Annotated in this window: 47 protein-coding genes, 1 tRNA gene and 1 pseudogene (1 of these 49 only partly in view); 23 read left to right on the forward strand and 26 right to left on the reverse strand. The window is 64.4% G+C overall.

Going from position 1 to position 57,297, the window contains the following annotated elements; genetic code table 11:
- Positions 1–87: 87 nt before the first annotated feature.
- Positions 88–837 (reverse strand): annotated as a pseudogene (locus ACTHJ1_RS14600) (SDR family oxidoreductase); the annotation flags it as partial.
- 34 nt (positions 838–871) lie between these two features.
- The gene (gene selD, locus ACTHJ1_RS14605; RefSeq protein ID WP_440193604.1) at positions 872–1,933 is read right to left on the reverse strand and encodes a selenide, water dikinase SelD; all 1,062 of its coding nucleotides are present in this window, start codon (positions 1,931–1,933) and stop codon (positions 872–874) included.
- 133 nt (positions 1,934–2,066) lie between these two features.
- Here selD and ACTHJ1_RS14610 point away from each other — a divergent pair, with 133 nt between their 5' ends.
- The 3 genes from ACTHJ1_RS14610 (at position 2,067) to ACTHJ1_RS14620 (ending at position 7,236) form a co-directional block, all read left to right on the forward strand.
- Complete coding sequence (locus ACTHJ1_RS14610) at positions 2,067–3,170, forward strand: transglutaminase-like domain-containing protein (RefSeq protein WP_440193606.1); 1,104 nt, start codon at positions 2,067–2,069, stop codon at positions 3,168–3,170.
- A gap of 13 nt (positions 3,171–3,183) precedes the next feature.
- Entirely contained in the window at positions 3,184–3,762 is a 579-nt protein-coding gene (locus tag ACTHJ1_RS14615) for a TlpA family protein disulfide reductase (RefSeq protein ID WP_440193608.1), read from the forward strand.
- A 270-nt stretch (positions 3,763–4,032) separates the two neighbouring features.
- Positions 4,033–7,236, forward strand: a complete 3,204-nt coding sequence (locus tag ACTHJ1_RS14620) for an EAL domain-containing protein (RefSeq protein WP_440193610.1) — start codon at positions 4,033–4,035, stop codon at positions 7,234–7,236.
- A gap of 11 nt (positions 7,237–7,247) precedes the next feature.
- Here the strand turns inward: ACTHJ1_RS14620 and ACTHJ1_RS14625 are convergent, their stop codons facing one another.
- From ACTHJ1_RS14625 to ACTHJ1_RS14640, 4 genes are read right to left on the reverse strand one after another with little or no spacing between them, the layout of a single operon-like run.
- Positions 7,248–8,357, reverse strand: coding sequence for an ABC transporter permease (locus ACTHJ1_RS14625; RefSeq protein ID WP_440193612.1), 1,110 nt, complete (start codon positions 8,355–8,357; stop codon positions 7,248–7,250).
- A gap of 4 nt (positions 8,358–8,361) precedes the next feature.
- The gene (locus ACTHJ1_RS14630; RefSeq protein WP_440193614.1) at positions 8,362–9,519 is read right to left on the reverse strand and encodes an ABC transporter permease; all 1,158 of its coding nucleotides are present in this window, start codon (positions 9,517–9,519) and stop codon (positions 8,362–8,364) included.
- Positions 9,516–11,327 carry an ATP-binding cassette domain-containing protein gene (locus ACTHJ1_RS14635; RefSeq protein ID WP_440193616.1) on the reverse strand — a complete coding sequence of 604 codons (1,812 nt, stop codon included), beginning with the start codon at positions 11,325–11,327 and terminating at the stop codon, positions 9,516–9,518. Before ACTHJ1_RS14635 ends, ACTHJ1_RS14630 begins: the two co-directional genes overlap by 4 nt.
- 2 nt (positions 11,328–11,329) lie before the next feature.
- Positions 11,330–12,328, reverse strand: coding sequence for an HlyD family efflux transporter periplasmic adaptor subunit (locus tag ACTHJ1_RS14640; RefSeq protein ID WP_440193618.1), 999 nt, complete (start codon positions 12,326–12,328; stop codon positions 11,330–11,332).
- A 133-nt stretch (positions 12,329–12,461) separates the two neighbouring features.
- Here ACTHJ1_RS14640 and ACTHJ1_RS14645 point away from each other — a divergent pair, with 133 nt between their 5' ends.
- On the forward strand, positions 12,462–13,193 hold the full coding sequence (locus ACTHJ1_RS14645) for a TetR/AcrR family transcriptional regulator (RefSeq protein WP_440193620.1): 732 nt from the start codon (positions 12,462–12,464) through the stop codon (positions 13,191–13,193).
- Here the strand turns inward: ACTHJ1_RS14645 and ACTHJ1_RS14650 are convergent.
- From ACTHJ1_RS14650 to fdhE, 5 genes are all read right to left on the reverse strand, one after another.
- Positions 13,154–13,246 (reverse strand) — tRNA-Sec (locus ACTHJ1_RS14650). The genes ACTHJ1_RS14645 and ACTHJ1_RS14650 overlap by 40 nt on opposite strands.
- Before the next feature lie 22 nt (positions 13,247–13,268).
- A complete protein-coding gene (locus tag ACTHJ1_RS14655; protein WP_440193622.1) occupies positions 13,269–14,066 on the reverse strand; it encodes an SDR family NAD(P)-dependent oxidoreductase in 798 nt (265 codons plus the stop codon).
- A gap of 3 nt (positions 14,067–14,069) precedes the next feature.
- A complete protein-coding gene (gene selB / locus ACTHJ1_RS14660) occupies positions 14,070–16,037 on the reverse strand; it encodes a selenocysteine-specific translation elongation factor (RefSeq protein WP_440193624.1) in 1,968 nt (655 codons plus the stop codon).
- Complete coding sequence (gene selA / locus ACTHJ1_RS14665) at positions 16,034–17,470, reverse strand: L-seryl-tRNA(Sec) selenium transferase (protein WP_440193626.1); 1,437 nt, start codon at positions 17,468–17,470, stop codon at positions 16,034–16,036. Before selA ends, selB begins: the two co-directional genes overlap by 4 nt.
- A complete protein-coding gene (fdhE, locus tag ACTHJ1_RS14670) occupies positions 17,467–18,417 on the reverse strand; it encodes a formate dehydrogenase accessory protein FdhE (RefSeq protein WP_440193628.1) in 951 nt (316 codons plus the stop codon). The genes selA and fdhE overlap by 4 nt, the downstream gene beginning before the upstream one ends.
- Before the next feature lie 268 nt (positions 18,418–18,685).
- Here fdhE and ACTHJ1_RS14675 point away from each other — a divergent pair, with 268 nt between their 5' ends.
- Positions 18,686–19,777 carry a lysylphosphatidylglycerol synthase transmembrane domain-containing protein gene (locus ACTHJ1_RS14675; protein ID WP_440193630.1) on the forward strand — a complete coding sequence of 364 codons (1,092 nt, stop codon included), beginning with the start codon at positions 18,686–18,688 and terminating at the stop codon, positions 19,775–19,777.
- A 49-nt stretch (positions 19,778–19,826) separates the two neighbouring features.
- On the opposite strand, the gene ACTHJ1_RS14680 is transcribed toward ACTHJ1_RS14675, so the two are convergent.
- From ACTHJ1_RS14680 to fdnG, 3 genes are read right to left on the reverse strand one after another with little or no spacing between them, the layout of a single operon-like run.
- Positions 19,827–20,447 carry a formate dehydrogenase subunit gamma gene (locus ACTHJ1_RS14680; RefSeq protein WP_440193632.1) on the reverse strand — a complete coding sequence of 207 codons (621 nt, stop codon included), beginning with the start codon at positions 20,445–20,447 and terminating at the stop codon, positions 19,827–19,829.
- On the reverse strand, positions 20,444–21,340 hold the full coding sequence (gene fdxH / locus ACTHJ1_RS14685) for a formate dehydrogenase subunit beta (protein ID WP_440193634.1): 897 nt from the start codon (positions 21,338–21,340) through the stop codon (positions 20,444–20,446). Before fdxH ends, ACTHJ1_RS14680 begins: the two co-directional genes overlap by 4 nt.
- A gap of 11 nt (positions 21,341–21,351) precedes the next feature.
- Positions 21,352–24,414 carry a formate dehydrogenase-N subunit alpha gene (fdnG, locus tag ACTHJ1_RS14690; protein ID WP_440193636.1) on the reverse strand — a complete coding sequence of 1,021 codons (3,063 nt, stop codon included), beginning with the start codon at positions 24,412–24,414 and terminating at the stop codon, positions 21,352–21,354.
- A gap of 234 nt (positions 24,415–24,648) precedes the next feature.
- Between fdnG and ACTHJ1_RS14695 the strand changes: the two genes are divergently transcribed.
- The 6 genes from ACTHJ1_RS14695 (at position 24,649) to ada (ending at position 29,693) form a co-directional block, all read left to right on the forward strand.
- The gene (locus ACTHJ1_RS14695) at positions 24,649–25,146 is read left to right on the forward strand and encodes an acyl-CoA thioesterase (RefSeq protein ID WP_440193638.1); all 498 of its coding nucleotides are present in this window, start codon (positions 24,649–24,651) and stop codon (positions 25,144–25,146) included.
- A 239-nt stretch (positions 25,147–25,385) separates the two neighbouring features.
- The gene (locus tag ACTHJ1_RS14700) at positions 25,386–26,990 is read left to right on the forward strand and encodes an FAD-dependent oxidoreductase (RefSeq protein WP_440193640.1); all 1,605 of its coding nucleotides are present in this window, start codon (positions 25,386–25,388) and stop codon (positions 26,988–26,990) included.
- A 20-nt stretch (positions 26,991–27,010) separates the two neighbouring features.
- Positions 27,011–27,190 (forward strand): hypothetical protein, encoded by a 180-nt coding sequence (locus tag ACTHJ1_RS14705; protein ID WP_440193642.1) that lies wholly within the window; start codon positions 27,011–27,013, stop codon positions 27,188–27,190.
- Between the two features lie 112 nt (positions 27,191–27,302).
- Complete coding sequence (locus ACTHJ1_RS14710; protein ID WP_440193644.1) at positions 27,303–28,277, forward strand: Bug family tripartite tricarboxylate transporter substrate binding protein; 975 nt, start codon at positions 27,303–27,305, stop codon at positions 28,275–28,277.
- A gap of 13 nt (positions 28,278–28,290) precedes the next feature.
- Positions 28,291–28,782: a MarR family winged helix-turn-helix transcriptional regulator gene (locus ACTHJ1_RS14715; protein WP_440193646.1), complete on the forward strand. Its 492-nt coding sequence runs from the start codon at positions 28,291–28,293 to the stop codon at positions 28,780–28,782.
- A 50-nt stretch (positions 28,783–28,832) separates the two neighbouring features.
- On the forward strand, positions 28,833–29,693 hold the full coding sequence (ada, locus tag ACTHJ1_RS14720; RefSeq protein ID WP_440193648.1) for a bifunctional DNA-binding transcriptional regulator/O6-methylguanine-DNA methyltransferase Ada: 861 nt from the start codon (positions 28,833–28,835) through the stop codon (positions 29,691–29,693).
- Here the strand turns inward: ada and ACTHJ1_RS14725 are convergent.
- Positions 29,674–30,633, reverse strand: coding sequence for a LysR family transcriptional regulator (locus tag ACTHJ1_RS14725; protein ID WP_440193650.1), 960 nt, complete (start codon positions 30,631–30,633; stop codon positions 29,674–29,676). The two genes, ada and ACTHJ1_RS14725, sit on opposite strands and share 20 nt — an antisense overlap.
- Positions 30,634–30,757: 124 nt before the next feature.
- Here ACTHJ1_RS14725 and ACTHJ1_RS14730 point away from each other — a divergent pair, with 124 nt between their 5' ends.
- Together ACTHJ1_RS14730 and ACTHJ1_RS14735 are read left to right on the forward strand one after the other, a co-directional pair.
- Positions 30,758–31,765, forward strand: coding sequence for a zinc-binding alcohol dehydrogenase family protein (locus tag ACTHJ1_RS14730; RefSeq protein ID WP_440193652.1), 1,008 nt, complete (start codon positions 30,758–30,760; stop codon positions 31,763–31,765).
- Between the two features lie 2 nt (positions 31,766–31,767).
- Complete coding sequence (locus tag ACTHJ1_RS14735; protein WP_440193654.1) at positions 31,768–31,956, forward strand: 2-hydroxymuconate tautomerase; 189 nt, start codon at positions 31,768–31,770, stop codon at positions 31,954–31,956.
- A 77-nt stretch (positions 31,957–32,033) separates the two neighbouring features.
- Here ACTHJ1_RS14735 and ACTHJ1_RS14740 read toward each other — a convergent pair whose 3' ends face one another.
- Together ACTHJ1_RS14740 and ACTHJ1_RS14745 are read right to left on the reverse strand one after the other, a co-directional pair.
- Entirely contained in the window at positions 32,034–34,259 is a 2,226-nt protein-coding gene (locus ACTHJ1_RS14740; protein ID WP_440193656.1) for an NADP-dependent isocitrate dehydrogenase, read from the reverse strand.
- A gap of 136 nt (positions 34,260–34,395) precedes the next feature.
- A complete protein-coding gene (locus ACTHJ1_RS14745) occupies positions 34,396–35,085 on the reverse strand; it encodes a GntR family transcriptional regulator (protein ID WP_440193658.1) in 690 nt (229 codons plus the stop codon).
- Positions 35,086–35,344: 259 nt separating this feature from the next.
- Between ACTHJ1_RS14745 and ACTHJ1_RS14750 the strand changes: the two genes are divergently transcribed.
- The 8 genes from ACTHJ1_RS14750 (at position 35,345) to ACTHJ1_RS14785 (ending at position 44,593) form a co-directional block, all read left to right on the forward strand.
- Positions 35,345–36,886: an ABC transporter substrate-binding protein gene (locus ACTHJ1_RS14750; RefSeq protein ID WP_440193660.1), complete on the forward strand. Its 1,542-nt coding sequence runs from the start codon at positions 35,345–35,347 to the stop codon at positions 36,884–36,886.
- A gap of 3 nt (positions 36,887–36,889) precedes the next feature.
- Positions 36,890–37,906 carry an ABC transporter permease gene (locus ACTHJ1_RS14755; RefSeq protein ID WP_440193662.1) on the forward strand — a complete coding sequence of 339 codons (1,017 nt, stop codon included), beginning with the start codon at positions 36,890–36,892 and terminating at the stop codon, positions 37,904–37,906.
- Positions 37,906–38,796, forward strand: coding sequence for an ABC transporter permease (locus ACTHJ1_RS14760; RefSeq protein ID WP_440193664.1), 891 nt, complete (start codon positions 37,906–37,908; stop codon positions 38,794–38,796). The genes ACTHJ1_RS14755 and ACTHJ1_RS14760 overlap by 1 nt, the downstream gene beginning before the upstream one ends.
- 3 nt (positions 38,797–38,799) lie before the next feature.
- Positions 38,800–40,653: a dipeptide ABC transporter ATP-binding protein gene (locus tag ACTHJ1_RS14765; RefSeq protein ID WP_440193666.1), complete on the forward strand. Its 1,854-nt coding sequence runs from the start codon at positions 38,800–38,802 to the stop codon at positions 40,651–40,653.
- A gap of 20 nt (positions 40,654–40,673) precedes the next feature.
- On the forward strand, positions 40,674–42,008 hold the full coding sequence (locus tag ACTHJ1_RS14770) for an aromatic ring-hydroxylating oxygenase subunit alpha (RefSeq protein ID WP_440193668.1): 1,335 nt from the start codon (positions 40,674–40,676) through the stop codon (positions 42,006–42,008).
- A gap of 27 nt (positions 42,009–42,035) precedes the next feature.
- The gene (locus tag ACTHJ1_RS14775) at positions 42,036–42,521 is read left to right on the forward strand and encodes an aromatic-ring-hydroxylating dioxygenase subunit beta (protein ID WP_440193670.1); all 486 of its coding nucleotides are present in this window, start codon (positions 42,036–42,038) and stop codon (positions 42,519–42,521) included.
- Positions 42,522–42,597: 76 nt separating this feature from the next.
- Positions 42,598–43,362 (forward strand): DUF169 domain-containing protein, encoded by a 765-nt coding sequence (locus tag ACTHJ1_RS14780; RefSeq protein WP_440193672.1) that lies wholly within the window; start codon positions 42,598–42,600, stop codon positions 43,360–43,362.
- Between the two features lie 76 nt (positions 43,363–43,438).
- The gene (locus ACTHJ1_RS14785; RefSeq protein ID WP_440193674.1) at positions 43,439–44,593 is read left to right on the forward strand and encodes a diguanylate cyclase; all 1,155 of its coding nucleotides are present in this window, start codon (positions 43,439–43,441) and stop codon (positions 44,591–44,593) included.
- Positions 44,594–44,640: 47 nt separating this feature from the next.
- Here the strand turns inward: ACTHJ1_RS14785 and ACTHJ1_RS14790 are convergent, their stop codons facing one another.
- The 9 genes from ACTHJ1_RS14790 to ACTHJ1_RS14830 form a co-directional block, all read right to left on the reverse strand.
- Positions 44,641–46,701 (reverse strand): diguanylate cyclase domain-containing protein, encoded by a 2,061-nt coding sequence (locus ACTHJ1_RS14790; protein ID WP_440193676.1) that lies wholly within the window; start codon positions 46,699–46,701, stop codon positions 44,641–44,643.
- Between the two features lie 172 nt (positions 46,702–46,873).
- On the reverse strand, positions 46,874–47,875 hold the full coding sequence (locus ACTHJ1_RS14795) for an ABC transporter substrate-binding protein (protein ID WP_440193742.1): 1,002 nt from the start codon (positions 47,873–47,875) through the stop codon (positions 46,874–46,876).
- 70 nt (positions 47,876–47,945) lie between these two features.
- On the reverse strand, positions 47,946–49,298 hold the full coding sequence (locus ACTHJ1_RS14800) for a sensor histidine kinase (protein WP_440193678.1): 1,353 nt from the start codon (positions 49,296–49,298) through the stop codon (positions 47,946–47,948).
- A 41-nt stretch (positions 49,299–49,339) separates the two neighbouring features.
- A complete protein-coding gene (locus ACTHJ1_RS14805) occupies positions 49,340–50,017 on the reverse strand; it encodes a response regulator (protein WP_440193680.1) in 678 nt (225 codons plus the stop codon).
- A 123-nt stretch (positions 50,018–50,140) separates the two neighbouring features.
- Positions 50,141–51,316 (reverse strand): ABC transporter substrate-binding protein, encoded by a 1,176-nt coding sequence (locus ACTHJ1_RS14810; RefSeq protein ID WP_440193682.1) that lies wholly within the window; start codon positions 51,314–51,316, stop codon positions 50,141–50,143.
- Positions 51,271–52,152 (reverse strand): ABC transporter permease, encoded by an 882-nt coding sequence (locus ACTHJ1_RS14815; RefSeq protein ID WP_440193684.1) that lies wholly within the window; start codon positions 52,150–52,152, stop codon positions 51,271–51,273. Before ACTHJ1_RS14815 ends, ACTHJ1_RS14810 begins: the two co-directional genes overlap by 46 nt.
- Complete coding sequence (locus tag ACTHJ1_RS14820; RefSeq protein WP_440193686.1) at positions 52,149–52,991, reverse strand: ABC transporter ATP-binding protein; 843 nt, start codon at positions 52,989–52,991, stop codon at positions 52,149–52,151. Before ACTHJ1_RS14820 ends, ACTHJ1_RS14815 begins: the two co-directional genes overlap by 4 nt.
- Positions 52,992–53,081: 90 nt before the next feature.
- Entirely contained in the window at positions 53,082–54,599 is a 1,518-nt protein-coding gene (locus ACTHJ1_RS14825) for a porin (protein ID WP_440193688.1), read from the reverse strand.
- A 251-nt stretch (positions 54,600–54,850) separates the two neighbouring features.
- Positions 54,851–55,165: a hypothetical protein gene (locus ACTHJ1_RS14830; protein WP_440193690.1), complete on the reverse strand. Its 315-nt coding sequence runs from the start codon at positions 55,163–55,165 to the stop codon at positions 54,851–54,853.
- A gap of 243 nt (positions 55,166–55,408) precedes the next feature.
- Between ACTHJ1_RS14830 and ACTHJ1_RS14835 the strand changes: the two genes are divergently transcribed.
- The gene (locus tag ACTHJ1_RS14835; protein WP_440193692.1) at positions 55,409–56,830 is read left to right on the forward strand and encodes an MBOAT family O-acyltransferase; all 1,422 of its coding nucleotides are present in this window, start codon (positions 55,409–55,411) and stop codon (positions 56,828–56,830) included.
- An 11-nt stretch (positions 56,831–56,841) separates the two neighbouring features.
- On the forward strand, positions 56,842–57,297 hold the beginning of the coding sequence (locus ACTHJ1_RS14840; RefSeq protein ID WP_440193694.1) for an alginate O-acetyltransferase AlgX-related protein. It continues 732 nt past the right edge of the window; 456 of the gene's 1,188 nt are visible here — the first part of the coding sequence; the start codon lies at positions 56,842–56,844; its stop codon lies off the right edge, out of view.

Consider the following 57,297-nt stretch of genomic DNA (forward strand, 5'->3'; position numbering starts at 1 on the left):
TCGCGGGTGGCCTGGCCGCCTGCGCGGGCGGCCGCGCGGCCGCGGCCGCCTGGCGCCCGCCCGGGGGGGGGGGGCGGCGCCTCCCCCCCCGCCCCACACGTCGATGAATGTGCCGGTGGTATACGAGGCCTCGTCCGAGCACAGCCACAGCACGGCGGCCGCCACTTCTTCGGGCGTGCCGCCGCGCTTGAGCGGAACGGCGTCCTTGAGGCGGTCGATGCGGCCGGGCTCGCCGCCGCTGGCGTGGATTTCCGTGTGGATGAGCCCGGGACGCACCGCGTTGACGCGTATGCCGTCGCCGGCGACCTCTTTGGCCAGGCCCTGGGTCAGCGTATCCACCGCCCCCTTGCTGGCGGCATAGTCCACGTATTCGTTGGGCGCCCCCAGGCGGGCCGCCATGGACGAGATGTTGACGATGACACCGCCCAGGCCGCCGTTGCGCGGCGCCATGCGCCGCACGGCTTCGCGGCAGCACAGAAAGGTGCCCAGCACATTGGTGTCCAGGATGCGGCGTATGCGCGCTGCGCTCATCTGTTCGACCGTGGCCTGCCGGTCCAGCACGCCGGCGTTGTTGACCAGCGCGTCGAGCCGGCCGTAGGCCTGCTGCACGCGCTCGAACAGGGTCATGATCTGGTCTTCCTGCGCCATGTCGGCCTGCACTGCGATGGCCTGGCCGCCCTGCGCGCGTATGGCCTGGACCACGGCCTCGGCGGCATCGCTGCGCTGATGGTAGTTGACGCAGACCGCGTAGCCGCGGCTGCCCGCCAGCAGCGCCGTCGCGGCGCCTATGCCCCGGCTGCCGCCGGTGACGAGCATGACTTTGGATTGCGTTGCCATGATGCCGTGCCTCTTTTCTTGAAGTGCGGTTGCGTCACTCGACATGCACGCAGGGCTCGCCCTCGCGCATCCGGCCGATGATGGCGGCCTGGCCGAAGCCCTGGCCGCGGAAGATGTCGAGCACGCGCTCGGCCTCTTGTGGAGCGCAGGCCACCAGCAGCCCGCCGGAGGTCTGCGGATCGGTGAGCAGCGCGCGGGCCGTGTCGTCCACGCCGGCGCCCAGGCGTATGGACTCGCCGTACGACGCCCAGTTGCGTCCCGATGCGCCGGTGATCACGCCCTGCGCGGCATAGGCCTGCGCCTGGTCCAGCCACGGCAGGTCGGCCAGGCGCACCTGCGCGGCCAGGCCCGCGCCGCGCGCCATCTCCAGCGTATGGCCCAGCAACCCGAAGCCGGTGACATCGGTGATGGCATGCACGCCGGGCAGCCCCGAGAGCGTCGCGCCGGGCCGGTTCAGCAGCGTGGTGGCCTCGATCATGACGCGATAGCCGGCCGCATCGAGCAGGTTTTTCTTGAGCGCGGCGGACAGGATGCCCACGCCCAGCGGTTTGCCCAGGATCAGCACGTCGCCCGCGCGCGCATCGGCGTTGCGCTTGACACGCCCGGGATGCACCAGGCCCATGGCGGCCAAGCCGTAGATGGGCTCGACCGAATCGATGGAATGACCGCCTGCCACCGGGATGCCCGCCTCGGCGCACACCGACTCGCCGCCGCGCAGCACCTCGGCGATGACCTCATGCGGCAGCACGTTGATGGGCATGCCCACGATGGCCAGCGCCAGGATGGGCGTGCCGCCCATGGCATAGACGTCCGACAGCGCGTTGGTCGCGGCGATGCGGCCGAAATCGTAGGGATCGTCCACGATGGGCATGAAGAAATCGGTGGTGGCGATCAGCGCCTGCTCGTCGTTCAGCCTATAGACGGCCGCGTCGTCGGCGGTTTCGTTGCCCACCAGCAGATCCGCGCAGGGCTTGAAAACAGGCGCATGGCGCGCCAGCAGCGCCGACAGCACGCCGGGCGCGATCTTGCAGCCGCAGCCGCCGCCGTGCGAAAGCGAGGTCAGTCGCGGCGTGGCGATGGAGGAGGTTTGCGTCATGAGAATATTCCCGATTTGGCGTCGATTAGAATAGTACTTCCGCGCGCCAGCCCTCGATGCGCGCGACTCGGCCCGCCTGCGGGACTCGGGGCCGAAATTGACAAATCCCCTTATCGTGCATCGGAAACGCTCCATGGATCGTCGCGATTTTCTTCGTCTTACCTCCATAGCCGGCGCGCTGTCGGCCACCGGCCTGGGCCTCGAACAGGCCGCAAGCGCCGCCGCGCTGGATGCGGGCTGGCGCACCTTCGAACTGGTCACCGAAATCCAGGTGCGCGATCCGGGCAAGCAGGCCCGCGTCTGGGTGCCCGTGCCTTTCGCGCAAAACACCGACTATCAACGCAACGCGCAGACCACCTGGCAGGTGCAGGGCGAGGGAACCGGCGTGCTGGTCCAGGTGCCCGGCTACGACGTGCAGACGGTCGTCGCACAATGGCCCGACGGCACGCCCGATACGCAGCGCGGCCTGACCGTCACCAGCCGCTTCCAGACTCGCGACCGCCGCGTCGACCTGAGCCTGCCGCCCAGCCGGCACGCGCCGCGCGAGAGCCGCGAAACGCTGCACCGCTATCTGCAGCCCACCGCCCTGCTGCCGACCGACGGCATCGTCAAATCCACCTCCGACCACATCACGCACGGCCTGCGCGGCAACGTCGCCAAGGCGCGCGCCATCTACGAATGGGTAGTGGACAACACCCATCGCGTCGGGTCCACTCCGGGCTGCGGCCTGGGCGACGTGCGCTATATGCTCACCACCCGCAACATGGGCGGCAAGTGCGCCGACATCAGCGCGGTATTCGTCGCACTGTCGCGAGCGGCAGGCATTCCTGCCCGCGACGCCTACGGCATCCGCGTCGCGGATTCCCAACTGGGCTACAAGAGCCTGGGCAAATCGGGGGACGTGACCCACGCGCAGCATTGCCGCGCCGAGTTCTACGCCGAAGGCTACGGTTGGGTGCCGGTCGATCCGGCCGACGTGCGCAAGGTCATGCTCGAAGAACCGCCGGGACATCTGTCGATGGACAACCCGCAAGTACGGGCCGCGCGCGTCATGCTGTTCGGCTCCTGGGAAATGAACTGGGTGGCCTACAACCACGGCCACGACGTTTCGCTTCCGGGATCCCTGCTGCCCGCCGTTCCCTTCCTGATGTACCCCAACGGCGAGACCAGCGCGGGACGCATCGACAGCCTGGATGCCGACGACTTCCGCTATCGCATCACAGCGCGGCAGATCTGAGCAAAGGCATCGCATGAACAGGCTCCGACGCCGCCTGCTGCAGGCAGGCCTGGCCGGCGCAACCGCACCGGCGCTGCGCCTTGTTTCGGCTGCCCCTACACCAAGCAGCGCGGCCGCCGTCGCCGCCGAAGAAGCAGCCCTGCGGGCCGCCACAGGTCCGCACTGGGCGGTCTGGCAAGGCGGACCGACGCCCGCGCTCGCCCTGCCCGACCTGCAGGGCCGCCCGAGAAACCTGACCGAATTCCTGGGCAGCGTGACGATCGTGACCTTCTGGGCCACATGGTGCGCTCCTTGCCGGCAGGAGATCCCCATCATGTCGGCGCTGGCAAACCGCTACGCCGACAAGGGCCTGAAGCTTATCGCCGTCGATGCGGCCGAAGCCCGCCCGAGGATCGACGCCTTTCTCGCGCGCCTGCCCATCAGCGGACTGGTGCTGCACGACCGCAACGGCACGGCCATGCACGACTGGCATGTGGTAGGCATGCCGGCCAACTTCGTGGTGGACCGCGGCGGAAAGTTGCGACTGTGGCATCTGGGTACCTTGGACTGGACCGATCCGGTCAACATCGACTCGGTGATAGCACTGCTGTAAGCGCCGGTTCGATCGCGACACCTCGCCCAGGACTGGACGATCCGAGCTGTCGAGTCGCTCGTCGGCGATGCGCCGATATGGTGCAACACGCGCCCCATATCGAGGAAAAATCGCGCCAATGCAGTGAAAGCGCATTGAATCGCTGAAGTTCGTCGTGCTCATCGTCGTTACGCAGGGATCGCGCGTGGTCAAATCGACCGCTCTTGCGAAGTCAAAAAAATTATTGACCTCGGATACGGCGCGGCTTTCGATTCCGCTTTGGCCTTTGCGATGAAACTCAATCCGTTTTTCCGCTTGCTCGGGCGTCTGCGCGTCGGACGCAAACTGCTTCTGATCTATCTGCTCGATCTCAGCGCCGTGCTCTATATCAGCGGCATCCTGATTCACGAGAAATACATCTCGATCGATTTCTCGCGAAAAGAAATCGTCGGAAACGACTACATCGCATCGGTGCGCGAGGCGCTGATCGACGTCGCCAAGGCCGGCGCATCGGGCCGCGTCGATGTGCAACAGATCCACCGCGCAACGTCCGCACTTTCGATCGCCGAGGCACGATATGGCGCCAACCTGCAAAGCGGCGAATTGAATTCGACCCTTCGCCGCACGCTCACGGACATGGCGGCCTCGACGCACGAGTCGCGTGGGCTTGCGCCGCAAGCCGTGCGCTCGGCGCTGGATGCGAGCCGAGCGCTCATCACGCGCATCGGCAACCAATCGAATCTGATCCTCGATCCCGACCTGGACAGTTATTACTCGATGTCCCTGTCTATCCTGCGCTATCCGGCGCTGCTCGATACGGCGAACGGAATTGGTCGGCTTTTGCACGAGAGCGCCGCAGGCGCACAGGAAACGCCGGCATCCGGCGAACTCAGCACACGCTATCTCGTGCTTGAAGGTCAGCTCGATGCCGTGTCGCAGAACATGCGTTCCGATTTCGCCGAGGCAGGCGCCGCCAATCGGAATGTAAAACTCGCCTTGGCCGAGCCCATCGACAAGTTGCTCGACGCGATCGAAGCGTATCGCGCGGCAGCGCGAACGGTCGTCGCACAAACCGGCGATGAAGCCCAGAGCTACGCGGCCGCGCGAGCCGCACACGACGCGCTCGTGGCCAGAGCGGATCAAGCCTGGCGCGCCACGGGCACAGAGCTGGACATACTGCTCCATGCGCGCGTGCACGGCCTCTTCTCGCTCATGTGGCTCCATCTGGGTACGGCGCTTTTTCTATTGTGCGGAATTCTCTGCATGGTTTATTTGGTTGCGCAGCAGATATCCCGGCCGCTGCGCGATCTCGCGCGCGTCATGGACACCGTGCGGCGCACGGGCGACCACAGCGTGCGCTCTTCGTGGCATAGCCAGGACGAAATCGGTCAGCTGGTGACCGGCTTCAACGACATGCTCGCGCAGCTGGACCACGAGCGCGACGTGCAGCAAGAACTCGCGGCCACCGCGCGCGCATCCCAAGCACAGCACGCTCTGGTCGAGGCGACGCCCGTGCCGATGATGGTGACCGCCGTACCCGGCCACGAAGTTCTGCACGCGAATCGGCCCGCCCTGTACTGGCTCAACGGCCGCACGTCGGATCCGTGGGCTTTCGGCCTCGATTCCGCGGTGCGCGCACGCTTTTTTCAGCAACTTTCCGATCACGACGAGGTCGACGAATTCGAGGTGCGCTGGATGGCAAGCGAGGAACCCACCTGGGCCATGCTGTCAGCGCGTCGCCTGACGTTCCAGGGCCACGACGCCGTGCTGACCGCATTCACGCCGATCAATCAGATCAAACTCATGGAACAACGGCTTGAGTTATGGGCCAAGGTGTTCGAAGCGTCGTCGGAGTCCATTCTGATTCTCGACGAGAATCGCCGCCTGCTTACCGCAAATGCCTCGTTCTACCGGACAACGGGTTATCGCGCCGAAATTGTGTGCGGGGCGCTGCCTGATTTCATCGTGTCGCCAATGAGCGGCGAACCGCTGATGAATCGATGGGTCGAATTTGTCGACATGTCGAGCGTCTGGAACGGCGAAGCCATCGTGCATCGCCGCGAAGGCGGCGATTATCCGGCATGGCTCATGATCAGCGCCGTGCGCGACAAGCATGCGAGCGTCTCGCACTATATCTGCACGCTCATCGACATTACAGACCGCAAAAAAAGCGAGGCGCGCATTCAATTCCTGGCCGAGCACGACGTGCTTACCGAACTGCCGAACCGCGCACTTTTCACCAAACGCGTCGGGGAGGCCATCGAAAATGCACGACTTACCCGCGGGCGCATGGCCGTGCTCTTCATCGATCTGGATCGCTTCAAGGACATCAATGACACGCTCGGCCATCATGCCGGCGACGGATTGCTGCGTTCCGTTTCGCGACGCCTGCTGCAATCGGTGCGCACCGGGGATACCGTCAGCCGCCTCGGCGGCGATGAATTCACCGTGCTGCTCTCGGATGTAGACAGCGCCGCCGACGTGGCTCGCCTGATCGAAGAGAGGCTGCTGCCGCTGATCCGCGAACCGCACTCGCTCGATGGCAGGACATTGCAGGTCGAATGCAGCGTCGGCATCGCCATGTATCCGGACGATGGGCAAACCATCGACGTGCTGATGCAGAAAGCCGACGCCGCTATGTATCATGCGAAGTCGAGCGGACGCAATCTCGTGAAGTTCTTCGCGCCCGACATGGCCGAACGCGCACGATACAGACTCGAACTCGAAACGCATATGCGTACGGCGGTAGACCGCGGCGAAATGTGGCTCGCGTATCAGCCTTGCGTGGAGGCGTCGACCGGCGAATTGATGAGCGTCGAGGCTTTGCTGCGCTGGCGGCATCCTCATCTGGGGCTCGTGCCGCCCTCGGAATTCATTCCTGTCGCCGAAGAAACGCGATTGATTTTGAGGATAGGCGCCTGGGTGATCGAGCAGGCATGCCGTCAGATCGCAAGCTGGCGCGAAGCCGGTTTTCCCGATATGCGGGTGTCGATCAATCTCTCGGCCATACAGATGCGCGACGACGAAAAACTCGTCGAGCGCCTGCGCGACTGCCTCCTCGAGCACGACGTTCCCGCCGGCAGCCTGGAGCTGGAAATCACGGAAACGGTGCTGATGGAAAGAGTCGGCCACTATCTGGATACCATCAAGAATATCCGCGCCTTGGGCGTCAGACTATCTCTAGACGATTTCGGCACGGGGTATTCGAGCCTCAGCTACCTGCGCCGCTACCCCATAGACCGGATAAAAATCGATCGTGCGTTCGTGCATGGCCGCCTCACCGACACTGCCGACCTGGCCGTGATACGCGCGATCGTCGAACTCGGTCACGACCTCGGCCTGCGCGTGGTGGCGGAGGGCGTTGAACACCAACACGAGGCCGATGCGTTGCGCCGCCTCGGCTGCGACGAGTTGCAAGGCTTTCTTTACGCCAAACCGTTGTCGAACGACGCGCTCATGCAGTGGCTGCGCGCGCGCAACCAGACGCCGGCATAGCGGCCGGCTCGTCAGGAAAGGCGATTGCGGAACAACCAGGCCGCCAGCGGCAGCGTAACGGCGGCCACCGCGAGCACAGGAACGAAATCGCTCGCGACGGCGTTCGGCCCCGCGCCTTCCAGGTAGACGCGGCGCACGATATCCAGGCCGAAGCGCAGCGGGTTGGCGTAGGTGGCGACCTGCAGCATTTGCGGCATATTGCGCACGGGCGTGATCAGGCCGGACAGCAATACCAGCGGCATGACCAGCATAAAGGTGTAGAGCATGGCTTGCTGCATGGTCAGCGACAACGCTGAAATCGACAGACCCATTCCCACCGTGGCGCCGGTGAAGGTGAGCAAGCCGAGATACATCAGCAGGAGGGAGCCGTTCATCGGAATCTGGAACCAGAACCGGACGATCAGGAAGATGATCGTGGATTGGACCAGCCCCACCAGCATCGACGGCACGGCCTTTCCGATCAGAATCAGCATCGGCGTGAGCGGCGTGACCAGCAGCTGATCGAAGGTGCCTTGCTCGCGCTCGCGCGCCACCGACAACGCCGCCAGCAGCAGCGTCTGCACCATGCTCAGCGTGGCGATGAGTCCGGGCATGATGTTCCAGCGCGATTCCAGATTGGGGTTGAACCAGGCCCGGCGCACCAGGGTAACGCTGCTGCCCGCGCGACTCCTGTTGTAATCGGCCACGATCGAGCCGACATAGGCGGCGGCCGAGCTCGCCGTGAGCGAATTGCGGGCATCCAAAATGACTTGCAAAGGCGCCTGCAATCCCGCGGCGAGGCGGCTTTCGAAATCCGGCGGGATGCTCAGAACCAACAGCGCATCGCCTGCATCGATGACCTCGGCGATCTGCCGAGGCGAATCCAGCGTGGCGGCGCGCTTGAATACGCCGGTGCCATCCAGCCTGGCGAGCAACTGCGTCGACGCCTCGTTGCGGCTCTGGTCGAGCACCGCGTACGGGACGTTGGTCAGATCATAAGTGGCGCCGTAGCCGAACAGCATGGCCTGCACCAGCGCGGGAGCCAGCAGCAGCACCCGGTTCGCCGGATCCTTGATGATCGCGAGCAGCTCTTTGCGTATCAACGCGCCGAGCCGGGTTAGCGTGGCGAGAAAGGCGGACATGGCGTCAATCCAGGGTTTTGCGCAGCGTGCGGCGCACAGCCATGATCAAGGCGGCGGCGTACAGCAGCAGGATGGCGCATTCGCGCAGAATCATCGGCCAGTTGTCTCCCGCAAGAAACAGTGTCTTGATCAACCCCATGAAATGCGTCGCAGGCAGCAGTTGACTGACCACCTGGACCGGGAGCGGCACATTGCGCAAATCGAAGACGAAACCCGACAACATCATGGCGGGCATGAAACTGGCCAGCAAAGCCAATTGGCTGGCCTTGAACTGGTTGCGCATCGCACCGGAAATAAACAGGCCCAGCAGCAGCGATACCGCCAGATACAGCATGGAAGCGATCACGATGACGGACAGGGAACCTCGAATCGGCACCTCGAAAAGAAACCGGGCCGCCAGCAGGCACATCGCCAGGTCGACGCCCCCCACTGCCAGATAGGGAACCAGTTTGGCCAGCAGCAGCTCGAGCGGCCGCACCGGCGTGACGAACAGGGATTCGAGCGTACCGCGTTCCCATTCACGGGCGATCAACAGAGATGTCAGAAATGCGCCGATCAGCGTAAACACGAGCACGATCAGACCAGGCACCAGATACCAGGTACTGCTGCCGGCCTCGTTGAACCACATACGCTGCACCACAGCGACGACGCCACCGGCCGGCGCCTTGTCGCCGGCTCGATCTGTCTGCCGCTGCGCCCAGACCGCAACGGCGCCGTTTACATAATCTTCGATCCGCGAGGCGGTATTGGAGTCCACGCCGTCGAGCAGCAACTGAATGCGCGCCTTGCCCAATATGAGCCGGCGAGAGAAATCCATCGGTACGCGCACGATGCCGTCCACCTTGCCGGCGCGCATCAGGCTCACGGCTGCGATCATGTCCGGCACCCGGACCGGGGCAAGATAATGCGAGCCCTGCAAGCCGGCCACGACATCGCGCGCGGTGGGCGAACTGTCTTCCAGCACCAGCGCGATCGGTGCGTTTCTCACGTCGAACGACAGGCCGTAGCCGAACAGCAGGATCAACGCCAACGGCAGCAGCAGACCGACGGCCAGATTGGTTTTGTCGCGCAGCATCTGACGCGTCTCTTTGCGCAACAGCGCTGCAAAACGCCGCATGACATCCGAAGCGCCCGCCGGTGCGTTCAACGGCGAGCTCGTCATGCGGCTGCTCCGCTTGTCGTAGCCCGTCGCCTGGCGCGCCCTTGCTCGACGATGGCGATGAAAGCGCGGTTCATGTCGGTGTCGGCGTCGCTGGCGGCCAGCGCCCGAACGTCCCGAGGCGTGCCGAGCGCCAGCAACTCTCCGGAGTCCTGGATCGCGATGCGATCGCAGTATTCCGCCTCTTCCATGAAGTGCGTGGTGATGACGACGGTGACGCCCGCTTGCGCCAGCGTCGTGATGGTGCGCCAGAAGGCGCGGCGCGCGAACGGATCGATGCCGCTGGTCGGTTCGTCGAGAAACAGGATATCCGGCTCATGCAGCAGGCCTGCCGCCATCGCGAGGCGTTGCTTGTAACCCCCAGGCAAGATGCCGCTTATGGCGGCGGGATCGAGATCGAACCTGCTGAGCGCGTCGGTCACCCGTCCACGCAGGGCCGCGCCTCGCAGTCCATAAGCAGCGCCGAAGAATTCCAGGTTCTCGCGCACGGTGAGGCTGCCGTAGAGTGCGAACTTCTGCGATACGTAGCCGATGCGCGCGCGCGCCTGGGCGCGGGCCGTGCGCAAATTGACGCCTGCCACTTCGAGCCTGCCGCCGCTTGCGGGCAGCAGCCCGCACAGCATGCGAAACGTCGTCGTCTTGCCGGCGCCGTTGGGACCGAGCAGACCGAAGATCTCACCGTGGCCCACATCGAACGACGTATTTGCCACCGCGGTGAAGTCCCCAAATTTGCGCACCAGATCACGTACGATGATTGCCGGCCCGCCGGCGTTGGCCAGACGCGGTACCGCCGGCGCGCGCGACTCGGTCGGCGCATACGGCGCCGGGGCAGCCGGGTCGGTCAATATATGGCCGCCGGACTTCTGCTCACGGTGCTGGCGCAGCAGCATCATGAAGGCGTCTTCGAACTTCTCGACGCGTTCCCGCGGCTGCAAACCGGACAACAGCTCGGTCAAACGCGTCGGGTCGGCGTCCGGTCGCCGGAGAAAACTCACCGCGCCTCCCCTGGGCACAGCATCGATGATCAGGGCCTCGGCGTCGATCAGGCGCGCCTGCAGATCGCGGGCCGCCATGCCTTCGGGCGGGACGGCGGTAAACGTCAGCCCACGGGCGCGCTCGCTCAGCGACGCTGCGGTGCCTTGCGCCAGCAGGCGCCCCTGATGCATCACGAATACCTGGGCGCAGCGCTCGGCCTCGTCCATATAGGCTGTGCTGACGACGATGCTCAGCTTTTCCGATTCGACCAATTGCCGCAGAATCGTCCACAACTCGCGCCGCGAGAGCGGATCGACGCCAGCGCTGGGCTCGTCGAGCAGCAACAGTTCCGGCGAGCGCACCAAGGTGCAGGCCAGGCCTAGCTTCTGCTTCATGCCGCCCGACAATTTGCCGGCTGGCCGCGCGGCGAACCGCGTCAGGTCGGTCATCTCCAGCATGCGCGCATAGCGTTCGCGGCGCGCTTGCTGCGATACGCCGTGCAGATCGGCATACAAATCCAGGTTCTCCTGCACGCTCAGGTCTTCGTACAATCCGAAACGCTGCGGCATGTAGCCGATGCGCTCCTGCACCGCCTGCGACTCGGCGACGACATCCAGGCCGCAGACCTGCAGGCTGCCCTCCTGCGGCCTGAGCAAGCCCGCCACCATGCGCATCAGCGTGGTTTTACCGGCGCCGTCCGGACCGACCAGCGCTGTCAGTTCGCCGCCGCGAACCGCCAGCGATATTCCGTCGACAGCCCGCAGCACCGCACCGGCCGGCGAAACAAAGGTCTTGCAAAGCTGTCGAGCGACGACGATGGGGTCGGGTCCGGACATGGTCATCTGCCGATGGACAGGCGCACCGTGGCCGGCTGGCCCAGACGCAGCACATTGTCGCCGTCGTCGACCCGCACCCGCACTTCATAGGCCAGGCTGGTACGCAATTGCGCGGTCTCCACCGATTTGGGCGTGAACTCGGCCACCGAAGAGATGTAGCCGATCTTGCCGGCGATGGGCTGGTCGGGATGGCTGTCGGTGACAACACTGGCCGCCATGCCGGGCCTGATCTTGCCCAGGTCGGTTTCGCTCACATAAACACGTACCCACTTGGGCTGCGTCAAGGCCAAAGCGAATACCGGGCGCTGCGGCGTCGCCATGTCGCCCGGCTCGAGCAGGCGCGAACGCACCACCGCATCGGCGGGCGCCCTGAGCTCGCCTTGGCTGATTTGGTACTGCAGCAAGGCCAGTTGCGCCTTGGCTGCATCGAGCTGCGCCCGGGCGCCCGCAACGTCTTCCTGGCGCGGCCCCAGTTCGGCCAGGCGCAGCGCCTGCTGCCGCGCATCGGCCTGGGCTCTGGCGGCCTGCAGGCTGGTCTTGCCGCGATCCAGATCCTGCTTGCTGACGCCGCGCCCCTGCGTACTGACGGCTATGTCCTGCAAGCGCGCCAGATCCTGAGCGGCGCGGACGGCATCGGCTTGGGCCGCGATGAACTGATCGCGAGCCTGGGCGATCTCCTGCGGACGAGAGCCGTTGCGCAGACGAAGCAGGGTCTGCTCCTGGATCTGGACCTGCGCTTTCGCCTGCTCGGCCTGCAGCTCCAGCGCGCGCGTATCGAGCCTGGCGAGTATGGCGCCGGCCTTCACACGGTCGCCCTCATCGACGCGCAGCTCGGCCACCCGGCCGCTGCCGTCGAAGGCCAGCGATATCTGGCGGATGTCCACATTACCGTACAGCACGAGCGCATTTGCGTCGCCGTGTCCGCGCCCTTGCCACCACGCCCAGCCCGCCACGGCCAGCACGGCGGCGATCAGCAGTACGGCGAGCGATTTCTTTTTCATGGCAGGACTTCCAGGCAAGGTCCGAAAGCCGACGTCGGCGGAATTTATTCGAACAAATTAAATTTAAATTCAATTTAATATATGATTCGAAAAGAATCCAGCACGCCACCAATTCTGCAGAGACCGATACGCGATGAGCAAGGCGCAGCGCGGACAGCGCACCGATGGAGACGCGACCCGAACACGCATTCTCGATGCCGCCGGAGAACTGTTCGCGCTTGCCGGGTACGCAGAAACCACGAGCAAGGCGATCGCCGCCCGAGCCGGCGTGGATCAAGCCTCGATCAACTACCACTTCGGCAGCCGCGGCGAACTCTACCAATCCGTACTGGCCGAGGCGCACCGCCGCCTGGTCAACCTCGCAGACTTGCGTCTGCTGGCCGGCAGCCGGTTGGCACCGTCAAAAAAACTGCTTGCGCTGATCGACCACTTCGTGGAACAAGCCACCAATAAATCCCAGGGCTGGCATTTGAAAGTCCTGGCGCAGGAATTGCTCGCCCCCTCGTCGCATCTGCATGCGCTATTCCAGAATGAACTGCTGCCCAAGGTATCCGTCGTCAAATACATCCTGAGCGAGATCACCGGCATCGCGCCGGACGACCCGGCGATCGCGCGCTGCGCGATCAGCGTGGCGGCGCCCTGCCTGATGCTGCTGATCGGCGCGCGCGGCGTGCCCGGCCCGCTGCAGGACGTCCTGCTCATGCCCAGAGAGGCGATCACGCGCCACCTGCATGGCTATGCGCTGGCAGGACTCAGGGCCATAGGCAGGGAACATGCCCGCGATAAGCCACGGCGCTGCGTGGACGGAAATGCCGCGGGCCTGGGCGGAAGGCAGCCGGAGTCGAACCGACCTGGGAACGTCTGACGCCCCCAACCGGGTTTGAAGCCCGGCCGCGCCACCGGGCGCGGGTGCCTTCCGCAACGCGCTCATGATAGCCGCTCAGGCACAGCGCGCCGACAAGCCACCGTCCACGACCAGGGTCGAACCGTTCACATAGCGCGCCTCGTCGCTTGCGAGGAACAGGGCCGCGTAGGCCGTATCCCAGGCATCGCCCATCGCGCCCGTCGGCGATATCCTGTCGCGCTGGGAAATCATGGAATCGGCATCCCCGCCGTAGGCAGCCTTGAGCGGTTCGCGTATCAGGGGCGTGTTCAGCATCCCCGGCACCACGCAATTGGCGCGTATGCCGTCGCCCGCATACTGCAAGGCGATATTGGACGTCATGGAAATCAGCGCCGCCTTGGTCGCGCTGTAGGCCAGATAGGGAAAGCCCACCCACCGTATGCCGGCCACCGACCCGATGTTGACGATGGCGCCCTTCTTGCGCTGGAGCATATAGGGAATGACATATTTGCAGGTCAGGAAAACACTGGTCTGGTTAATCGCGACGACACGGTTCCAGCTCTCTTCCGAAGTCTCGATCGGTCCGCCTGTCTCGACGATGCCGACATTGTTGTGCAGCACGTCGATGCCGCCGTAATGCTCGGCGCAGGCCTGAGCCATCCGCTCGACGTCCCCGGCCTTGGACACGTCGGCCTGGAACGCGATGCATTGCCCGCCCTCGGACTCAATGATGCCTTGCGTCTCCTGTGCCGCGTCGAGTCGATAATCGACTGCGAATACCCGCGCGCCTTCGCGCGCATACAGTACCGCGGCAGCCTTGCCGTTGCCCCATCCCGGGCCGGACGATCCGGCGCCGGTCACAAGCACGATCTTGTCTTGCATGCGTAAGGTCATGTCTCATCCTCTTCTTTGTTCTTGTGCGGCCGCCGACGGAAGCGCGCGGATCCGATCGTCGCGAAATACCGCCCCGCCGTCGCGCAGCACGTGGGCGTCGCGCAGCCTGCGGGTGTAGCCGACGCGATCGAAAAATTCCAGAATCTGAATGGCGCGCTTGCGGCCCAGGCCGACCGCATCGCGAAAGTCGGCAGCCTGCACACTGCCGCGCTGCGCGCACAGGCCGCCCACCAGGGCAGCCAGCGCCTCGATCTGCTCGCGATGATAGAACAGGTCCTTGACGATCTGGGCCACATCGCCGCGACGCAGCAGCTTGCGCAGGATGTCGCGCACACGTTCTTCGGGTTCGCCCAGATCGCCGGCCATGTCGCGCACCCAGGGCGGATCGTAGGCGTTCGCCAATATTCTGGGCAGGATTTTCGCGGCCAGCTCGGCTTGCGCGCCGTCCAGCGCGACGGCGTGCCAGGGCCGGTGCAGCCAGGGCCCGTTGCGCAGGGCGCTGCCTTCTCGCACCAGTCGTTCGATCACGGCGCGCCACAATAACTCGGGCGTTGCCGGAACGGCGATCCGGCGCAGGCGCGCCGCGTCCACGCCGGGCTCGTCGGGGGACTGTCGGTGGAAATCGTCCAGCGCGGCGACCGCGCGCTCGCACAAGGCATTCCAATGCGCGTCCTGAATCAGCATGCGCGACCCGTACGCCGATATCCAGCACGCGCCGGCCGGCGCCGCGACAGCATCGACGGGCTGACCGCACAGACGCTGCAAGGCCGCTTCGTCCACGCCGAACGGCGCCTGTTGCAGAAGAGCGCCCAGGCCCTGTCCGGCCAGGCAGGCAGACACGGCTTCCAGCCATGCGAGGCGTTGCGGCGCGCGGCGCTTGCGGTTCGGCGCGTTGGGATCGAGCACCACTCCGCCTCCCACCGTATGCGAGGCCTGCGCATCGCGCACGACATAGCGATCGCCCGGCACGGCGCAAACCGGCGCATCGAATACCAGTTGCACCCAGCCGCGCTGGCCTGGCGCCAGTGTTTCGGGCGCGAGCGGCACCGCATGCGCCACACAATGCGCCGCGCCGATGTGCACATGCAACGGCGCCCAGGCCCGCAGCGGCCCATCGGCCGAAGCCAACCATTGCAGTTGCACATCCACATGGCGCGAAGGCAGAAAGCTGCGTGCATCGGCGATCCAGTCGCCGCGAGCGATGGCGCCTTTGTCGATGCCGGGCAGGTTCAAGGCGCAGCGCTGCCCCGCCGCGCCGACCAGGGCGGCCCGGTCTTGCGCGTGGATGCTGCGCACCCGCACACGCGTGCCCGCCGGCATGAGACGCAGATCCACCTCGGATACTTGGTCTAGCCTCACCTGCCCCGCGTGCACCGTGCCTGTCACCACCGTGCCATGACCGGCAAGGGTAAAGACGCGATCCACGGCCAGGCGGAACAAACCCGCGGCGCTGCGCGCGGGCCTGGTCTGGGCTTGAACATCGAGATAAGCCTTCAGCCTTGCCACGCCTTCGTCGCCAGGCTCATAAGCCGACGTCGCGAAAAGCGGCGCGTTCTGCAGAAACGTCCCGGCCGTCAATTGCGCGATATCGCGCTCGACCTGCCGCCGCCTTTCCTCGTCGCAGCGGTCGGTCTTGGTGAGGACGACGGCGCCCTGCCCCACGCCGAGCAAGCCGAGAATGGCCAGGTGTTCGCGCGTCTGCGGCATGACGCCGTCGTCGGCGGCCACCACCAGCAGGCCGCAATCGATTCCGCTGGCGCCGGCGGCCATGGTGTGCACCAGCTTTTCGTGGCCGGGCACATCGATGAAGCCGAGCACGTCGCCGTTGGGCAAGGGCGTATAGGCATAGCCCAGTTCGATGGAAATGCCGCGCGCCTTCTCTTCCTTGAGGCGATCGGTGTCCACTCCGGTCAGCGCGCGAACCAATGTGGTCTTGCCGTGATCGATGTGGCCCGCGGTCCCGACGATCATAGAGAATGGGCCAACTGCGCCGCGAATGTGGCTTCGTCGCGCTCTTCCAGGCAACGCAGGTCCAGCCACAGGGCGTCGTCGTCCAGGCGGCCGATGACCGGGCGCGGCAGGCCGCGCAGCTTGGCCTCGAGGCGAGCCAGATGGCGGCCCGGCCGCCCCGGGCCGAGATGGCGTATGCACAGGCCGTAGCTGGGCAGCTGGTCCACCGGCAAGGCGCCGCTGCCGATCTGGCTGAACACGGCAGCCGCTTCGACCTGATAGGCCGGACCTGCTGCGTGCTGCACGATGTCGCGCAGGCGCTCGGCGGCGGCTTGCATCAGGCGCTGCGGCCGGGTGAGCAGACGCAGCGTGGTCAGCCGTTCGGCGAGAAATTCCGGCGAGCGGTACAGGGCCAGCACCGGCTCCAGCGCGGCCAGAGTCAGCTTGCCCACGCGCAGCGCCCGCTTGAGCGGATTTTTCTTGATCTTGCGTATCAGCTCGGCGCGGCCCACCAGCAAACCCGCCTGCGGCCCGCCCAGCAGCTTGTCGCCGCTGAAGGCGACGAGATCGGCCCCGGCTTGCACCGTATCGCGCACCGTGTCTTCGCGCGGCAGGCCCCATTGCGCAAGATCGATCAAGGTGCCGCTTCCCAGATCCACTGTCGCGGGCAGGCCGCGCGCGTGTGCAATGCGCGCCACATCCGCCACGCACACGCTCTTGGTAAAGCCGGTAACGGCATAGTTGCTGCAATGGACTTTCATCAGCATGGCCGTGCGCGGGCCGATGGCCTGCTCGTAGTCGGCCGGGTGGGTGCGATTGGTGGTGCCCACCTCGACCAGCCTGGCGCCGGCCCGCTTCATGATGTCAGGAATGCGGAAAGCGCCGCCGATCTCGACCAGCTCGCCGCGCGAGACGACGACCTCGCGCCTGTCTGCCAAGGCATTGAGCATGAGCAGCACGGCCGCCGCGTTGTTGTTGACAATGGTTGCGGCCTCGGCGCCGGTAAGCTCGCGCAGCAGACCCTCGACCAGATCGTCGCGATCCCCGCGGCCGCCGTCATGCAGATCGAACTCGAGATTGACGGGTGCGGTCAGCGCGCGCACTACCGCCTGCACGGCCTCATCGGGCAACAGCGCGCGTCCCAGATTGGTATGCAGCACGGTGCCGGTAAGGTTGAAGACCGGCCGCAGGCGCGGCTGCGAATCGCGCTTCAACAGCTCGTCCGTTTCCCGCAGAATCGCGTCGGGTTGCGCGCGCGCGGCCGTCAGGCGGCCCGCCAGCGCATCGGCGCGCAAGACCGCCATGCGCTCTCGCAAGGCGGCTACGACACGCGTGCGGCCGTAGGCCTCGAGCAAGGCCTGTGCCGGCGCGGCAGCCAGCACCCGGTCCAGCGCCGGAATGTCGGCGGGCGTCGCCGGCGCGCCATCGTCTCCGGGGGCAAACGGCGCTGTCATGACGGGCCGCCGACGTCGCCGTCTTCGTCCTGCCACAGCAAGGGATTGCCGCTGGCCCGCACGTAGCCGGCCTCGCCCATCAGCACATCGAGCATCAGACTGGCCAGGTCATCTGCCACCGGCTCGACATCGAGGTCCTGCTCCTGATAGAAGATTTTGCGGTACGTATGGCACCGGTCGCAGGACTCGGCCCGGATGGCCTGCGAGCCGCCCTCGATGGCGTGATAGGCAACTGTCTCGGTATCTTCGCAGTGAGAGCACGTGATCCGCACCAGATGCCATTGGCTGGCGCATAACGAGCAGCACAGATATCGGTAGCCCTCGAACTGCCCGCCCACCCGAACCACGCTGGCCACGGGCAGGCTGCCGCACACGGCGCACACGCCGAAGGGACCGGCCACCGGCAACTGCCTGGCGTCGAAGCGGCTGGCCAGATCCGTCCAATACACCTGCAGCGCCGCCGCGATGAACGGCGCGGCAGCGCTGTCGACCTCGCCGTCGCGCTCGGCCAGCACTGCATCGGCCATGGCCTCGACGGCTTCAGGCTGCTTCTGCAAAGCGTGCCGCAGATCGCGGCACACTTCGCGCGCTTCGGCAGGCACGCCGGCCGTCATTTCCAGGCGCATCAAGATCTGCCGCAACAACCCCGTCCAGAGCGGGTCGCGCTTCCAGCCCACGGCCTGCAGCGGCGGCATGCCGTGCGCCTGCGCCAGGTCGATCTGCTGCGCCGAGGCGCCCGGCGCCCGGCAGCCGGCCAGCGCCGCCTGCTGGGCATCGGCCAGATGCGCCATCAAGTGCAGATAATCGGCCACCGGGCTGTCTTGCGCCAGCTTGCGCAGCCGGGCCGCGCGGGCCGCGAACACCGAATCGCGCTCGGGCAGCCTCACGCGCACGATGGAATTGTGATCCAGGTCTTCGATTTCGCCACGGGAAAGAATGCGCTGCATGACGATCTCCGGAAATGAATACGGCCATCAGTCAGGACTCTCGTAAAAGTATAGGCGGGAATCTGCCACGCGATGCGGATCAAATGATTGGCGTCTCGGCCAACCCGGCAAGCGTCGCGCATCAGATCGATAGCGGCCCTGCTGTACCATGAAGTCTCAGGGAATCGAGTTCGGCACTGAACCGACACGACCGAGCCGACATCAAATAAGCGAGACTTCAATCGGTATCTAAATCAACGGTCGCGATATGACCAAGCCGCCTTCAACGATGAACGCTGCGCCGCTCGACGCCGACGCAGTCGTATCGTCGCGCAACCCCGACGAACCTGAAATACAAACCGGATTCGTCGCCATTGCGCCCGGCTGGTTCGGAAAATCCAGGCGATTTCATACCCTGGTTTCCTGGCTGTCGGGGCTGTTGGCACTAGTCGCGGTCATTCTGATCGTGACGCATTTCAGTTCGCTCCAGCAGATGGCCCTGCTGATGCATTCGGCGCAGCCATGGTGGTTGATCGGCGCACTATTCGCGCAGTCGTTCAGCTATCTCAGCGCAGCACTCGTTTGGCGCCAGGCGCTCGCTTGCGCCGGAAATCCGATTCCGCTGCGCACGCTCGTTCCCATGGGAATCGCCAAGATATTTGTCGATCAGGTTCTGCCAAGCGGAGGCATCAGCGGCACCATGCTGGTGGTGCACGGCCTGATACGACGCGCCGTCCCCGCCGAGTTCGCTATGGCTGCCATGCTGGTCGGACTGGTGTCATACGATATCGCCTACCTGATCGTCGTGCTGGTGAGCGCAGGCTTGCTTGAGTTCCACCGTCATATCAACCTTCCCCTCGGGTTCGGCATATCACTTTTCGTGGTGGCCGCCATCGCCGTGCCAGGCGCGGTATTCGGGTTGAAGCGCTGGGAAAACTTTCTTATCGCGCGCAATCTATTTGCTCGGATCAGCAAGTACCTGGACATAACCGCGCTTCTGCGGCAACTGAGCAATGCGCCGACGAGCCTGCTTCGCAATCCCACTCTGCTACTGCAGACCGTGGCGCTGCAAGGGGGAATTTTCCTGCTCGATGCGCTGACGCTATGGCTAGTGTTTCTGGCGATCGGTCAGGGGCAGCCGCTTTGGGTCGTCTTTGCCAGCTTTGCGATTGCCTCGATGGTCGCCACGATCGGTCCGATTCCGGTCGGTCTGGGAACATTCGAAGCGACATCGGTGAGCATGCTGCATCTGCTGAGCGTGCCGATAGAGACAGCCCTGGCCGGCACGCTGCTCTTGCGAGGCATGACATTCTGGCTGCCGATGTTGCCGGGCGTCTGGCTTGCCCATCGTGAATTGACCCGACCGCCGAAGCCGCGCTAAGCAAAAAGAGAGCAACATGACATAGACTCGGCGAAGCGCCTGCCCGCAATTATTTGCGCATTTCGCGGAACCACGCCCGGTGATGCTTCCAGGCCCATCCCGGCGTAACCGTTCCGCGCACCATCGCCTGCACCGACCCCTTCACCCAGATCGCCGCGTAGACGTGCACGATGATCGCGCAGATCATGATGAAAGCGCAGAGCGCATGCAGCACGGACGCCGCGCGCACCACGCCGATCGGGAAATACAGCGAGAAATACGCACGCCAGATCACGATGCCCGAAAGCAGCAGCCCGATCATGCAAAGAATCAGCACGTAGAACAGCAGCTTTTGCCCGCCGTTGTACTTGCCCACCTCCGGCAGGTTCTCATCGCGATTGGCCAGCACCTCTTTGTACCTGGCCAGCCATTGCCTGTCGGCTTGCGTCATGCGGTTTTGCCGAGCCATGCGGCAGGCCAGCAACAGGAACGAAACGAACATCGCCAGGCCCACGAAGGGATGCAGTATGCGGGTCCACGGCCCGCCGCCGAACAGGCTGGCAAGCCAGAAGAACGCCGGATGAAACAGCGCCAGACCGGACAGCGCCAACAGCACGAAGCAGATGGCGGTAAACCAATGGTTGCTGCGCTCGCCGGCGCTGTAGCGCTGTATGAGTTTGCGGTCGCTCATGATTGCGCCTCCTCTTCGGCCTTGCGCTCGTCGTCTTCGGACGTTTCGTTGGGGCCGGTGCGCACATAGTGAAAGAACCCCGCCAGTGCCGAAAGCGCCATGACGGCCACGCCCAACGGCTTGGCGACGCCCTTCCAGAACGACACCATGGGGCTGATCCGCGGGTCTTTGGGCAAGCCGTGGTAAAGCTCCGGCTTGTCGGCATGATGCAGCACGTACATCACGTGCGTGCCGCCCACGCCCTGAGGATCGTACAGGCCGGCATGCTCGAAGCCGCGCGACTTCAAGTCTTCGATGCGTTGGGCCGCATGCGCGTGCATGTCGTCCTTGGTGCCGAAGGTAATCGCGCCCGTAGGGCAGGTTTTCACGCAGGCGGGCTCCTGACCGACCGCCACGCGGTCGGAGCAGAGCGTGCATTTATAGGCCTTGCTGTCTTTCCGGGAGATGCGCGGAACGTTGAACGGGCAGCCGGTCACGCAGTAGCCGCAACCGATACAGTTTTCCTCGTGAAAGTCGACGATGCCGTTGGCGTACTGCACGATGGCGCCCGGCGAGGGGCAGGCCTTCAGGCAGCCCGGGTCCTCGCAGTGCATGCAGCCGTCCTTGCGGATCAGCCACTCCAGGTTGCCCTGCTCGTTTTCGTATTCGGCGAAACGCATCACCGTCCAGGAGTGCTCGGACAGGTCGGCCGGGTTGTCGTAGACGCCCACATTGGTGCCGATGTCGTCGCGCAGATCGTTCCACTCCATGCACGCGGCCTGGCAGGCCTTGCAGCCGATGCACTGAGACACATCGATCAGCTTGGCCACCGTGCCGGTGGAAGGTTCGCGTGCCTGCGGCGGCGGCGTGGTGGTCGCCGAAATGCGCTTGATGTCTAACGATTGCATGGACATGGCTTGCGCTCCTATGCCTTCTCGACCTTCACCAGGAAGGACTTGAATTCCGGCGTCTGGCTATTGCCGTCGCCCACGAACGGGGTCAGCGTGTTGGCGAGGAACCCGGGCTTGGCGATGCCCACGAAGCCCCAGTGTATGGGGATGCCCACGTGATGCACGGTCTTGCCCTCGACTTTGAGCGGCTTGATGCGCTTGGTGACCAGCGCCTTGGCCTTGATATAGCCGCGGTTGGACGACACCTTGACCATGGACCCGTTGGGTATGCCCAGCTCCTGTGCCAGCGCCTCGCCGATTTCGACGAATTGTTCGGGCTGCAGGATCGCATTGAGCTCGACGTTCTTGGTCCAGTAGTGAAAGTGCTCGGTCAGCCGATAGGTAGTCGCCACGTACGGGAATCGATCGACCGTGCCCAGGGCCTGCCGGTCGTCCTCGAACAGGCGCGCCGCCGGATTGCTGACGACCGCCTTGTTCTTGGGATAGACCGGGTTGTAGCCCAGCGGATTCTCGAACGGCTCGTAGTGCGTCGGGAAAGGGCCTTCGGCCATGCCCGCGCGGGCGAAAAAGCGCGCCACGCCCTCGGGGTTCATGATGAAGGGGCCCATGCCGTCGGCGGGCTTGGAGGTGACGACGAAGTCGGGCACGTCGGCGCCGCCCCAGTTGGCGCCGTTCCAGGAAATCAGTGCGCGCCTGGGGTTGTAGGGTTTGCCCGCCGGATCGCAGGAGGCTCGGTTGTAGAGCACCCGGCGGTTGGCCGGCCAGGCCCAGGCCCAGTTCAGCGTCTGGCCGATGCCCGTCGGGTCGCTGTTGTCACGGCGAGCCATCAGATTGCCGTCCTGCGTCCACGCGCCGGCGAAGATCCAGCAGCCCGACAGCGTGGTACCGTCATCGCGCAGCTCGGCAAAGCCCGCCAATTGCTCTCCCGCCTTGCGCGTGACTGTTCCGGCGGCGTCTTTCAGGTCGGCCAGCGCGCGACCGGAGTATTCCTTGGCCAGCTCCGCGGGCGTGGGCGAGGCCGGATCGGCATACGGCCACGACAGGTTGACGATGGGATCGGGAAATTTTCCGCCGTCCTTGCGATACAGGTCGCGCAGGCGCAGGAACAGGCCCGACATGATGTCGATGTCGCTCCTGGCCTCGCCCGGCGGCTCGGCGCCCTTCCAGTGCCATTGCAGCCAGCGGCCCGAGTTGACCAGCGCGCCGTCCTCTTCGGCAAAGCAGGTGGTGGGCAGACGAAAGACTTCGGTCTGGATCTTGGCGGGGTCGACATTGTTGTGCTCGCCGTAGTTCATCCAGAACTCGGAAGTCTCCGTACGCAACGGGTCCATGATGACCATGAACTTCAGCCGAGAAAAGGCCGACAGCATCTTGGCCTTGTCCGGCGCGGCCGCCAGGGGGTTGAAGCCCTGGCAGATGTAGCCGTTGACCCGGCCCTGGTTCATCAGCTCGTACGTCTGCAGCATGTCGTACATCTTGTCGAGCTTGGGCAGGTAGTCGTAGGCCCAGTGGTTGTCGGCAGTTGCCGCCGCGCCCCACCAGGCCTTCATGAAGCTCACGTGGAATTTCTTGTAGTTCTGCCAATAGCTCAGCTGGCCCGCGCGCAGCGGCTTCAGGGCCCGTGCCGCGATGTAGCCGTCGAAGTCCTGCTCGGGTTCGTTGGGCAACGTCATGTAGCCGGGCAGCAGGTTCGACATCAGCCCCAGGTCGGTCAGGCCCTGAATGTTCGAATGGCCGCGCAAGGCGTTCATGCCGCCGCCCGCCACGCCGATGTTGCCCAGCAGCAGTTGCAGCATGGCGCCGGTGCGGATCATCTGCGAGCCGATGGAGTGCTGCGTCCAGCCCAGCGCATACATGATGGTGGCCGCGCGCCCCGGCACCGCCGTGGAGGCCAGCATGTCGCATACCTTGAGAAACTTTTCCCTGGGCGTGCCGCAGACGTTCTCGACCATCTCGGGCGTATAGCGGTCGTAGTGCTGCTTGAGCAACTGGTAGACCGTGCGCGGATTTTGCAGGGTCGGGTCGGACTTTACATAGCCGTCGTCGCCGCGCTCGTAATCCCACGATCCCTTGTTGTACGCATGCTTGCCGGGGTCGTAGCCGGAGAACACGCCTTCGTCGAATGCGAAGTCCTCGCGCACAATGAACGAGAAATCGGTGTAGTTCTTGACGTACTCGTGCTGGATCTGGTCCTTATCGAGCAGGTAGCGGATCACCCCGCCCAGAAATACGATATCGGTGCCGGTGCGTATGGGCGCGTAGAAATCCGCCACGGATGCCGAGCGGGTAAACCGCGGATCCACGACGATGAGCTTGGCCTTGTTGTGGGCCTTGGCCTCGGTCACCCATTTGAAACCGCATGGGTGCGCCTCGGCGGCATTGCCGCCCATGATCAGCACCACATCCGCGTTCTTGATGTCGACCCAATGGTTCGTCATCGCTCCACGGCCAAACGTCGGGGCAAGACCTGCCACCGTCGGGCCATGTCAGACACGGGCTTGGTTGTCGAATGCCAGAACGCCCAGACTGCGGACGACTTTATGGGTGAGATAACCGACTTCGTTGCTGCCCGCCGACGCAGCCAGCATGCCCGTGGTCAGCCAGCGGTTGACTGTCTTGCCGTCCGCCGTCTTCTCGACGAAGTTGGCGTCGCGATCCTGCTTGAGCAGCTTGGCGATGCGGTCCAGCGCCTCGTCCCACGACATGCGCGTCCATTTGTCGGATCCCGGTGCACGGTATTCGGGATACACGAGCCGGTTGGGACTGTGGATGAAGTCGATCAGCGAGGCGCCCTTGGGGCAAAGCGTACCGCGATTGACGGGGTGGTCCGGATCGCCCTCGATGTGCTGGATGTTTGCCGCGACGTTCTTGCCGCGGTCGCCCAGGCCGTACATCAGGATGCCGCATGCGACGGAGCAGTAGGGACAGGTATTGCGCGTTTCGGTCATGCGCGTCAGCTTGTACTGCCGCACCTCGGCCAGCGCCGCGCCGGGGGCAGCCCCCAGCAAGGCCAGGCTCGAGCCCGCCAACGTCGCCCCTGTCATCTTGAAGAACTGGCGGCGATTCATGTTGACCATGAAGCACTCCCTTCTCGGTGGATGATGGTTTGTCCGCGCAGACCCGGCGCGATGCACCGTCACGCGGCACAGCTGTTGCTTACACGAAGCACAAAATGAGTATAGGACGACCCTGCTGCGAGCAGGGGAAATTTTCTATTCGCAAGGCGGCGCGCATGTTGCGCTGCAACACTCGACGCCCGGCCGACCGCCCTTTACAGTAACGGCTTTCCACCTTGCGGGCCTGCCTACGCCATGGATACTCCCAGCCACCAGTTGTCGATGACCATCCTGATGACGCCCGACACGGCGAACTTTGCGGGAAACGTGCACGGCGGCACCATTCTCAAGCTGCTCGACCAGGTGGCCTATGCCTGCGCCAGCCGCTATGCCGGCACCTACGTGGTCACGCTGTCGGTGGATCAAGTCATGTTCCGCCAGCCCATCCATGTGGGCGAGCTCGTGACCTTCCTGGCCGCGGTCAACTACACAGGCCGATCTTCAATGGAAATCGGTATAAAGGTGATCGCCGAAGACATCCGCAAAAAGAGCGTGCGCCACGCCAATAGTTGCTACTTCACCATGGTGGCGGTCGACGACAAGGGCAAGACCACGGCGGTGCCTCCGTTGCAGCCCTCCGATGTGGAAGAGGTGCGGCGCTTCGAAAGCGCCAAGCAGCGCCGCGCCCTGCGCGAAGAAATGGAAAAGCGCCATCAGGCGATCATGCAAAGATTTCCCGACGGCGTGGACTGATCGGCGGGGCCCATGGGCGGAGCAGGCGACTGCGCTCGATGCAGGAGGAATCCGGGGCGAGGCGTCGCCCTTTTTCTTTGCGGATCGGATCGCCTAAGACCGGGAGATTTCTGTCGCAACTACGCTTTAACTCAAAAATAGTTGCGCACACAACCAAATGAACCTACAGTTCATTCCAGACTACAACGCTTCCACGGCCGTGACGCGACCGCTGTCGAGGCACTCTGGAGACATGGGCCATGCACGCTCCCGCAACCTTGCCTGATCGGGTACCCGTCCTCATCGCCGGTGGCGGCCCGGTCGGCCTGACGTTGGCAGCGCTTCTGGCCGAACAGGGTATCGCCAGCCTCACCGTCGAAGCCGACGACGCTTTTTGCGCCGGCAGCCGCGCCATTTGCATGTCGCGCCGCTCGCAGGAGATTCTGGGCTGGGTAGGCGCCGACAAACCCCTGGTCGAAAAAGGCCTGTCGTGGACCGGCGGGCGCAGCTACTTTCGCCACGAAGAAGTGCTGCACTTCGAAATGCCCAACGATCCGCTGCAGCGCTACGCGCCCATGGTCAACATCCAGCAGTTCTACGTCGAGGAATACGCGCACCGCGCCCTGGAGCGCCACGGCGATCTGGCGCAGGTCGCATGGTCCAGCCGCGTCGGCAACGTGCGGCGCCTGAGCGACGCCGTCGAGGTCGCGATCGACACCGCGGGCGGACCGCGCACCGTGCGCGCCGATTGGGTTGTGGCTTGCGACGGCGGCCGCAGCACCGGGCGCGAGTTGCTCGGGCTGCAATTGCACGGCACACAATACGATGGCCGCTATGTAATCGTCGACATCGAGCAGCAAACGCAGCGTCCTGTCGAACGCCTGGCCTGGTTCGATCCGCCTTCCAACCCCGGCTCGACCATTCTCATGCATCGCCAGCCCGACAACGTCTGGCGCATCGACTATCAAATCGGCGACGGCGAGGACGCAGACGAGGCCGTCAAGCCCGAAAACGTGCTGCCGCGCGTGCAGAGCCATCTGGACATGATAGGCGAGACCGCGCCGTGGAAACCGCTGTGGATCTCGATCTACAACGCCAAGTGCCTGACGCTGGACAGCTATCGCCACGGCCGTGTGCTGTTCGCCGGCGACGCGGGCCATCTGGTCCCCATCTTCGGCGTGCGCGGCCTGAATTCGGGCCTGGACGACGCCGGCAATCTGGCCTGGAAGCTTGCCTGGGTGCTGCGCGGCGCGGCGCCCGACAGCGTGCTCGACACCTATAGCCAGGAACGCGTGCATGCCACGCGCCAGAACATCGAATACGGCGCCAAGAGCACCGAGTTCATGGCCCCGCCCGACTACGGCTTTCGTCTGTTGCGAGACGCCACGCTGCGTCTGGCTCGTGTCGACGCCAGCGTCTGCGAGCTCGTCAATCCGCGTCAATCCTTGCCCATCGCTTATACGGGTTCGCAACTGAACCAGCCCGACGGCGCGCCGGATGCAGGCAATGCTGCCGCGCCTGGCCAGCCTGCGCCCGAGGCACTGCTCGAACGCAACGGCACGCCTGTTCACTTGACCAGCCTGTTCGGCCGAGGCTTCGTCGCGCTGGTCATCGGCGCGACGTCCGGATCGGACGCGCTGCAAGCGCTACAGGAAAAAACCCGCGGCAGCGCTGCGCCCTTTCAGGTCGTGCATCTCGAGCAGGGCGGTTATGCCGATCCGCACGGCCAGGCGCGCAAGCACTATGGCGCGCAGCCAGGCATCGTGTACCTGATCCGCCCCGACGGCTACGTCATGGGCCGTTGGGCCGGCGCCGACGCGGCCGCCAGCGCACTGCGCGCCGCCGCCCCCTTCTACGACCGATAGCCCGGCAAGGACAGTCCGCCATGAACAGCACCGAACTCGATACTGCCTACACCGCCCTGGCGCATGCGCTGACCCGCGTGGGCCAGGCGCAGTCGCCCTTGTTTCTTTCCATGCTGTGCCTGTCGTTGATGAGCCGCAACCCCGATCTGGGCCAGGTGCTGGCGTTGATCGAGCAGGCCGAAACCCAGCATTCGGCATAACCCTGGAGCGGCGCCGAAAAGCCGCCATGCGATGCGCAAGCCGGCTATGCTTGCGCACACAAGCAATACACTTATCTTGTTAACAACAACGACATTTCGGAGACAAACGAATATGCGCACCTTCATCCGCGCGGCTGCCGCGCTCCTGTTTGCAGTCAGCCTCGCGCCGGCCCAGGCGGCCAGCGACTTCCCCAGCGAGCACCCCATCAACTGGATCGTCCCCTACCCCGCCGGCGGCGGCACGGACATCGTGGCGCGCACGCTGCAGGAGGGCATGTCCAAGGTCTTGAACCAGAACGTCGTCATCCAGAACAAGCCGGGCGCGGCCACCGCCATCGGCGCCGAGTTCGTGGCGCATGCCAAGGCAGACGGCTACACCGTTCTGTCGGGCGACACGGCCACGCTGGCGGCCAATCCGCCGCTGTATCCCCATCTGGGCTATGACCCGCAGCGCGATTTCACGCCCATCGGCATGATGGCGCGCTTCAATATGATCCTGGTGGTGAACCCCTCTATCCCCGTTCACGACTTGAAGGAGTTCATCGCCTGGGTCAAGGCGCAAAAGCACGGCGTGCAATACGCCACCCCGGGAACCGGCTCTCCGCATCACCTGACCGGCGCGCTGTTCGCACTGCGCACGGGCCTGAATCTGGTCAACGTACCCTATCGCGGCGCCGCGCCGGCCATACAAGACGTGCTGAGCGGCCAGGTCCCCATGATGTTCGTGGACTCGGCCAGCGGCAAGCAGTACATCGCCGACGGCAAGCTGCGCGCGCTGGCCGTGGCCAGCAAGAAGCGCCTGGACATCCTGCCCAACGTGCCCACGCTGATCGAATCGGGCCTGCCCGGCTTCGAAGCCTACGCGTGGCAAGGGCTGGTCGCGCCCAAGGGCACGCCCGAAGAAGCCGTCAACAAACTCAACGAAGCCTTGAACGAAACGCTGAAGTCGCCCGAAGTCATCGCCAAGTTCAAGGCGCTCGGTCTGGAAATCACGCCCAGCACGCCCCGTCAGCTTGACGACTACGCCCGCGCCGAACGCGCCAAGTGGACCAAGGTGATCAAGGACTCCCACATCACGATCGAATAAGAGACGCGCAGTCATGCCTGCTTCCCGCGCGCCGGGGCGCGCGCCCCGCAAGGGGCGCCTGCCCGACCTGGAACGGTTCCTCACCTATCGGCTGCACGTGGTCAACAAGCTGTCCGACCGCGACACCCAACGGGCCTATCTGGAACGTCTCGATCTGCCGCTGAGCGAGGCGCGCAGTCTGGCGGCCATCGGCCGGTTCGAGCCCCTGTCGGTCAAGGACCTGGCGCGCGCCGCCAACCTGGACAAGGGCCAGGCCAGCCGTTCGGCGCAATCCCTGGTCGAACGCGGCCTGGCCGACAAAACCACCAGCGATACCGACGCGCGCGGTGTATGGCTCACGCTTACGCCGCCCGGCGCGGCCATGTACGATCGCGTCATTCGCCTGATCGAAGCGCGCAATCGGGAAATATTCGGCTGCCTGAGCGCCGCCGAACAGGAACAATTGGGAAGCCTGCTGGACCGCGTCGGCCGTCACTTGCAGGGCGACGCGACGCAGGACGACTGAACCGCAAGAATCGGAGTGTCCGGCCCGGGCTCGATGGCTACAGTAGCAACATGGACACCCCAGCCGCAATCATGCCGAACGCCACGTCACATGCCGCCCTGATCGCCGCGGCCTGCCGCCGCATCGAGGCGGCGCAAACCCCGCCCAGCCTGGGCGAACTTGCGGCCGAAGCGGGGTTGAGTCCGCACCATTTTCACCGCCTGTTCAAGGCCGAGACCGGACTTACGCCCAAGGCCTATGCGGCTGCCGACCAGGCGCGCCGCATGCGGGCCATGCTGGCCGGCGATCGCACGATCACCGATGCGATTTTCGAAGCCGGCTACAACGCCAACAGCCGTTTCTACGAGAAGGCCGGCCAGCGCCTGGGCATGCGCCCCAGCGACTATCGCGCCGGCGGCGCCAATACCGATATCCGTTTCGCCGTGGGCCAGTGCAGCCTGGGCGCGATCCTGGTCGCCGGCAGTCCGCGCGGCATCTGTGCAATCTGTCTGGGCGACGATCCGGACGCCCTGGTGCGGGGCTTGCAGGACCAGTTTCCCCGGGCGCGCCTGATCGGCGCCGATGCCGAGTTCGAGCAATGGGTGGCCCAGGTCGTCGGCCTGGTGGAAACGCCGGCCCTGGGCCTGGCGCTGCCGCTGGACGTGCGCGGCACCGCCTTCCAGGAACGCGTCTGGCGCGCCCTGCTCGACATCCCGCCCGGGACCACCACCACCTATGCCGACATCGCGCAACGCATCGGCATGCCCAAGTCCGTGCGCGCCGTGGCCGGCGCCTGCGCCGCCAACAGGCTGGCGGTGGCCATACCCTGCCATCGCGTCGTGCGCAGCGACGGCGGTCTATCGGGCTATCGCTGGGGCGTGGCGCGCAAACAGGCGCTGATCGAACGCGAAGCTACGCAGGCTGCCGCCTGACGCGCGCGGCGCGATCGCCCCGTTTGGAGACGGCTTTCGGTTCGGCGATCATCTGCTCGCAGCGCGCCTTGAGCGCGTCGTACAACTGCCGCACCGCCGGCGAGAACTGCTTGCGATGCGGGCACACAAAATAGAGCGGCGTCGGATCGCAAGGAATTTTCGGCAGGAGCACTTCCAGGCGACCGGCCCGAACGTCCTCGCGCACGTCCAGCCACGATTTATAGGCAATGCCCTCGCCCGCCAGCGCCCAGCGGCGCACGGTGTCGCCGTCGTCGGAATGAAGGTTGCCGCGCACCGCCACCACGCAGCGGCCGCTCTCCTGCGGAAAGCGCCACTTGTCGTAGATGCGGCCGTTTAGCTGATACAGCAGGCAGGAATGGGAAGCCAGGTCTTCCACGGTCCTGGGCTTGCCATGGCGCGCCAGATAATCGGGCGAGGCCACCAGCGCGCGGCGCAGATCCGGCAGCAGCGGCAGCGCGATATAGCTCGCGTCGTTCTGGCGACCGTAGCGTATGGCCACGTCCACCGGGTCGCGAAAGACGTCGGCGACGTGATCCGAAAATTGCAGGCGCAGCACCAGCGAAGGATGCTCGCGGCGAAATTGCGTCAGCCACGGCAGCAGCACATTGCGGCCCAGATCCGACGGCGCCGACACCTGCAGCAGGCCGCTCAGTTCATCGCCGTCGCCATGCAGGCGCTCGTGGCCGGCCTGCAAGGTGGACAACACTTCTTCGGCATAAGGCAGATAGCGCTCGCCCTCGCTGGTCAGCCGCAGGCTGCGCGTGGAGCGGGCAAACAAGCGCACGTCCAGTTCGCGTTCAAGCCGCTGGACCGCGGCGCTGACCTGGCCCGGCAGCAGATCGACCTCGCGCGCGGCATTGGAAAAACTGCCCAGCGCGGCAGAGCGGATGAAAAGGGAAAGATCGTCTATGCGGATCATTTTCACTAATAAAGTGAAAGTATTGAACGATATTACCTCTGTATAAGTAAATCCGGGGCGGGCAAAGTGCCATCCATCGCCGCTGCGCAGCGAACCCCATTCCACTCTTCGCCAGGAACCCGCCATGAAAGCCATCGCCTATACCCGACACGACCTGCCCGCCGACGATCCCCAAGCCCTGATCGATATCGACCTGCCCACGCCCGAACCCGGGCCGCACGACCTTCTGGTCGCCGTGCGCGCCATTTCGGTCAATCCGGTCGACACCAAAATCCGCAGGAGCGCCACGCCCGAAGCGCCGCGGGTCCTGGGCTGGGACGCAGTCGGCACCGTAACCGCCATCGGCAGCGCGGTCACGCTGTTCAAGCCGGGCGACGAGGTCTACTACGCCGGCGCGCTCACGCGCCCGGGCACCAACGCCGAATTCCACCTGGTCGACGAACGCATCGTGGGCACCAAGCCCAGGACGCTGTCGGACGCGCAGGCCGCGGCGCTGCCGCTGACCACGATCACGGCATGGGAATTGCTGTTCGATCGCCTGGGCGTGCCCGAAGGCGGCGGCGAAGGCCAAAGTCTGCTCGTCGTCGGCGCCGCAGGCGGCGTGGGTTCCATGCTCGTGCAATTGGCGCGCAAGCTCACCCGATTGACCGTAATCGGCACGGCCTCGCGCACCGAAACTCGACAGTGGGTCCAGGACCTGGGCGCGCATCACGTCATCGATCACGGCAAACCGCTGACCGAGGAGCTCGCCCGCATCGGCGCGCCTCAGGTCGACATGGTCGCCAGCCTGACCCACACCGAAGAGCACTATGCCCGGATCGTCGAAGCGCTGGCGCCGCAGGGCCGACTGACCCTGATCGACGACCCGGCCATGCTCAATGCCATGCCGCTCAAGTCCAAGTCGATCTCGCTGCACCTCGAGATGATGTTCACGCGTTCGCTATTCGAAACGCCCGACATGGCGCGCCAGCATGAACTGCTCGATCGCGTCTCGCGGTTGATCGACGACGGCGTGCTCAAGACGACCTTGGGCGATCACTACGGTAAGATCAACGCGGCAAACCTGCGCCGCGCGCACGCCATGCTGGAAAGCAGCAAGACGCGCGGCAAAATCGTTCTCGAAGGATTCTGATCATGCCGTACGTCCGTGTCGAAATGCTGGAAGGCCGCAGCGAAGAGCAAAAGGCCAAACTCGCTCAAGTCATTACCAATGCCATGGTGGAGCACGCCAGCGCCAAGCCCGACAGCGTCTTCGTCGTCTTCGAAGACGTGAAGAAGAGCAACTGGGCTACAGGCGGAACGCTGGTGTCGCAGAAGAAATAATGCTTCGCACGGAAATGCCATGAAAAAACCCGGCATGTGCCGGGTTTTTTCATGGGTACTGCTGCAGCCGCTTGCGATCAGAAAGAAGCCAGCGCGGCATTGAGCGTCGCGCTGGGACGCATGGCCTTGCCGGCCAGCTCTGCGTCCGGACGATAGTAGCCGCCGATATTGACCGGGATGCCTTGCACGGCGCCCAGTTCGGCGACGATCTTGGCTTCGTTGTCGGTCAGCGTCTTGGCCAACGGAGCGAACTTGGTCTGCAGTTCCTTGTCTTCGGTCTGGGCGGCCAGCGCCTGGGCCCAGTACATGCCCAGGTAAAAGTGACTGCCGCGGTTGTCGATGCCACCGACCTTGCGGGCGGGCGACTTGTCGGTGTCGAGGAACTTGCCGGTGGCTTCGTCCAGCGTTCGGGCCAGAACCTTGGCGCGGGCGTTGCCGGTGTTTTCGCCCAGGAATTCGAGCGAAGCGGCCAGCGCCATGAACTCGCCCAGCGAATCCCAGCGCAGGAAGTTTTCTTCGTTGAACTGCTGCACGTGCTTGGGCGCCGAGCCGCCGGCGCCGGTTTCGAACAGGCCGCCGCCCGCCATCAGCGGCACGATGGACAGCATCTTGGCGCTGGTGCCCAGCTCCATGATGGGGAACAGGTCTGTGAGGTAATCGCGCAGCACGTTGCCGGTGACCGAGATGGTGTCCTGGCCCTTGCGGATGCGCTCGAGCGAGAACGTGGTGGCCTCGACGGGCGACATGATGCGGATGTCCAGGCCGCTGGTGTCGTGATCCTTCAGGTAGCGCTGCACCTTGGCGATGACGTTGGCATCGTGGGCGCGGGCCGGATCGAGCCAGAACACGGCGGGCGTGTTCGACAGGCGCGCGCGGGTGACGGCGAGCTTGACCCAGTCCTGGATGGGCGCGTCCTTGGTTTGGCACATGCGCCAGATGTCGCCGGTTTCGACGGCATGCTCGAGCAGCACGGCGCCCGAGGCGTCGGTCACCTTGACGGTGCCGTCGGCCGGGATGATGAAGGTCTTGTCGTGCGAGCCGTATTCTTCGGCGGCCTGAGCCATCAGGCCCACATTGGGCACCGTGCCCATGGTGACCGGGTCGAAGGCGCCGTTCTTCTTGCAGTCGTCGATGACGGCCTGGTAGACGCCGGCATAGGAGCGGTCGGGAATGCAGGCCTTGGCGTCCTGCGCCTCGCCCTGGGCGTTCCACATTTTGCCGCCTTCGCGGATCATGGCGGGCATGGAGGCGTCGACGATGACGTCGCTGGGCACGTGCAGATTGGTAATGCCCTTGTCGGAGTTCACCATGGCCAGCGCGGGCTGCTTCTTGTACAGCGCCTCGATGTCGGCCTTGATATCGACCTGCATGGCCGCCGGCAGCGTATACAGCCGGTTGTAGAGATCGCCGATGCCGTTGTTGGGATCGAAGCCGGCCTGGGCCAGCGCGGCAGCGTGCTTGGCCAGCACCTCTTCGTAAAAGACCGAGACGAAGTGACCGAAGATGACCGGGTCGGAGACCTTCATCATGGTGGCCTTCAGATGCACCGAAAACAGCACGCCCTGGGCGCGGGCATCGGCGACCTGTTCGGCGGCGAAGGCGCGCAGGGCCTTCCTGCTCATCACCGACGCGTCGATCAGTTCGCCGGCCTTGACCTTGGTGGTTTCTTTCAGGACCTTGACCGAACCGTCCTTGCCGTGCAGGGTGATCTTGACCGCGCCCTCCGAGGCGATCTCGGCCGATTTCTCGCTGCCGTAGAAATCGCCGCCCGACATATGGGCCACATGGGCCTTGGAGCCGGCCGTCCAGGTGCCCATTTTGTGGGGATGCTTGCGGGCGTAGTTCTTGACCGACAGGGGCGCGCGGCGGTCTGAGTTGCCTTCGCGCAGCACGGGGTTGACGGCGCTGCCCTTGATTTTGTCGTAGCGGGCCTTGACGTCTTTCTCGGCGTCGTTCTTGGGCTCGTCGGGGTAGTCGGGCAGCGTGTAGCCCTTGCCTTGCAGTTCCTTGATCGCGGCCTTGAGCTGCGGAATCGAGGCGCTGATGTTGGGCAGCTTGATGATGTTGGCTTCGGGCGTGGTGGCGAGCTGGCCCAGATAGGCCAGATCGTCGGAGATGCGCTGGGCTTCGGTCAGCGACTCGGGAAAGGTGGCGATGATGCGGCCGGACAGCGAAATGTCGCGGGTTTCGACGGCGATGCCCGCCGGGCCGGCGTAGGCCTGCACGATGGGAAGCAGCGAATACGTCGCGAGCGCGGGCGCTTCGTCGGTAAGGGTGTAGATGATCTTCGACGTGGTAGACATTCGGTCAGCCTTGGTTCGGGGTCTTTTATCAGTAGAAAGACAAAGCAATCCGGCAGCCCATGGGCATGGCGGTCCGCGGCAGCCCGGCTCTCAGCTGGCGAGGCAGGGCCCGCGGGTCTCAGAGTCTAGCACCGTCTCAGCGGGCCAGGGGCGGCTCGCCGCCCGAAAGACGCCGGTAACACTGGTAGTAGCAAGCCGCTGCCGTACGGCAGTGCGTGGTCATGCGCTCGCGCACCAGGTCGGCGTTGCCCGACAGATAGGCCTCGTACAGGCCCCGCATGCCGTCCAGGATGATGCCGCGGACGGTTTCGTCCTGCATGGTCATCAGGCGCACTATCTGCGCGTGGTCGATGAAGCGGGAAATGGCGTCGGCCATGGCGCGGTTGGGCACGTTGTCGATCCAGGCAGCCCGGTAATCGGCGTTCAGGCGCATAAAGGCCTCCCAATCGCCGCGATCCGAGGCCTCTTCGGCCGCGTCCAGCGCGCTCTTCATCCGGGCCAGGAAGGCCGGGCCGGCGTTGGCGGTGGCCAACGCGGCGGCATGCGGTTCGAGCAGGATGCGGATCTCGAAAATGTCGTTGATCTGCTGCAGCGAATGGCGCCGCAGAATGAAGCCGCGCGCGGTGCCCTCCAGCATGCCCTCGCTCTTGAGCTGCATCAGGGCCTCGCGCACCGGCATGCGCGAGACGTGCAGCTCCCGCGCAATGTCGTGATCGACCAGACGGTCGCTGCTGCCGACCAGCCCCATCTGGATACGCTCGCGCAGCATCTGATAGACGCGTTCGCGCAGGTTGGGCTTTTTGCCGGATTTGGCAGGGGACTGCATGACGCTCCTTTTGTGCGGTTCGACGGCTCGGCGCAAGACCGCGGTCGGCGCATCCTAGACTAACGATCCCCTTAATGAGCAGTGGAGGTAATCAGGGTTTTCACTTAAACAATATATTCTTCTTGATAAAAACAACTACCTGTTTTTAAATAAATAAATTAACTTTAAACCTAAACTAATTGGTAAATTTTTCCATGCAGTATATGGTTTTGAGACGCTGCTGACCCCTTAATCCCGATCTCGTGTTTTGGAGGTGCATATGAGTACCCGTTCGCTGTCCGCGCTTGCCCGTCGAGCGCTCGCTTCGTGTGTGATGGCGCTGGGCTGCGCCGCCATCGCCCCGGCCGCCCAGGCTGCCGGCAACGAGTTGACGATCGCCTACCCGGTCGACGTGCCCAGCTGGGACCCGACCGCGGGCACCTGGCCCGCGGTCCAGTCGATCTACAAGGCCGTCTTCGACTCGCCGCTGATGATCAACGACAAGCTGGAGATCACGCCGCGCCTGATTCAATCGTGGAAATGGCTGGACGACAAGAACACCCGCCTGGACATCGTGCTGCGCAGCGGCGTCACCTTCCAGGACGGCAGCAAGCTCACCACCGAAGATTTCAAATACACCTTCTTCGAGCGGCCCAAGACCGACAAGAAACTGGTGATCAACAGCACCTTCACCAACAAACTGTCCGACATCGAGATCAAGTCGCCCACCGAAGCGGTGATGGATTTCAAGAACCCCACGCCCACGGCGCCCGACTGGCTGGCCTTCATGACGGCCTTCATCCTGCCCAAGGCTTATGTCGAGAAGGTCGGTACCGACGGGTTCCTGGCGCATCCGATCGGCGCCGGCCCCTACAAGCTGGTGAGCTACGAGCGCGGTTCGCGCGCGGTGCTCGAGGCCTATGACGGCTACTGGGGCCCCAAGCCCGCCATCAAGCGCGTGGTCTTCAACTTCGTGCCCGATACCTCGGCCCGCGTGGCCATGCTGGAATCGGGCCGCGCCGACGTGGCCGTGCAGATCCCGGTGCGCGACGCCGAGCGCCTGAAGAACGACAGCAAGCTGGTGTCCAAGGTCTATCCGTACACCCAGATTTTCATCGTGCAGATGCCCAGCTACGTGACCGCGCTGCAAAACGTGCACGTGCGCCGCGCCATGCAGATGGCCATCAACAAGCAGGCCCTGTCGCGCGCCTTCTTCGCCAACACGGCCAAGCCGATCTCGGTGCTGGCCCTGCCCGGCACGCCGGCCTATGTCACCGACGCCGACGTCAAGTACGACCCGAAGGCCGCCATGGCCGAGCTGGCCAAGGCCGGCTACAGCCCCGGCAAACCGCTGGAGATTCCCTTCCTGTCGGCCAACGGCTCGACGCCGGGCGACTACGACATGGCGCGCGCCATCGTGCAGATGTGGGCGCAGATCGGCATCAAGGCCGACCTGCAGGAAGTGACTCTGGCCAAGTACATGGAACTGAGCCATTCGTCCAAGCTGCCCGGCCCCATGCTCTATAGCTGGGACAACGCCACGGCCGACCCGGAGATCTTCGCCGGCTACATCCTGAACCCCGCCCTGCCGTTCTCGGCCTGGAAGCAGCCCGAACTGGCCGACACCTTCAAGCAGCTCTCGGCGCTGCCGCAGGCCCAGCGCATCGCCGGCTACCAGGCGATCGAGAAGAAGGCCAGCGAAGATGCCTGGAGCATCCCGCTGATCCAGAGCGTGACGACCATCGCCTATAAAAAGACGCTGAACGTCAACACTTACCCGACCGGCTACATCATGCCGCAAGAGTACAGCTGGAAGAAGTAAGCGATGCTTGCCGTCCTAGCCCGCCAGGTGTTTGCGCGCGTGCTCATCGCGATACCGATGATCTTCGCGCTGTCGGTGGTGGTTTTCGTGGTGCTGCGCATGCTGCCGGCCGACCCGCTGGCCATGATGCTGCCGCCCACCGCCACGCCGGCCGAGGTCGCGTCGCTGCGCGCCGCTCTGGGGCTGGATCGGTCGCTGCCGGTTCAATACGGCATCTGGCTGGTCCACGCCCTGCACGGCGACCTGGGACGCTCCATCACCTCGGGCGAGACGGTGACCCACCTGATCGCCACCAACCTGCCGGCCACGATCGAACTGTCGGTCGTGGCGCTGGTGTTCTCGCTCATCATCAGCATCCCCGGCGGCCTGCTGCTCTACGCGCGGAACAAGCGGCGCGGCGAGCTGCTGGCCGACGGCTTCGTGGTGCTGCTGATCTCGGTGCCGTCTTTTTTGTGGGGCATCTTCCTGATGCTCGTCCTGGGCGTGATGTGGCCCATCCTGCCTTTCTCGGACCGCTTCGGCGCCGACATCGCACCGCCCAAAACCACCGGCTTTGCGCTGATCGACTTTCTTCTGCGCGGCGATTTCCATGCCTGGGCCAACGCCTTTTCGCACTTGATTCTGCCTGCCCTGGCGCTGGCGCTGGGTTTCGCGCCGCTCATCATTCGCGTGCTGCGCGCCAGCCTGCTGGAAGCGGCCGGCGAGCAGTACGCCATGGTGGCGCGGCTGCGCGGCCAGTCCGATGCGCGCATCGTGCTGCGGCACATGTTCAAGAACGCGGCGCTGCCCACGCTCACGCTCATCGGCGTGCAGTTCGGTTTTCTGTTCGGCGGCACGCTGCTCATCGAGATGATCTTTTCCTTTCCCGGCCTGGGCAACCTGATGGTGCAGGCCGTGCGCAACCATGATCTGCCGCTGATCCAGGGCATCGCCCTGGTGTTCTGCGTCATCATTCTGGTCATCAATACCTGTGTCGACTGCCTGTACACGGTGGTCAACCCGCGGCTGAGGGACGCCTGATGTCTACGCTGGCACTGCAATCGAGCGGCCGTTGGCGCCAGACCGCGCGCGCGCTGCTGAATTCTCCCAAGACCATGACGGGCGGCGCCATCGTGCTGGCGCTGGTTCTGGTGGCGATCTTCGCGCCCTGGATCGCGCCCAACGATCCGTTGTCGCAGGACCTGCTCTCGCCGCTGCTGCCGCCGGCCTGGATGGCCGACGGCCTGGCGAAGTATCCGCTGGGCACCGACAGCCTGGGCCGCTGCGTGCTTTCACGCCTGATCTTCGGCTCGCGCGTGGCGCTGTGGGTGGGCCTGTGCTCGGCCGTGGGCACCATGCTGCTGGGCTGCGCGCTGGCACTGCTGGCCTCGTATTTCGGCGGCAAGATCGACCGCGCCATCGGCTATCTGGTCGATCTGTGGATGTCGTTCCCGCCGGTGGTGCTGTCGCTGATCCTCATGGTGGGCCTGGGTCCCGGCGTGGGCAATGTGATTCTGTCGGTGATCGTGGTCGACTGGACGCGCTTTTGCCGCGTAGTGCGCCCCGAAGCGCTGGTGATCCGGCGCCGCGACTACGTGATCGCGGCCCGTCTGATGGGTTTTTCGCACCTGCGCATCATGCTGCGCGAGATGCTGCCCGGCCTGGTACCGCTCATCATCACGCTGTTCAGCCTGGAGATGGGCGTGGCCATCGTGGTCGAAGCCATTCTCAGCTTCGTCGGCCTGTCGGTGCCGGCCAACACCGTGGCCTGGGGCGTGATGATCGCCGACGCGCGCGGCGTCATGCAGGAAAACATCTGGAACCTGATCCCGCCGGTACTGGGCATCGTGATCACGGTGCTGGGCTTCAACCTGCTGTCCGACGGTCTGCGCCAGGCGCTGGACCCTCGCGCCAACAGCTCCCGGGTGTAAATCATGGCCGCCGTCGAATTTCATGAACTGACGCTTTCGCTCGATGTGGCGGGCAAGCGCGCCGACGTGCTGCGCAGCGTAGACCTAAGCGTCGAACCCGGCGCCATGTTGGGCCTGGTGGGCGAATCGGGCGCGGGCAAAAGCATGGCCGGACGCGTGATCGCCGGCGAGATTCCGCCCGGCTTCGCCGTCACCCAAGGCGCCGTGCGCTTCGAAGGCCGGGATCTGCTGGCCCTGCCGCGCAGGCAGCATCGCGCCCTGCTGGGCCGCCGCATCGCTTTCATTCCCCAAGAGCCGCTGTCGGGCCTGAACCCGGTGCTCACCGTACGCCAGCAGCTGTTCGAGCATCTGGCGCACGTGGGCGCGCCCAAGGCGCAATGGCGCCGGATGGCGCTGGACCGCCTGGCCGAGGTGGGCCTGCCCAACGGCGAAGCCATCCTGGCGCGCTACCCTCATCAATTGTCGGGCGGGCAGTGCCAGCGCATTCTCATCGCCATGGCCTTCTGCGGCGAACCCGCGCTGATCGTGGCCGACGAACCCACCACCGCGCTGGACGTGATGACGCAGGCGCAGATCATGCGGGTGCTGCGCGAACAGCAACGACGCCACGGCACGGCCGTCATCCTGATCACGCACGACCTGCGCCTGGCTGCGCACGTGTGCGATAGCGTGGCCGTGCTTTATGCCGGGGAGGTCGTCGAATACGGCTCGGCGGCACAGGTGCTGGACGCACCGGTGCACCCCTATACGCTCAGCCTGAAAAACGCGGCGCCGGCACTGCATGGCGAGCGCATGACCCTGCCCTCGCTGTCGGACTTCATGCCGGCCGTGAGCGACTTCCCCGGCATCCAGGGCTGCCGCTACTACTCGCGCTGCACGGTGCGCAAACCCGAATGCGAGCGCCAGCCGCCGGCCTTGTTGCCGCGCGACGAAGGCCGCCGGGCCCGCTGCCTGGAAATCATCCCCGCGTCCGACGGCGGCGCGGCCCGGGCCGCGCCCGCCCTGCCGGCCGGAGAAACCCGCGCCAGGCCGCTGATCGAATTCCGCAACGTATCGCTAAGCTATCCGGGCCGCTCCAGTCTCTGGAAAAAGGCCGATCCCATACAGGTTGTGCAGCCGGTGTCGTTCACCGTGGCGCCGGGCGAGTTCCTGGGCATCGTGGGCGAGAGCGGCAGCGGCAAGACCTCCATGGCGCGATTGCTGATGGGACTGGTGGCGCCCACCAGCGGCAACATCCTGATCGACGGCCAGGATCGTCATGCCGCAGACGCCGAGCAGGCGCGCGCCTTGCGCAAGACCGTACAAATGGTGTTCCAGAATCCCGACTCGGCGCTCAACCCTCGCCGCCGCGTCGCCGACCTGGTCACCCAGATACTCGAGGCCGACGGCGCCGGATCCGAGCAGGCCGCAGACCGCATGGCCGCCGCACGGCGCCTGATGCAGGCCGTGGGACTCTCGCCCAGCGCGCTCGGGCGACTGCCTTCGCAGTTGTCGGGCGGACAGAAGCAGCGCGTCAATATCGCCCGCGCCCTGTGCCTGACGCCGCGCATGCTGGTGGCCGACGAAATCGTCTCGGGCCTGGACGTCTCGGTGCAGGCGCTCATCCTGAACCTGCTGCTGCGCCTGAACCGCGAACTGGGCATCGGCCTGGTCTTCATTTCGCACGATCTGGCCGTGGTGCGCTACCTGTGCAACCGCGTCATGGTCATGCACCGCGGCGTGGTGGTCGAGGCCGGCGAAACCGAGCAGGTCTTCAATTCGCCGCAGCACGAATACACCCGCGCACTGATCGCGGCCGTGCCGCCGGAAACAGGCGACGCCGTGTGGCCGCCAGCTCTGCCGGCCGTCGCAGCCTGATATGCATCAAGAGGTTCATCATGACTCAGTCCCCGCACATGCCGCCTGAATCCGGCGGCGAATCGGTGGCCGACCTGGTCCAGACCGACCGCGTCCATCGCGACATCTACCTCAGCGAGAGGGTCTACCGGCTCGAACAGGAAAGGCTGTGGAAGCGCGCCTGGGTGTTTCTGGGCCACGCCAGCCTGGTGCCCAAGACGGGCGACTACTACGCAACCGAGATTGCCGGCCAGTCGCTCGTCATGCTGCGCCAGGCCGACGGCACGGTGGCCGTGCGTTTCAACCGTTGCGCGCACAAGGGCAGCCGGCTGCTGCACGAACGCCAGGGCAATGCCGGCAAGTTTCTGCGCTGCCCCTATCACGCGTGGACCTACAAGCTGGACGGCAAGCTGATGTCGGTGCCGCTCAAGAACGACTACGAAGGCACCGGCCTGTCGGAAAGCCCCTCGGCCCAGGGCCTGGCCGAGCCGGGCGGTGTGCGCGACTACAAGGGCTTCGTGTTCGTGCGCCTGAGCAAGACGGGGCCGGACTTCGACAGCTATTTCGATTCCGCCGCGCTGGCTACGCTGGACAACATGGTGGCACGCTCGCCGCTGGGCGAACTGGAGGTGGTGGGCGCCCCGCTGCGCAACGTGATGCGATGCAACTGGAAGATGTACCTCGAGAACATCAACGACACAGTGCATCCTATTTCCACGCACGAATCGGCCGCCGCCGCGGCCGGCAATATCGGCAAATCGCTGCCTGAGGGCGGCGCCGGAAACTCGCTCGCCATGGAGCAGCTGCTGCCTTTCGGCGCAGGCTACAGCTTTTATTCCGATATGGGCGCCAAGGTGCTGCCCAACGGCCACAGCGTGCTGGGCACCAAGGCCAGCATCCACACCGGCTACGCCCCCTTGCCCGAATATGAGGCCGAGCTGGCAGAACTCTACGGCGCGGACCAGGCGCGCGCGCTCCTGTCGTTCTCGCCGCAGAACACCGTTCTCTACCCCAGCGCGGCGTTCAAGACGTCGCCTTCGCTGATACGCGTGCTGCGGCCGCTGGGTCCGGACCGTACGTTGATCGAGATCTGGGCGCTGGCGCCCAAAGGCGCGCCGCAACGCTTGCGCCAACGGGTGGCGTCCTACGTGCGCCTCGTTTTCTCGCCCATGTCGGTGGTGGCGCACGACGACGTGCATCTGTTCGAAAGCCAGCAGATCGGCCTGGGCAGCGACGGCAACGAATGGGTGAGCCTGCACCGCGGCCACAAGGCCGACGAAGCGCAGACGCCCGAACTCGCGCTGGAAAACGGCAACAACGAAATCATGATGCGCAACCAGTATCGCGGCTGGCTGCGCTTGATGGATCCGGCCTGACGGATCCCGGCACAAGGATACGACGCCATGACGCAAGCCTACGCGGACGCGGACCTCGTCCGCCTGGTCTACCAGGAAGCCCGGCTCATCGACCAGGGCCGCTTCGACGAGTGGTACGGGCTCTACACCGACGACGGCCTGTACTGGATGCCGCTCACGCCCGACCAGCAAAGCGGCGCGGACGAGCCTGCGCTGATGTACGAAGACAAGATGCTGCTGCGCCTGCGCCTGGACCGCATGAACGACCCCAAGGCACATTCGCTGCATCCGGCGGTGCGCTGCCTGCACGTGCTGCAGGCCCCGGAAATCACGAGCCGCGATGAAACCGCCGGTCGCTACACACTGAGCACACCCTTCATCTACGTCGAAACGCAGGGCGATACTCAGCATGTGCTGGCGGCCACGGCCGAGCACGAACTGGCCGCCACGCCGCAAGGCCTGCGCATCAGGGTCAAGAAGATTCTGCTGCTCAATTGCGACGCAGCGCTGCCCGCAATACAGCGGCTGCCGTGAAACGTTGCCCGGTCGGTTTGCGCCGCCGTCCTCCCGGCCGTAACGTAGTCCGTCGACATCACGAGGAGCGGCACTGATGGACAGCGATCTGGCAAAACTGGCGGCCGAGCTCGAGCATCTGCTCAAGCTGCGCAGCATCCCGTTCGGCATGAAGCTGTGTGAACGGCGCGAGGACATGGAGGCCGTTCCCCGCATACGCCGCCCCAAGGCGATACACACCATGGACCAGATCGTGGGGCAGACCGCCCGGCTGGGGTTTACGCTGGGCGTCACCGCTGACGATCTGGTCGGCGCGCAATGCCGGTCGGTGGTCGGCCTGGGCAGCGCCAAAGACGCCGAATGGGCGTCCGGCCGGCACATGGCGGGCGTCTGGTACGCCACGATCGAAGACGCCCGCGCCCACCAGGCCGCCATGGCGTGCGTGGCGGACGGCCAGTATGAAGCGCTGGTGGTGTCCCCGCTCGCCGCCGGCCGCATCGTCCCGCAGATCGCCCTGTTCTACGCCACGCCCGGCGCCATGATGTACTTCATCAACGGGCTGCAGTGGTCGGGGTACCGGCGTTTCGACTGGAGCGTGGTCGGAGAGTCTTCCTGTGCCGACTCCTGGGGCCGGGCTCTCAAGACCGGCAAGCCGAGCCTGTCGATTCCCTGCTTCGCCGAGCGCCGCTACGGCGGCGTCCTGGACGACGAGATGCTGATGGCGCTGCCGCCGGCCATGCTGGAGCAGGCCGTCGCAGGCATGCACGCCCTGGCCGGGAACGGGTTGCGCTACCCGTTCGCGCAATACGGCATCCAGCAGGATGTCCGCGCGGGGATGGAGGTCAGCTACCCCGGAAAGTAATCAGATCAAATGGGGGGTAGGCGCACGAGCCCTAAAATCGCTATGCTTGCGTATTTACCTTCATCTGCCCGGAGCCATGCCCCCGACCGCATACGCCGGCGACGCGCCTACGCATCCCTACGCCTCGCTCGACACTGCGCTCGAGATGGGCTTCCAGCAGTGCGTCGAGCAATTCCGCAAGGCTTTGCTAGCCTGCCCGATAGGCTGGCTGTTCGTGTCATGGTTGGTCTGGGGCGAAACCACGCAGCAGCTCCTTCTAGGCTGGCTCGGCCTCATCGCGTTGGCCTGGCTGGCAAGCCTAGCCATCCTCACCCGCCTCGCGCGCAGGCACATCACCGTCGCCCGCGACGGCTGGCTGTTGTATCTGGCCGTGGTGCTCGACGGGTTGGCCTGGGGTTCGAGCCTGCTCTTTCTCGTTGTGGACGAGCATGTCTACCTGGGCCTGATCGTCGTGCTGTGCGGCGTCACCGCGCTGGTAGCGCCCGTCTTCATAAGCCACATCCGCGCCTATCGCTTCCACAGCCTGGCGATCTATGCCATGGTGGCCGCCAACTGCCTTTACCGCCATGACGACGCCTACGTCCAGGCGTTAAAGCTAATGGCCGGCATGGCGCTTTTCATGCTGTTCATTCATATCCATGCTCAGCGGACAGCAGCCCGAATCCTGCACGGCTTGCGGCTGCAGCTCGAAAATGCAATGCTCACCGAGCAGTTGCGCGAAAGATTGCGCGCGGCCAAGCTCGACGCCACCACCGATCCGCTGACCGGCCTGGCCAACCGCCGCGTGCTGGACAGCGCTCTGGTCACCTGGCAAAGCCGCGTCGTCCACAGCGCGCGCCAGCTGTCGGTGCTGATGATCGACATCGACCACTTCAAGCAGATCAACGACACCTACGGCCACGAGGTCGGCGACCGCGTGCTGCGCGCCTTTGCCGAGCACGTGCGCAGCCTGCTGCGCTCGCAAGACCTGTTTGCACGGCACGGCGGCGAAGAGTTCGTCATCCTGCTGCCCGACACGCCGGTAGAAGCCGCCTCGCATGCCGGCAACCGCATCCGCGCCAGTCTCGAAAGCACGCCGCTCATCAACGATCCGCCCGTGCGCATCACGGTGTCCATCGGTGTGGCGCAGCATCAAGACGGCGAATCCATCGACACCACGATGGCCCGAGCCGACGCCGCCGCCTATTCCGCCAAGCATCTGGGCCGCAACAAGGTGCATCTGGCGGCCTGACCCCGTACCGCACGACGTGTTCGACGCAAAAACGCGCGCCGCACCCGCTATGACGAGGCCTGCGCCTGTATGGCCTCGGTAAAAAAGCAGACCCTGTTGCGGCCCTGCGACTTGGCCTGGTACATGGCCAGGTCGGCTCGGCGCATCAGCTCGGCCAGGTTTTCGCTACGCCCCCGGAACAGTTCGACACCGATACTGGGTGTGCTGCGCACCGGCTGCCCGTCCAGGTCGTAGGGCCTGTTCAAGGTCGCCAGCACCTTGTTCGCAACGATTTCGACTTTCGCGGCGACTTCTTCGCGCCCGCCGGCCAGGCCGTCGAGCACCACGACGAACTCGTCGCCGCCCAGGCGGGCAGCGTCGTCATTGCCCATGCGCGAGAGCGTGTCGCTGGTGCGCAGGCTGTCGCGCAGACGCGCGGCCACCTGGACCAGAAGCTGATCGCCGCATTTGTGCCCGAGCGTGTCGTTGATCTTCTTGAAGTTGTCCAGATCGATGAACATCAGCGCGCCGTACGTGCCCTCGCGCGCGCTGACCGCCTGGGCGCGCTCCAGGCGATCGAACATCAGGCGACGATTGGGCAAGCCCGTGAGCTCGTCGTAGAACGCGAGTTGCCTGATTTCTTCTTGCGCACGCTTTTGTTCGGCAATGTCGCGCATCACGCCGCGATAGCCGGCGAACCGCCCGCCAGCATCGTATTTCGGCTCGCCGCTGATCGAGACCCAGGTCCACTCGCCGTTGCCGCCAGGCAGCTGCAGCTCCAGTTCGTGAAACGATCGGTGCGCATTCATCAGCGCGCGCTGCTCGTCGAAATCGACCGACATGTTCCGCACGTCCCGCAGCACGCCCGCACTCTTGCCGAGAAGGCTGGACATGTACTGCATATTCGACGTGCCCTGGCCCTCGATCTTCGTGATGCGCAAATCGCAGTCCAACTCCCAGTACAGATCGGCCGATAAATGCGTGAGGCTGCGCCAGCGCGCCTCGCTCTCGCGCAGAGATTCCTGCGTGTAGATATGATGCGTCGCATCGATGAGCACCCATACGTAGCCGCCCGTCGCAAGGGGTTGGCGGCGCATTTCCAGGACGTAACCCGAGGTCATGTCGAGGATGTAGTTTTTCGAGTGGTCCCACTCGTATCCGATCAGATCGCCATCCAGCCTTTCCCAACCGGTGTCGTCCGACGACTTGCCGTTCAGGACGAACAGCGCCTTGCGCTTTTTGGGATCGAGAATGGCGCGCGTGATGTCCCGCATCGCCGGCAGACTTTCCGCGTAGGCCCCGGATATATCGAGCAGTTCCAGAAATTGCCGGTTGTAGGAATGAAGCCGGCCCTGCGCGTCTTCATAGGCGACGCCTTGCGTCACCGACGCCAGAATGTCGTTCATCAGATGCAACTGCTCGCGCAGCTGTGCGTTCTGATCCGACGCAATCTGCACTTGCCCGCGATTGCCCAAGGCGGCCTCGAAGCGCTGCCGCTCGATCACCCGACCCAGCTGGACGCCGATTTGCGCCATATTGTGCAATAGCGATTCGCCCGGTTCCTCGTCGCGATCCGAGAAAAATTCGAGCACGGCCACGACCTCGCGCCCCAGCAGCACCGGAAAGGCAAACGCAGACCGCAGTCCCGCCTGCTGCGCCACGGCTGCGCGCGAAAAGTCCTCATCCTGCACAATATCGAGCGTCCAGGCGGGCCGGCCCGTGCCCAGCGCCTGTCCCGGCAGGCGGTCATAGGTCGCATCTTCGTCTTCGACGCTGGCCACGCGCAATCTCTCGAAGCGCTCCGGATCGAAGCAATGCCAGATCCCCGACGATGTCAGCCGAGGCTCGGCGCCTGGCGCTGCAGCGTCAACGGCAAAGAGATGGCCGACGGACCATAAGGTATGGCGGCAGATGCGCTCCAGGGCTGACTCGACCGCCGCACCCGCGTCCGCCGTGTGGTCGATCAGAGCGGCGATCGCCTCCAGCAGGCCGACTTCCTGCTCCCGCAGATAAAGCTCGCGCAGGCCGTCCGCGAGACAGGCTTCCGCTTCCAGGCGGGCCTGACGCTCGCGCGCCAGCTCCCGGCGCAATAGGGCCAGCTCATCGTAGGGGGTGGGTCCAACCGACATGGCCGATTTATTGGGATTATGGTTATTGTCGGCCCCCATTTTTTCAGACATGAGGGGGCGCATCAATGCGCCAAGCGAACCCTGCCCGCCGTTCGTCTGGAAAGCGCCGGTGGCCGGCTGCGACATCGAGCTTGTGCAACCGCCGATTTGATAAAAATAAAAGAAGAAACCGCTATTTATTCACCTTATCGACGAAGATGTCGGTATAGGTCTTAGCCAAGTCGATATTGGCCTTCTGCACCTCCGGGCGTATCGTGGACAACACGCGAAGCACAGTTTGCGGGCCGTCGGCGGGCATTCGACCATCGGCGGAAAACGACGGCAGATACGCTTCGAGCGCTTTCACGTAGCGCGCCTTGCCCACGCTCTCGTAATAGCTGCGCGGCAACAGAGCGGCTATTTGCTCGGCGCTGTGCGTGTGCAGATACCGCAATGCCATGACGAAACCTTTGACGAGCTCCGCCGCCTCGCGGCGGTGCGCGTTCACCCAGCTACTGGGCATGTAGAGACAACTGGACGGATAAAGCGCGCCGAGCGCGCTGCGCACGCCGTCGGCATTGCGCATGTCGATGAGCACTTGCGCCTGACCGCTCGATATCAGCCGGGACGCGGTGGGTTCGGACGTCATGCCCGCCACGATGCGGTTCTCGTGCATCGCGTTGATGAATGTCGTTCCCGCGTCCACCGCCTGCAGCTGGTAGTCGTCATGATCGAGCCCCGCCTGAGCCGCCAGATACTCGGTAAGAAAATCGGTCGATGAGCCCAGAGAAGTTACGCCCAGCGATTGCCCCTTGAAATCGGCGGGCGACCTGATCGTCGCGGCAGCCTGGCCGGACACGAGCATGGCTTCGCCGGGCACGTCGGAAAATTGAACGAGCGACTCCACCTCGATGCCCTTGGCCTGCAGGTCTATCGTATGGTCGTAGAAACCCACGACGCCCTGCACCCCGCCTGCGATCATTTCATCTTCCGCATCGACTCCCGCGGATTCCGTCACGACGTCGATGTCGAGCCCGTGCTGCTTGAAATAACGCTGCGCCAGCACGGCTGGCAGATAAATGATCTTGTCGATGCCGCCGACCATGATAGTGATTTTTTCAGCCGCGTCGGCGCGGCCTGCAAGCACGCATGCCCCCAGCGCAAAGGCCGCTGCGGCAATTCCCAGTCTCCTCATGCTCATGCAACTCTCTCCTCCTTGTCTCTGCGGCGGCGACATATCCCGCTGCAGTTGCCGCGCCCCGTTTTTACGGGGTCTCTGGCGATGAACCATCCGTTTCCAGCGGCAATCGGACAATAACGCATAGTCCTCTGCCCTGCTGTCCGTCTGCCAGTTCGACCTCGGCCCTGCACACTCTTGCCGTCTCGCCGACGATCGCAAGGCCAAGTCCGAACCCGCCGCTGTCCGACCTATTGCCTCGGCTGAAGCGTTCGAAAACACGTGATCGAAGCTCGGCGGGAATACCCGGCCCGGTATCGTCAACGCGCAGAATCGCCCACCCTTCGGCGCACCCCGCATAAACCGTGACATGACCGCCCCGCGGCGTATAGCGCACCGCGTTATCGACGAGATTGAACAACAGCTCGTGCAACAGCCTCGGACAGGTCATGATGGTGACGTCGACGCTGTCGGCATCGAGCCCGAGATCGATGCCCTTGTCGTCGGCCAATACCGACAGGCCAACCAGAACCTCGTGTGCGAGATCGAGCAGACTCGCGGATTCGCGCGGCAGATTGGCGTCCCGGCTCGCTTCGGCCTGAGACAGGATCAACAACTGGTTGACGAGATCCTTCAAGCGCCGCGCATTCGCGCGGACCGAAGCCAGGATCTCGCGCAGTTCGTCGTCGGACTGAAGTCGGCTTCCGTAATCGAGCTGCGTGCTCATCAGCGCGATCGGCGTGCGCAGCTGGTGCGCCGCGTCGGCGATGAAGCGCTTCTGGATCTCATGCTGGCGCGTCAGCCGCGCGACATATTGATTGATCGTATCGACGACGGGCCAAAGTTCGCGGTGAAGCTGCATCGTATCGAGCGGCGTGAGATCGTCGGCCTCGCGCGCCTGCAGATCCTTGCGCAGCTTCAGGAGCGGCTTGAGCTCGAAGGTAAGGCCGACCAGCATCAGCACCAGCGTCAGCGTCAGCAGCGCGGATTCCTGCAGCAGCACCGGCTGCCAGAGATTGGCCGCAAATTGCGAAAACGACTTCAAGCCCTGGGCCACGGAGACAAGCACGGTCGTGGTCTGTCCGTTGCGATATAAGCGGCGCGTGATCGTGACCATCCGCAGCGTCTGTCCGCGATAGGCGGTGTTGCCGTAGCTGGGTTCGCCGTCCGCCGGAACCGGCAGGCTGCCCAAGTCCGGCCAGCCAGCGAGCAGCACGTCGGGAAGCGCGCGCACCTGGAAATAAACGCGGTCGTGCTCTTTCGAGGCGAGCATGCGCAATGCCGCCGGCGGCGTATCGGTTATCAGCGCTTCGTCTATCCAGCGCACCTGCTCAGCCATCATTTCGGCCGATGCGAGCAAGCGTCTGTCTTGCAGCAGCAGGGCGTTGTCGCGTGCATTGCGCCAGGACAGCGCCGTCGTCAGCGCCAGCGCGACGATCATCGGTATCAGCACCCATAGAACCAGGCGTACGCGCAATCGCTTCATGTCGGACCGGCGCCGTCCTTGAGCACGTAGCCGATGCCGCGCAGCGTGATGATCCGCGCCTGCGCTCCGGAGAGCTTGCGGCGCAACCGGTAAATATAGGTCTCGATCGCGCTCTCGCCCGCTTCGCTGCCCAGCTCGAATACTTGCGCGACCAGATGCGTTTTCGTGATCGTCTTGCCCTGGCGCAGAATGAGCGACTCGAGCACGCGATGCTCGCGCTGCGTAAGTTCGAGCAGCCGATCGCCCAGGCGGAATTGCTGCATGTCGAGATCGAATTGCAAGTCCGCGCACTGGACTATCGATTGACTGCTGCGTCCGTGCCGACGGATCAGCGCCTTGATCCTGGCCACGAGCTCGCGCATCTCGAACGGCTTGCCGACATAGTCGTCCGCGCCGATGTCGAGGCAGTCGACTTTCACATCGATCGAGGCGTTTGCCGTCACCACGAGAACCGGCATGTCGTTGCGCCGCCGCCGGATGCTGCGCAGCACGTTGCGGCCGTCCATGCCGGGTAATCGCAGATCCAGCAGCAGCAGGTCGTACTGCGATTGCTCGAGACGCGAGATCGCCGTCGCGCCGTCATAGACGCAATCGACCTCGAAGCGCTCCGTGCGAAGCGCCTTGCTGAGCCAGAGGGCGAACTCCTCGTTGTCTTCCACGAGCAGCAGTTTCATTGCTCTATTCACAATCAAACGAAAGACCGGAACGGCTTGCGACGCCGAACCGGTCGTTCAGATGGACTCACGGGAACCTAGAGCATAGTTGATCCAGGTCTTGGCCAGAACGGCGTCGCTCGGCTATTTCGCGCCGCCTTCCTTCGCGAGCATCGCGTTCGCCTTGATGGCGTACTCGTTCGTATAGGTCACGCCCAGATCGACCGGCTTGGCAATCTTGCCGGCGAATTTTTCCACCGCCAGCACCGTCTGCGGACCACCCTCAGGCATCAGGCCGTCCGGCAGGAACTGGCCCTTGTCCATCGCAAGCGCCTTCACATACTCGTCTTTGGTCGAAAGCTGGTTGCTGACGAAATCGTGCGGCAGGTGATCGGCGATCTCCGCGGCGCTGTGCGTGCTGATCCAGCGCATCGTCGCGACCATCGCGTTGACGACCGCCTGCGTCTCCTTCGGATGCGCCTTGACCCAATCCGTGCGGGCGAGCACCGCCGCCGTCGGCCAATAGCCGCCCAGCCACTTCTTCACGCCGTCCGCCGTGGCCAGATCCATCGCCGAATAGCCGACCTTCATCTTCTCGATGGCATTGACGGTCGGCTGCGTCGTCATCCCGCACACGATGCGGTCGTGCTGGAGCGCACCGATGAGCGTCGGGCCGGCGCCGACGCCGACGCGCGAAAAGTCGTGCAGGCCGAGCTTGTAGCGGGCCGCGAGGTACAGCGTGAGGTCATCGGTGCCCGAGCCCAGGTCGGTCACGCCGACCACTTTGCCCTTCCAGTCGGCGGGCGTCTTGACGCCCGACTTCGTCGCGCACATCTCCCGCTCGCCCGGAGCGCCGCTTAGCTGGACGATGTCCAGGACGGCCTTGCCGTGCTGCTGAAAGTCGATCGTATGAACATACCAAGCCCCCGCCATATCGACCTGGCCCGAGACCATCGCATCCTCGGCGCCGACGCCGCCCGACTGCTCGGTCGACAATTCCATGTCCACGCCGTACTTCTTGAAAAAGCCCAGATTCTGCGCCAGCGAATACGGCAGATAGATCTGCTTGTCGATGCCGCCCACCATCATCGTGACCTTGGGCAGCGGCGCCGCCGTCGCGGCCTGGCCGCAAATCAGGCCGGCCGCGCACATCAGGCCGGCCAGGGTCTTCGAAAACGGGAATTTCTCCTTCATGACTTCATCTCCTTGGTTATGCGAGGCCGGCACTCCGGCCTCTAATGAATCGAATGCTTTGTTGCGCCATCGCCGGCCGATCAGACGCCGGGCACGTCGCCGTCGTGTGACGAGGGCGGCTGCCACGACAGCAGGCGTTTTTCGAGTATTGACATCAGCGCCTCCGCGGACAGCGCGACGATGCCGATGATGAGCATCGCGCCGAACACGCCGTTGGCGTCGAACGTGTTCTGGGCGGTTGCGATCACCAGGCCCAGGCCGCGCTGCGCGCCGAGGAACTCGCCGACGATCGCGCCGATGATCGAGAAGCCGAGCGCCACGTGCAGGCTCGCGATGATCCAGGTCATGGCCGAGGGGAAGATCACGTGCCACACGATCTGCAGCCGAGATGCGCCGAGGATCCGCGAATTCGCCACGAGATTGCGGTCGACACTGCGCACCCCCTGGAACGCGTTGAAGAACACGACGAAGAACACCAGAACCGCGGCCAGCACGACCTTGGACGGCATGCCCAGGCCCAGCCACATCACCAGCACCGAGCCGAGCACGATGCGCGGCAGCGCGTTCACGACCTTGATGTAGGGACCGACGACCTCCGCCAGATACGGACTCTCGCCCAGCAGTACGCCGAACACCACGCCGCTTGCCACGCCCACGGCAAAGCCGAGCAGAGATTCTTCGAGCGTGACCCATATCTGCTCCCAGAGAGATCCGTAGGCCGTGCCGTGCTGGATCCAGTCCCACAGCCGCAAGACGATGCCGCCGGGCGAGCCGAAAAAGAACGGATCGAGAATTCCGAGCTGCGTCGTCAGCTGCCAGCCGCCGATCACCAGAATGAAAAGCGCCACGCGTCCCAGAAAAATGGAAAGCCTGCGCCGTTGCGCGGCGCGGCGCGCGGCGACCGCGGTCGGGCTGGAGCTCGAGGCTCCTTCGTTTTTCTTGATTGCGTTCACGGTGCTCATGCCGTCGCTCCCATGAGTTTCGATGCCGCGGGCGACCGCGAATAGGCCTGCGCCACTTCCTCGCGCAGCGACTCCCATATCTGCTGATAGAGGTCCAGAAAGCGCGGCTGGAAGCGAATGTCCTGCACCTGGCCGCGCGGGCGCGGCAGATCGATGTCGAATACCGCCTTGACCGTGGCCGGCCCGGCCGTCATCACCACGACGCGGTCGGCAAGCGCGATCGCCTCTTCCAGATCGTGCGTCACGAAGATCACCGACGGACGGGTCTTCTCCCAGAGCGTCAGAAGCTCGTTGGACATGATGGCGCGCGTCTGCACGTCGAGCGCCGAGAACGGCTCGTCCATGAGCAGCATGGACGGCTTGTTGATGAGCGCGGCCGCCATGCTCACGCGCTTGCGCATGCCGCCCGAGAGTTGGTAGGGGTAATAGTTCTCGAAACCCGCCAGTCCGACCGTGCGCAGCCATTCGCGCGCCTCTTCCAGCGCCTGCTGCTTCGGAACCCCGCGAAACGTCGGGCCCAGCGCGACGTTCTTGAGAATCGACTTCCAGGGCATCAAGGCGTCGCTCTGGAACACAAAGCTGGTGCCTTGAGTAATACCGTCGACCTCGCGTCCCGATACCCGCACGTTTCCTTCACTGGGACGATAGAGACCGGCCGCCAGCGTCAGGGTGGTCGATTTGCCGCAGCCGGTGGGGCCGACCACCGCGCAGAACATACCGGGTTCGATCACGAGATTCACATCGCGCAGGACGGTCTTCTCGATGCCGTCCCGCGTTGGAAAGCGCTTGGTCACGTGCGTGAACTGCACGCTGCCTTTCCCAGCCAAAATTTCAGCCATAACTAATCAACCTTACACATCCAGAATGAACCCGCCGGCGCCGAATGCCGGCGGGGAAATTGCCCTGGCGCGCCTGCTGCGCAGGCAGCATCAGAAATGCCAGATACCGCCGACTTCGATACGCCGCGCCGATTCCTTGCCGTAGCCTGTCGAGGCCTGGAACGTCTTCTGCCCCCAGGCCACCTCTACGCCCAGATCGACCGTCTTGATCGGGCGGTAGATCAGGTTCAAATGCACCGTCTTGGTGGTGACCGCATTGTTGGTATCGGCCGGGAGGAATGCGGCGAGCCGCTGGTGGTTGTAGCCAAACGCGAGCGTCGAGCGCAGCTTCGAAGTCCACCAGTGCTGGTAGAAAAGCGTGCCGCCCATGACCGGCTGCAGTTCGAACTGGGTCGCCCCCGTCGGGTTCGCCGAGGTGCCGTCGTTGACCGCGAGCGCGGACGGTCCATTCGCGCCGAAATCGTCGGGCAGATAGTGGCCGAGCGCACCGTACCAGGCCTGGCCGCCGAAGTTGTCCTCGCTATAGCCGCCGCCGATCTTGGGCACGTTGATGGTCGCGCCTATCAGGCCGCCGGGCGCAAAGAATCTTGTGCGCACGCCGTTTTTGTCGGTGAAGCCCAGATCCTGCGCCTCGCCCGAGACCTGGAAGTGTCCCCAGGGGCCTTCGCGTTCGTACTTCGCGGTAAAGTCCGGCACCGTGTTGCTCTTGGTCCAGGACTCGATGTTGCCTTGCGTGTCCTGATAGCCCGTCTGCGGATTTTCGAGCGAGAACGACAGATCGCCGCCGTAGCTGAGCGGCTTTGTCCAGCGCAACTGCGGCAGGCGCTCCGCGGGGATGCCCGCCGGGCCTGCGTTGTCGAACGTTTCCGGCGTATCGGGGTCGTCGATGAAGTTCGAGTTCGCCATACCGACGAGGAAGTGGCCGATCGTGCCGTACGCCGTGACGATGCGCGCGCCCCAGCTATTGTTCTGCAGCGCCTGATTGTTGTCGCCGCCGGGAACGTAGCCGTAGAAGTCGAGCCCGAAGTTGGTCGTGACCGGGCCGTACGGGCTCGGCGTGCTGGTGCCGACTACAAGCCGCGAAACCTTGTCCTGGAAGTGAAAACTGCCCTGCGACTGCTTGCGCGCGGAACTGCCGGTCGGATCGAGATTGCCGATCGAGAACTTCGGCCCGAGGTTTTCCGTCGGATCGTAGATGCCCTGGAAGTTGACGAAACCGCCGACGCTGAGCGATGTGTTGGTGCCCGGCACGATGAACGAGCCAGGTATCGTGCCGCGACGGACATATTCAGCATCGAGCATCTGCTTCTCGGCCCGGGTCGGCGTCAGATCCGGGGCTTGCTTGCCGGGCGCAGCGACCAGGGGAGGATAGGCGGTCGACACGGCCTTGACCGCTTCATTCGTCTTCTTCTGCGATGCTTCGAGCTGGTTCAGCTGCGCCGACAGAGCCTGGATCTGGGCTTTGAGGTCGCCCAGCTCGTCGGCGTGAGCCACACCCGACATAGCGGTAAGACCGGCGAGCGCACAGCACAGCATGCTCAACCGGAACGGTGTGCCCTTGGCCGGGCCGCGACGTGCATGACCAGACGATATCCTGCGAATTTTCATCCGCTGTCTCCTGAGTTTGGTTGTTGTCCTTGGCGTCCGAATCGATGTCCGGACGAGCGATGAATGCTAAGGAGGGCAACCTCTCGGCTAGCTGGCAGGAAGATCGGAGATTTGTCAGTAGTTACCCGATGCGGATCTGCGCCGGAGAAAAAACGCGCAGCAAAGCAAAAGGGCCGATCTTTGCAGATCAGCCCTTTTGCGCGGGTACCCGTTATGGCGGCCCGTCGGCCGCCCGATGCGAGACGCTTGCGTCAGTACGGCGCGTAAACGACTCGGGGATGCACCACGACCGGCGCAGGATAGTAATAGCCCGGCTGCGCGTAGACGGGCTGGGCATAGTAGACGGGGGGAGGAGGCGGAGGCGCGTAATAGACGGGTGCCGGAGCGGTGTAGACCGGCTGGGCGGCGGCGCCCACCGCCAGCCCGACCATTGCGCCCAATGCGGCGCCCACTACCAGAGGTCCGGGGCCGCCGTGGTAGCGCCCCCAGGCGTTGGCGCTCATGCTGGCCGTGGCCAGACCCACGGCGACCGTTGCAACGGCGGCGGCTTTCAAGATCGGTTTCATGGTGCGCTCCAGTGCCGAGGGGTTATGAGGTGACTCGGCGGCACATCCGGCAAAGGCCGGTTGATGTGAGGTTTGGACGCCCAGTGTAGGGCGGAGTTCCGCGATGCGCACCGGGCGCGAAGCGCGGGCAATTTCAATACGTGTCAGCGGCTCGCCCGATACATCGGCCTGCGTCCCGCTACAATCCGTAACTTTATCGGCCTTCCCTGCCGCAGAAATAGAACAACCGTCCAAAGGTTCGTCGTGGTCTTCAGCAATATCGTGTTCCTGGGGCTTTTTCTCCCCGTCACCTTTCTCGCCTATTACCTGCTTCCCCAGCGCCTGCGCAATCCGCTTCTGGCGCTGGCCAGCATTGTCTTCTATGCCTGGGGCGAGCCTCGTTTCGTGATTCTGATGCTGGTCTCGGTCGCGATCAACTTCTACGGCGCCCGCCTGATGGATCGCAGCCGCTCGAGAAAGGCGATCCTGCTCGCCGCGGTGGCCGTGAATTTGCTGATATTGGCCTTCTTCAAGTACGGCAACTTCTTCGTGGACAACCTGAACGTCCTGCTCGCGCCGGCCGGCATGACCGCGATCGAACTGCGGCCCGTTCCCCTGCCCATCGGCATTTCGTTCTATACCTTCCACGCCATTTCGTACCTGATCGACATCTACCGCCGCAACGCCAAGCCCAATAGAAACATCATCGAGTACAGCCTCTACATCATGCTGTTCCCGCAGCTCATCGCCGGGCCGATCATTCGATACAAGGACATCTACACGCAACTGCCCAGGCGGTCTGTCAGCGTCGCAGACATCACCGCGGGCTGCGTACGGTTCACGATGGGACTGGCCAAGAAAGTGCTGATCGCCAATCAGCTCGGCATGGTCGCCGACGCCGGCTTCGACGCGCCGGCCGATCACCTGGGAGCGCTGGTCGCCTGGATCTGCCTGGTCTGCTACACCCTGCAGATCTACTTCGATTTTTCGGGATATTCCGACATGGCCATCGGCCTGGGCCGGATGTTCGGTTTTCGCTTTCCGGAGAACTTCAATTATCCGTATAGCGCCCGTTCCATGCAGGACTTCTGGCACCGCTGGCACATTTCGCTCTCGACTTGGTTCCGCGACTATGTGTATATCCCGCTGGGAGGAAACCGCAAAGGCGAGGCGCGCACGCTGCTCAATCTGTGGATCGTTTTCCTGCTGACCGGCTTCTGGCATGGCGCCAGCTGGAGCTTCGTCGTCTGGGGCGCGATACACGGCTTCTTTCTCATGCTTGAGCGCTTTGGCAGGCATCTGCAGGTGCAAATACCGCGCGTGGCCGGAACGCTCTATGCCGTACTCGTGGTGATGTTCGCCTGGGTGTTTTTCCGCAGCGCGTCGCTAGGGCAGGCGCTGCAATACGTGCTCGCCTTGATCGGGCACTGGCCTGCGGAGCAATGGACGGTCACGGTTCAATCGATCTATTCGACGCAGAACCTGCTGCTGACCGTCGGGGCGGTGATTCTGGCGCTGGGTGTCTACCCCCATATGGAAAAAGCGCTGCAACCCGCGTGGCAGCGCCTGGCCGACTATGCCGTGGACGGATGGGTACGCGCGGCGCTGATCGCCCCGGCCTTGATACTGAGCTGCATGTCGATCGCCATGGGGCAATACAACCCCTTTATCTACTTCCGCTTCTGAGCCGATCAAAAATGCAGGCACACACTGACGCTCGCCGCAACGCGGAACACCGCTCGTTCATGCGGGTGCTCAATCGCTTCGCGGCCATGGCGGTTTTTTTCGGGCTGCTGCTGCTGCCGATCGCCTGGTTCGGCCGCGCGAGTTTCGCCCCCCGCACGCATGAAAACCGCAGGCTGGAAGCCTTTCCCCGCTGGTCCATTCACTGGGCCCAGGATTTCGAGCGCTGGTTCAGCGATCGGTACGGCATGCGCGATGCGCTGGTGTACTACGGTTCGCGGCTGCAGATGGCCCGCACCGGCATGCCCATGAACCAGCAGGTCGTGGTGGGCCGCGACAACTGGCTTTTCTACGACGAAAACTACACGCCCGGGCATCTGCATTTTGCATCCCTGTACGGCAAGGATCTGTTTCTGCCCTCGGATCTGAAGACCATTGCCGACAATCTGTCGAGCGTGCGCCAGCACCTG

This window comes from Bordetella sp., assembly GCF_051960075.1.
Lineage (GTDB): Bacteria > Pseudomonadota > Gammaproteobacteria > Burkholderiales > Burkholderiaceae_B > Bordetella.

Coding starts and splice junctions, on each gene's coding strand:
- fdhE (WP_440193628.1), bottom strand. CDS start 18,417: ATGCAGCGCATTCTTTCCCGTGGCGAAATCGAAGACCTGGATCACAAT.
- ACTHJ1_RS14730 (WP_440193652.1), top strand. CDS start 30,758: ATGAAAGCCATCGCCTATACCCGACACGACCTGCCCGCCGACGATCCC.
- ACTHJ1_RS14800 (WP_440193678.1), bottom strand. CDS start 49,298: ATGATCGTCGCGCTGGCGCTGACGACGGCGCTGTCCTGGCGCAATGCA.
- ACTHJ1_RS14725 (WP_440193650.1), bottom strand. CDS start 30,633: ATGATCCGCATAGACGATCTTTCCCTTTTCATCCGCTCTGCCGCGCTG.
- ACTHJ1_RS14640 (WP_440193618.1), bottom strand. CDS start 12,328: ATGAAAAAGAAATCGCTCGCCGTACTGCTGATCGCCGCCGTGCTGGCC.
- ACTHJ1_RS14715 (WP_440193646.1), top strand. CDS start 28,291: ATGCCTGCTTCCCGCGCGCCGGGGCGCGCGCCCCGCAAGGGGCGCCTG.
- ACTHJ1_RS14825 (WP_440193688.1), bottom strand. CDS start 54,599: ATGAAAATTCGCAGGATATCGTCTGGTCATGCACGTCGCGGCCCGGCC.
- ACTHJ1_RS14790 (WP_440193676.1), bottom strand. CDS start 46,701: ATGTCGGTTGGACCCACCCCCTACGATGAGCTGGCCCTATTGCGCCGG.
- ACTHJ1_RS14620 (WP_440193610.1), top strand. CDS start 4,033: ATGAAACTCAATCCGTTTTTCCGCTTGCTCGGGCGTCTGCGCGTCGGA.
- selA (WP_440193626.1), bottom strand. CDS start 17,470: ATGACAGCGCCGTTTGCCCCCGGAGACGATGGCGCGCCGGCGACGCCC.
- ACTHJ1_RS14750 (WP_440193660.1), top strand. CDS start 35,345: ATGAGTACCCGTTCGCTGTCCGCGCTTGCCCGTCGAGCGCTCGCTTCG.
- ACTHJ1_RS14635 (WP_440193616.1), bottom strand. CDS start 11,327: ATGTCCGGACCCGACCCCATCGTCGTCGCTCGACAGCTTTGCAAGACC.
- ACTHJ1_RS14710 (WP_440193644.1), top strand. CDS start 27,303: ATGCGCACCTTCATCCGCGCGGCTGCCGCGCTCCTGTTTGCAGTCAGC.
- ACTHJ1_RS14775 (WP_440193670.1), top strand. CDS start 42,036: ATGACGCAAGCCTACGCGGACGCGGACCTCGTCCGCCTGGTCTACCAG.
- ACTHJ1_RS14755 (WP_440193662.1), top strand. CDS start 36,890: ATGCTTGCCGTCCTAGCCCGCCAGGTGTTTGCGCGCGTGCTCATCGCG.
- ACTHJ1_RS14785 (WP_440193674.1), top strand. CDS start 43,439: ATGCCCCCGACCGCATACGCCGGCGACGCGCCTACGCATCCCTACGCC.
- ACTHJ1_RS14645 (WP_440193620.1), top strand. CDS start 12,462: ATGAGCAAGGCGCAGCGCGGACAGCGCACCGATGGAGACGCGACCCGA.
- ACTHJ1_RS14765 (WP_440193666.1), top strand. CDS start 38,800: ATGGCCGCCGTCGAATTTCATGAACTGACGCTTTCGCTCGATGTGGCG.
- ACTHJ1_RS14760 (WP_440193664.1), top strand. CDS start 37,906: ATGTCTACGCTGGCACTGCAATCGAGCGGCCGTTGGCGCCAGACCGCG.
- ACTHJ1_RS14780 (WP_440193672.1), top strand. CDS start 42,598: ATGGACAGCGATCTGGCAAAACTGGCGGCCGAGCTCGAGCATCTGCTC.
- ada (WP_440193648.1), top strand. CDS start 28,833: ATGGACACCCCAGCCGCAATCATGCCGAACGCCACGTCACATGCCGCC.
- ACTHJ1_RS14745 (WP_440193658.1), bottom strand. CDS start 35,085: ATGCAGTCCCCTGCCAAATCCGGCAAAAAGCCCAACCTGCGCGAACGC.
- ACTHJ1_RS14735 (WP_440193654.1), top strand. CDS start 31,768: ATGCCGTACGTCCGTGTCGAAATGCTGGAAGGCCGCAGCGAAGAGCAA.
- ACTHJ1_RS14680 (WP_440193632.1), bottom strand. CDS start 20,447: ATGAGCGACCGCAAACTCATACAGCGCTACAGCGCCGGCGAGCGCAGC.
- ACTHJ1_RS14830 (WP_440193690.1), bottom strand. CDS start 55,165: ATGAAACCGATCTTGAAAGCCGCCGCCGTTGCAACGGTCGCCGTGGGT.
- ACTHJ1_RS14655 (WP_440193622.1), bottom strand. CDS start 14,066: ATGACCTTACGCATGCAAGACAAGATCGTGCTTGTGACCGGCGCCGGA.
- ACTHJ1_RS14615 (WP_440193608.1), top strand. CDS start 3,184: ATGAACAGGCTCCGACGCCGCCTGCTGCAGGCAGGCCTGGCCGGCGCA.
- ACTHJ1_RS14770 (WP_440193668.1), top strand. CDS start 40,674: ATGACTCAGTCCCCGCACATGCCGCCTGAATCCGGCGGCGAATCGGTG.
- fdxH (WP_440193634.1), bottom strand. CDS start 21,340: ATGTCCATGCAATCGTTAGACATCAAGCGCATTTCGGCGACCACCACG.
- ACTHJ1_RS14700 (WP_440193640.1), top strand. CDS start 25,386: ATGCACGCTCCCGCAACCTTGCCTGATCGGGTACCCGTCCTCATCGCC.
- selD (WP_440193604.1), bottom strand. CDS start 1,933: ATGACGCAAACCTCCTCCATCGCCACGCCGCGACTGACCTCGCTTTCG.
- ACTHJ1_RS14805 (WP_440193680.1), bottom strand. CDS start 50,017: ATGAAACTGCTGCTCGTGGAAGACAACGAGGAGTTCGCCCTCTGGCTC.
- selB (WP_440193624.1), bottom strand. CDS start 16,037: ATGATCGTCGGGACCGCGGGCCACATCGATCACGGCAAGACCACATTG.
- ACTHJ1_RS14675 (WP_440193630.1), top strand. CDS start 18,686: ATGAACGCTGCGCCGCTCGACGCCGACGCAGTCGTATCGTCGCGCAAC.
- ACTHJ1_RS14705 (WP_440193642.1), top strand. CDS start 27,011: ATGAACAGCACCGAACTCGATACTGCCTACACCGCCCTGGCGCATGCG.
- ACTHJ1_RS14820 (WP_440193686.1), bottom strand. CDS start 52,991: ATGGCTGAAATTTTGGCTGGGAAAGGCAGCGTGCAGTTCACGCACGTG.
- ACTHJ1_RS14630 (WP_440193614.1), bottom strand. CDS start 9,519: ATGACGAGCTCGCCGTTGAACGCACCGGCGGGCGCTTCGGATGTCATG.
- ACTHJ1_RS14795 (WP_440193742.1), bottom strand. CDS start 47,875: ATGAGGAGACTGGGAATTGCCGCAGCGGCCTTTGCGCTGGGGGCATGC.
- ACTHJ1_RS14625 (WP_440193612.1), bottom strand. CDS start 8,357: ATGTCCGCCTTTCTCGCCACGCTAACCCGGCTCGGCGCGTTGATACGC.
- ACTHJ1_RS14815 (WP_440193684.1), bottom strand. CDS start 52,152: ATGAGCACCGTGAACGCAATCAAGAAAAACGAAGGAGCCTCGAGCTCC.
- ACTHJ1_RS14610 (WP_440193606.1), top strand. CDS start 2,067: ATGGATCGTCGCGATTTTCTTCGTCTTACCTCCATAGCCGGCGCGCTG.
- ACTHJ1_RS14695 (WP_440193638.1), top strand. CDS start 24,649: ATGGATACTCCCAGCCACCAGTTGTCGATGACCATCCTGATGACGCCC.
- ACTHJ1_RS14740 (WP_440193656.1), bottom strand. CDS start 34,259: ATGTCTACCACGTCGAAGATCATCTACACCCTTACCGACGAAGCGCCC.